Here is a 51,977-nt window from a genome sequence, read left to right on the forward strand (position 1 = left end):
TCCGGGCTTGTTTTGTTCTCTGGTAGAGCAGAACAGGCTCAGGGCTACTGAAAGCCCGCTCCGTACCGCTTAGCGGTCGGAGCCGGGTAGTTTACCTCCCACCATCCCTGGGGGGCTGGCGGCAACGAGCAAGAAATGGTGGCGATCCCTGGCCTCATCTCCCGAACAGGCTTGATAGCCTAGAGGAAGCGAGATGTGGATACCCATGTCAGATACTCCTGCGGTCTTGGTAGAGCAACTTCAGAAGCGCTACGGATCCACAGTGGCCGTGGCGGATGTCTCCTTTCAGGTGGAACCCGGCCAGATCTACGGCATTCTCGGCCCCAATGGAGCGGGCAAGACCACCACTTTGCATTGCCTCTGCACCTTGCTCCGTCCCGATGCGGGCCGGATAGAGGTGTACGGGATCCCAGCCAGCGAAAACCCCAAAGCGGTACGAGAAAAACTGGGGTTTGTTGCCCAAGAGGTGGCTTTGGATAAGGTGCTGACCGGGCGAGAATTGTTGCAGTTGCAGGCCGATCTCCACCACCTGCCTCGCCCCTTGGCTCAAGAGCGAATCGTTGCCGTCCTGGAACTGCTGGGGCTGACCGACCGCGCCGACCAACTCATCGGTACCTACTCCGGCGGGCTGCGCAAACGCTTGGATCTGGCGGCAGGACTGCTCCATCAACCCCAGGTGCTGGTCTTGGACGAGCCCACGGTGGGCCTGGACATTCCCAGTCGGCTGGCCATCTGGGATTTTCTGCGCCAACTCAAGAACACAGGGATCACAGTGGTGCTCAGCAGCCACTACCTGGAGGAGATCGACCTGCTGGCGGATCGGGTAGCCATCATCGACCGGGGCAAGGTGATTGCCGAGGGAACCCCCGAGGAGCTGAAAACCCGCGTCGGCGGCGAGCGCATCACCGTCAAGCTGCAGGAATTTGCCCCGGCAGAACTGGCCCAGCGGGGTGCCCAACTGCTGGGATCCCTGCCCTTTGTCCAGAAGGTGGTGATCAACAGCGCCCAGGGCAACGCCCTGAACCTGGTGGTGCAGCGGAATGGAGAGGATCCCCTCAGCCAGATTCGCGCCCACTTGCAGGCTCATGGGCTAGAGGTGTTCAGCAGCACCCAGTCTCGTCCCAGCTTGGATGATGTGTATTTGGCGGCAACCGGGCAAACCCTCATGGATGCGGAGCTGGCCGCTGCCGAGGCCAATCTGGGCAAAAAGAAAAAGTAACTTCATCCCCTCATGATCGAGCCCCATTGATCCCTGTACAAAGGCATATCGAGATATTTATTGGTTGTATTGGTTGATGGATTAGATACTGCATTCATTCATCACACACTCATTGATCACAACTCTACAGGAGCTTGGGTATGAACTCTGCCTCTTCCCCGGTTCAATCTAACCCGATCCCCCTTCTGACGGCTGATTTTTGGCAGGAGACCTTTGCCCTCACCCGCCGCTTGTTTATCCAACTGCAGCGTCGCCCCACAACCTTGCTGGCCGGCATTATCCAGCCGTTGCTCTGGCTGATTCTATTTGGAGCCTTGTTTCAGAATGCTCCTGCCGGCATTTTCGGGGCCGGACAAAACTACACCCAGTTTTTGGGGGCGGGAGTCATCGTGTTTACGGCTTTTGGTGGAGCCTTGAATGCTGGGGTGCCGGTGATTTTCGACCGAGAATTTGGCTTTTTGAACCGGCTGTTGGTGGCTCCCCTCACCTCTCGTTTTTCCATTGTTCTCGCCTCTAGCCTGTTCATCGTCAGCTTGGCGCTGCTGCAGACGGCGGTGATTGTGGGGGCAGATTACGCCCTTGGGGCCGGGATCCCCGACGGGCCAGGCTTGGCGGTGGTGGCCCTGATCGTGGGCCTGTTGGTCTTGGGCTTCACGGCGCTGAGCTTGGGCTTGGCCTTTGCCATGCCGGGGCACCAGCAATTGCTGGCTTTCATCTTTTTGGTGAACTTGCCCCTGATCTTTTCCAGCACGGCCTTGGCTCCCCTGAGCTTTATGCCCACCTGGCTGCGTTGGGTGGCCAGCCTCAACCCCCTCACTTTTGCCATCGAGCCCATCCGCCATGTTTACCGCAGCAGCCATTGGAGCTGGGCCGATGTGGTGCTGCAGGCTCCCTGGGGCGATCTCACCCTGGCGGGATCCCTGGGCCTTTTGACGGGGTTTGTCGTAGTGTCGGTTCTACTGGTGCAGGGGGTGTTGCGCAAAAGCTTGGCCTGAGCATCTCTGCCCAGGCTGTGCCGCTCAAAGCCACTGGCGGGAAACGGACTTCTCCATAGCTGCCTGTGCCCGCTGCACCAGAGCCAGGGGGCTGTCCTGGGCTGGGGAAACGCTGAGAGAAGGAGTAAGGCTGCGAGCCTGCAGAGCCATGTGGAGCTGCAGTTCGGTTACGTACTCCCGCAGGCCAAAGTTAGACCCAGAAGAAGAAGGAGCCGCTGAAGAGGGGTGAGACACAGACATCACGGCAAAGAGTCCTTCGCGAAATGGCCACTGTTGCTCTGCTAAGGTATCACGCCCACCCCTTTTCCGAAGCTTCCAAAATGTTAGCTTTGATTAAGATTTGCAACCGTTTGGCCATGGTGGTGCTCAAGGATTGGCAGCGCTCCAAGTTGGATCCCAGCGACGATGCCCTCTTTTACAGCTATCCTCGCTTCGTGACTCATGTGGATTCTGGCTTCATCGGCCAGCTCACCGATCTATACCGCGAGCATTTGCGGCCCCAGACCCGCATTCTCGATCTGATGAGCAGTTGGGTCTCCCATTTGCCGCCTGAGATGGAGTTTGCCCATGTGGAGGGGCATGGGATGAACCCTGAGGAACTGGCGGCCAACCCCCGGCTGGATCACTTCTTCATCCAAAACTTGAACCAAAACCCAAGTCTGCCCTTCCCTGATCAATCCTTCGACGCGGTGCTAAACACGGTCTCGGTGCAATATCTGCAGCAGCCAGAGCAGGTGTTTGCCGAGGTGTATCGCATCCTAAAGCCCCAGGGCCTCTTCATCGTCAGCTTCTCCAATCGCATGTTTTTCCAGAAGGCGATCCAGGCTTGGCGGGACAACTCTGAGGCGGGGCGAGTGGAGTTGGTCAGGCGCTATTTTGAGTCGGTGCCAGGGTTTGCGGTGGTGAAGGTGATCCAGCGGCCTGCCCCTATGGGTTGGCTGGGCTTTTGGGCAGGCGGAGGCGGGGATCCCTTCTATGCCCTGATTGGACAGCGGACGGCGGGGTAGAATTCTCCAGCTTGCCTGTGGCGTGCAGGCGGGATCCTTGGAAATATCCAACAAGACTCCAGCATCCACCAGATCTTGCAGCTGTGTTATCCTCGCTACCCTCAGAGGTCTGTCTTGTTCTCCGGTCTTTCTGACAGTTCTTCCCCACAAAACGGCAATCCTTCCCCCCTACCCATCTCGGCAATTGGGGAGGCGGGGCTGCTGCAGATCGTGCAGCGCTACTGTCCGGCCCAGGTGGTGGGGGATGATGCGGCGGTGTTGGCTGCTCCGGAGGGGCAGTTGGTGGTGACAACCGATGTGTTGGTGGAGGGAGTTCACTTCAGCGATCTGACGACCCCGGCCCATGCGGTGGGCTGGCGCGCGGTGGCCGCCAATCTATCGGATCTGGCCGCGATGGGATCCCGTCCGCAGGCGTTGGTGGTGGGCTTGGGCTTGCCGGGCTCCACACCGGTTGCTTGGGTGGAGGAGCTTTATCAAGGGATGCGGGACTGTTGCGCCCGCTGGGAATGCCAACTGGTGGGAGGGGATCTGTGTCGGTCGCCGCATCGGTTCGTGGCGATCACGGCTTTGGGAAGGGTGCAGCCGGGGCGGGCCATTCAGCGCAGACGGGCTCAACCCGGCGATTGGCTGGTGGTGACAGGGCCCCACGGAGATGCGCGGGCAGGCTTGGAGCTGCTTCTCCATCCTGAACAGGGATCCTCAGCTACGGCGGCCGAGCGCGAGCAGTTGATCAGGGCTCACCAATACCCACGCCCGCGCCTGGATCTGGTGCCCCTCTTGGAAGGGATCCCGGATCCCTTGCGCATTGCCGGCATGGATACCAGCGATGGTTTGGCAGATGCCCTGGTGCAGGTGTGTCAGGCCAGTGGGGTGGCGGCGAGGATCGAGGTGGAGCGGATCCCGATTTCAGAAGCTTTGCGGCAGGCTTTTCCGGCCCAAGCCTGGGAATGGGCGCTCTATGGAGGCGAAGATTTTGAGCTGCTCCTCAGTGCCGAGGTGTCGGTGGCCAAGCATCTGTTGGAAGAATTGCCAGGGGCCGTTTGGATTGGAGAAGTGACAGGCTGGGATCCGCAGGGAACCGTCTGGCTGAAGGACGGGCAGGCCCTCAGCCGTCAACAAGCCTTCCAGCATTTCTGAGAGAAGTTGTGCTGCAGGATGGTCACCCAAACTGCCAACAGTTGAAGACAAATCGACTTGTGGGGGAAAACAAGCTTCAGGAAGGATTCGGTAACCTAGAAGCGGAGAGAAGTTGAGATAAGGAAGCAAATTGACCTGGAACAGCTTCAGGCAACTGCTGAGAACTCCGCAGAACTTGGATTGGAGAAGCATTGGAGACTCTACTCATGAAAGCTATCTTAACAGCAGCCATTCTTGGCCTGGCCGGGATCCCTGCGTTGGCCCCCTTGCCCAGTTCGGCTCAGCCGCTTTTTGAATTGGGTGCCTACCGCCTTGAGCAGGGGACGATTATCCCGGTCGGCAGCCTGAGTAGCGAAGGGCCGCAATACTTTTATCCCGACACCGTCTATCCCCTGGAAGTGGCCGTTACTCAGAACATTTTTGACAGCCAGGGGCGCTTGGTGATCCCGGCGGGTAGCCGCATTTTTGGACAGATGGAACCTGCACCGGGCGGATCCCGCTTTGTCGGCACTTCCATTGTTCTCGGCGGTCGTACCTACAGCCTGCGGGCTTCCTCCAACATCCTCCACGACGAAAAGGATCCCCGTCAGTATTCGGCTGAGGCCATCGCTCAGGATGCAGCCATTGGGGCAGCCGCGGGAGCCATTTTGGGGGCCATCACGGGCAGAGTATCAGTGGGCAATGTCTTAGGAGGCGCCGTGACCGGAGTGGTGGTGGGCAATGTTACCGCTCCCCAGGTGGTGGTGCTGCGCCCCGGCCAATCTTTCAATCTGACCTTGGAAGCTCCGCTGACGCTGTGAGGTTCCATTTGGAGGTGTTGATGGTCGGCGACTTGTGATTCACTGGGGATCAAGTTGCCGATCCCTGTTTTCATTTCATGGCTACTGAATCCAAGCCCACTTCCCCCCTCTCCTCCACCGAGCACAGGTTTACGGCTGGAGAGGAAAGCTTCACCTACCAAGCGCTGGCCGGTTGGCAGACCCTTTTTCAGCGGGAAAAACCGGTGGCCGAGATCTTTCACGTCGCCTATCTAAAGCAAGACTCCGCCTCTCAGCACCGCCCTCTCACTTTTGTGTTCAACGGTGGGCCTGGGGCAGCTTCTGCCTACCTGCACATGGGAGCGCTGGGGCCCAAACGGATTTGCTTCGGGCCCAACGGCAGTTTGCCCCCCTCCCCGGTGCGGCTGGTGGACAATGCCGAAAGTTGGTTGCCCTTTTCCGACCTGGTCTTTGTCGATCCGGTGGGGACGGGGTTCAGCCGCGCCCTGCCCAAGGATTCTCAAGACCCCAAAGATTCCCGGGAGAAATCCGATCCGGCATCCAAGCCCCCTCAGCCGGATGCTAAGGCGGAGGAGCCTCCTAAGGAATCGCCCTTCTGGGATGTGGAGCGGGATTTGCAATCCTTGGGAGAATTCATTCAGGGCTTTCTTTCCCGATACAAACGCTGGCTTTCCCCCATTTTCATTGCCGGCGAGAGTTACGGTGGGTTTCGGGTGGCGCGGCTGGCCAAGGAGCTGCAATCCAAGTTTGGCGTGGGCCTGTCGGGGGCCATTCTCATCTCGCCTGCGATTGAGTTTGGGTTGCTGGAGACCAACGATTACAACCTTAGCACCTGGGCAGCCCTTTTCCCTTCCTATGTGGCCACAGCAGCCCATCATGGACGGTGTGGCTGGGGGGAGGATTTGCAGATCCTGCTGCCCAAAGCAGAACACTTTGCCCGACAACGTCTGCTGCCCCTCTTGGCCATGGGGGAGGCAATGCCAGAGGCAGAACGGCAAGCGGTGTATCAGGAAATGGCAGCAGGGATCGGCCTATCTCCAGAATATGTAGCCCACAAAGGCGGGCGGATCGATATCGCCAGTTTTGCCCGCGAGCTGTTGCGGTCGCAGCGACTGGTGCTGGGGCTCTACGATGCTTCTGTAACCACGGTGGATCCCTTTCCGGATCGGCCTACCTTCGAGGGATCCGATCCCACCTTGGATGGGATCGATCGCCTGTTCACGGCAGCCATCAACAGCCACTTGCGAGAGACCTTGCAGGTGGAAACGGAGTTGACCTATCACCTACTGAACCTGGAGGTGTTCAAGTCCTGGCGGTTCACCCCAAAAGGAGAGTTTAAGCAAGGATTCATCGGGGCAATGGACGAGCTGCGCAGCAGCATGGCCCTCAACCCCCACATGCGGGTGAGCATTCATCATGGCTTTTACGACCTGGTCACGCCCTACTTTGCCTCGAATCACCTGGTGGATTTGATGAAGTTGGATCCGCGGTTGAAGGCCAACCTCACCCTACGTCATTATCGCGGCGGACACATGTTCTACACCTGGGATCCCTCGCGATTGGAGTGGTTTACAGAAATGCGTGAGTTTTACTCGAAAACAGCTTCCAGCTCAGAGTCATAACATACTCGCCGGGCGAGGATTCTGGTTCCTGGTTTTGCAGCAGCACTTATAGTCAATTCAAATGGCAATGAGACACTAGCCGGTGCAATAGCTCCGCTAGAAAGTTCCTCTATAGCGTGCATCCTTGCCCTCTTGAAATTTAGGCCAGGACAGTGGCCCACACCCAAAACATTGCATGCACAGGGCCATAGGGCTTTTCTCAGTAGCTCAAACGACCCTACTCCCTACAACCAGTCGCGTAGCTCTGAGCTGGGGATCTCACGGCGCTCCCCGGTAACCGTGAGAAAAATCGTGAGAAAAATAATGAGCGGTTTTGATTCCTGTCTTTCCCTCTTCTTGAGAGAGAGAACTCAGATGGGATCCCTGTGGGCTAAGGGGCTTGTTGTTGACTTTGAACAGGAGGGATCCGGCGCAAATTCAAAAGCACCATTGCGCTAAGGGGGCGCGTGTTGGCCAGTAGCCCCACGATCAGCAGCAGCCAACTGTTCAAGGTAGTATTGTCCAGCAGCCAACCCATCAACAGAGCCGATCCTGCCCCTTCGGCAACTGCCGCCAAGATCCAAGCCCGGCTACCTTTCCAGCGCTGAGACCACAAGGCCCATTGCAGCCCACCAACGCCGACCCCCACCAGCAAACCGCGCAGCGCATCTCCCATTGCCTGCAAGACATTTTGGAGCCAGGGATCCGTCGGGTTAAAAGCAGAGGTTGCCACCCCCACCTGGGGAGCGAGGAAATCCGCCGCCGCCCAGCCCAAAGCCGTGGCCAGCAAAGTTGCAGCCACCCATCCCACCGAAACCTGCCGCCGCAACACCGCCCACTGTAGCAGCCCCATCAGGAAGCCAAGGCCGGCTCCAGCCACCGCTTCTTGTAGTGATCCCAAAGCCGCCAGCAGAGGCGCTGATGCCCCCAGCCCCAGGTAGCCGATCCCAGCCGCCCCCAAATTGGCCAAGAGCCAACTCAACGCCGACCCTTTGCCCAGGCGGGGTGCATTCAGGGGTGCATCCAACAGATGAGAGCCGGACTTGCTGTTGACATGTTCTTGCCCAACTTTCTGCTCTACCTCGCGCAGTCCCTGTTCCGCTGAAGGGTTACCCGGTTCCAGCCGCAGCACCCCTTGATAGTCCATCTGGGCAAGGCCCCAATGCCCCTGTCGTTGGTGGGCCAGACCGCGGTAGAGATAGTAGCGGGCTTCGTTGGGGGCGCTCTGGATCAGCTCGTTGAGCAAATGGACGGCCATCTTGTACTCGCCTGCCTCGATCAGCCTTACCGCCCGTTGTAGCTTTTCTTCCTCGTCTGGGGCGGCTCGACCCATCGGCTGTTGGGAAGTCGGCTGGCCAAATCCGGTCGGGATCCGCTGGGGACGAACACCTGGAGATGCAGGAGATGAACTTGAGGGAATGAACGGGGCAGGAGGGGCGATCTTGTTTCCATAGACAGCCTGTAGCTGCTGGCCGAGCACTTCCATGTTGGCCGGGCGGAGGGCAGGGTCTTTCTCTAGGCACTGGAGGACAACCTTCTCCAGGGCAGCGGGGATGGGGTGGGCTAGCTTGTGGTCTTGGAAGGGGCGGGGCTTTTGAAAGTTGTGGACGTGGTACCAGCCTTGCAAGGTGTCGGTATCCGGCTCGAAGGGCAACGCACCAGTTAACAGCTCGTACAGCACCACCCCCAGCGAGTAGATGTCGGAGCGGCCATCCAGCTTTTCTCCGCGCATTTGCTCCGGCGAGGCGTAGACCATCGTGCCCAAAAAATAGCCCGTCTGCGTCAGGCCACGAGAGGTCTCCCCCATGAGCTTGGAAATGCCGAAGTCCAGGATCTTGACCCGCTCTTTCCCATCGGGCCCTTTCTGCACAAAGATGTTGCTGGGTTTAATGTCGCGGTGGATGACGCCGCGAATGGAGTGCTTGCCCAGATCCATCTGAAAGTTGTGGGCGTGGTGCAGGGCAGAGCAAATCTGCAGAGCCAAGTTCACCACCCGCTCTGGGTGCAGGGGGCCTTCCCGAGCCAGCACATAGTCCAACCCCTGGCCGCTGTAGGGTTTGGCATTCAGGTACTCCATCACCAGATAGGGCTGGTTTTGGTACAGGCCGTAAGAGCGCACCTGCACGATGCTGGGGTGCTCGCCCAATAGAGCGCTGACCCTGGCCTCATCCATGAAGCGTTGCTGCAGTTGCTGGTAGTACTCTGGGCCCATGTCCGGGGGCGGCGGGCGCAACAACTTGACGGCCACCAGCTCGTCATTGAGCTGGGTATCCACCGCCTCGAACACATTGCCGTAGCCACCCTCGCTGATGTGGCGGGTCAGCCGGTAGCGGTTGCCAATCAGTTGTCCAATCAGGCGCTGGTTCATGGAGGAGGGTGGCCAGCTGGGGAGTTTACCTATGATTCTAGTCAGCTTAGGGGCTTAAAACCTGCTGGTGAGGGATCCGCTGCCATTGCGACCCCTTTTCCACCCCAAAAGCCAGGGATCCCGCTAGGATTGGGGCATGAGTGCTCCTTCTGCAACTGCTGCTCTATCCCCTTTCTGGCTGGAGGTTACCGAGTTTGCCTTGCAGGCTACGGCCAGCGTGGGATCCCAGCTCTTGGCAGACTTTGGCCAGGCCCACCCTACGGTTCGCGCCAGCGGGACGGAGTCCTTAAAAGCCGACGGCAGCTTGGTAACCTCTTCTGACCAGTGGGCAGATCGCGCTTTTCAAGGGGCCATTGCCGCTGCCTACCCCGATCACGGTTATCTGAGCGAGGAATCCAACCACATTTTTCCCGAGAAGGAGTGGTGTTGGGTAGTGGATCCTTTGGATGGCACCACCAATTTTGCCCGTGGGATCCCCATTTGGGGCAGCTCCTTGGCTTTGCTGCATTGGGGCGTGCCGGTGTTTGGCTGTGTCCATCTGCCGCCCATCCGCCAGACTTTTTACGGTTATTGGCCTCGGTTTCCTGGGGATGCAGCGGCAGGGGCTTTTCTCACCCGCCACGACCGGGATCCCGCCTGTCCCCAGCCAATCCGTCCTAGCACCGCCTCACCCGGCCCCAACCAATTGTTCAATTTCTGTTCCCGCAGCAGCCATTGGATTAGCCCGCAATTCCCTTGCAAAGCGCGGATGTTGGGGGGCGCTGCCTACAACCTGCTGGCGGTGGCCGGTGGCAGCCTTTTGGGGGCGGTAGAACGCTCGCCCAAGATCTGGGATGTGGCGGCAGTGTGGGTCATTGTCAAGGGGGCCGGCGCCGTTTGGGAACCCCTGAGCTGTGCCGATCCGGATCCCGGCCAGCCTCTCATTCCCGGCAAGGATTATGGCCGACTCACTTACCCCGCCCTGGTGGCAGCTCAAGCCGAGTGGATCCCCTTATTTCGCGCCTTCATCGCTCTGTAGCTTTCGTAAACGGCCTGCACGTTGTACCAGTTGAGGAAAAAAATCCGGCACAGCTCCAAGGCCAACTGCGAGCGGCCATGCCGGATCAACCAGCGCAGCAGCGGTTCCACCCGCTTCTCGTTCAGCCAGCCCCCCAGGGATAAAAGGCCCCACAGGAATTGGTGCAGGGGCGTCAGTTGGATCATCAGGCGCACGGCCCAGGTGGGGTGTTTTTGGTAAAAGAGAATGCCCATGCGGCCCCGCTGCCGTTCCCGCTCAATCAATCCTGGGATCTGCTGCAGCTCAAAGGGCGGATGCCAGTGGTAGCCGGTGGCCTGGGGGCACTTGACCAGGCGCAGGCCCAAACGTTTTAGCCGCACCCCCAGCTCCAGGTCTTCCCAGCCGTAGAGGTGAAACCGCTCGTCAAAGGGGCCGGCGGGGGTTTCGCAGGCCAGCTCCAACCAATGGCGGGCAATGGCCACGTTGCCGGTGGCGAAAAAGGCTGCCGAAAAATCGGTGGGCTTGAAGGGTTCGGAGCGGGGATCCTGAAAATTGCTCGTGTTGATCACCCGCCCGTAGGTGAAGACCTTGGCCTCGTGGGGGGAGCGGGGATCCCCTGTAACGCCGTGCCGCCGCAGCATCTGGGCGTGGCTGGCCAAGAAGTGATCCACCACCACCAGGTCGCTGTCGATAAAGACGATGAGGGATCCCTGGGCGTGGCGAAACCCCAGGTTGCGGGCAGCGGCGGGGCCGCGGTGCTCCTGCTGCAACAGTTTCCACTGGGGCAAGCCAACGGGGTTGTTCTGCAGCCATTCCACTGTGCCATCGGTGGAGCCATCGTCCACCACCACCACCTCGTAGCCCTCGTAGGGGCCGGGCTGCTGCTGCGCCAGGGCCCGCAGACACTGCTCCAAAATGGGACGGCGGTTGTAGGTGGGAATGATGACGCTGATGTACACCGGGGATCCCTAGGGATGGCTGTACAGCCCTTGAGCAAAAACACCTCAGGGAAGAGGGGTTCCCACTGCCTGTTGGGCTAGAGGGCTTTTAGGAGCTCTGCCGACTGGCGCACCGTCTCGAAAAAGTAATGGACATTGGCCTCTGGAGTGCTTGGGTGAATGCCGTGGCCCAGGTTCATGATATGCCCACGGGATCCGGCTTTTCGAATCACCTCTAGGGTGCGCTGCCGGATGAACTCCGGGGATCCCAGCAATACCATCGGATCCAGATTGCCCTGCACCGCCAGGGATCCCAGGCGAGCCCTGGCCTCTGCCATGTCGCTCATCCAATCGAGGCTGAACACGTCGATGCCGGCTTTGCCCACCCGCTCCAGCAAAGCGGCGCTGCCGTTGATGTAGAGGATCAGCGGCACCTGCGGATACCGAGCTTTCACCTGATCCACAATTTGCTTTTGGTAGGGCAAGGCCCAACACTCGTAATCGGCTGGGCTGAGCTGGCCGGCCCAAGTATCGAACAACTGCACCACCTGGGCACCGCCCTCGATCTGGTAGATCACGTAGCGGGCAATGCTGTCGGCCAGCTTACTCAGCAACTGATGCAGCAATGGCGGCTGCGCGAAGGCCAAGCTCTTGATGTGGGCGTAATCTTTGGAGCTGCGCCCTTCCACAGCATAGCAGGCCAGAGTCCAGGGGGAGCCGACAAACCCCAGCAGCGTTGCTTTCCCTTCCACCTCGCGGCGCAGGGTGCTGAGAATGGTCTTGATAAAGGGCAGACTTTCTTCCGGTTCCAGGAGGCGGATGCGTTCAATTTGGGCTTGGGAACGAATCGGCGGGTCGATGATTGGCCCCTGATGCTCCACCAGCTCAAAGGGGATGCCCATGCCCTCAAGGGGGGTGAGGATATCGCTGAACAGGATCACCCCATCAGGGGCAAAGGCCCGAAACGGTTGCAACGAGATCTCGACGGCCAGCTCCGGGATCTCGCAACGCTGCTTAAAGGTGTACTTGCTTTGCAGCTCGCGGTAGGCCGCCATGTAGCGACCCGCCTGGCGCATCATCCAAACTGGAGGGCGATCCAGCACTTCCCCTCGGGCCGCCCGCAGCAAACGGTCACCCAAGTGCTCCGCACCGCTGGCGGTGGAGGAGGTGGCGCTGAGCTGAACAGGCGAGTGGGACATAGGAGGGCAATCCGGCTAAAGATCCTTATGAATCCTGACATTGTGGCGACAGCAACCGCAAGTTGGCGGCTCAGGATCCCTGCAGTTTCTTCATCGGCTGCAACTTGCTGTTACTTCTTACCCTTTTGGCCTCTGGGCTGGGATCCCCAATTAAAGTGGACATGAGATAATGACACCTGACAAGTCTGTTGAAGAACGGCTCGACAAGGATCCCCCCATTGCCGAGTTGAGAGGAAACCCCGCTTGGTTGCTCAAACCTTTAACCTGAAAGCCTACCTGAGCCAGCGTCAGCAACAGGTGGAAGAAGCTCTCTCTGCAGCTTTGGTTCCCGCCTATCCGGAGCGCATTTACGAGGCGATGCGCTACAGCCTATTGGCAGGGGGGAAGCGCCTCAGGCCCATCCTCTGTCTGGCTGCTTGCGAGTTGGCCGGCGGCACTGTGGAGCAGGCTCTGCCTACCGCCTGTGCCCTGGAAATGATCCACACCATGTCGCTGATCCATGACGATCTGCCGGCCATGGACAATGACGACTTTCGCCGCGGCAAACCCACCAACCACAAGGTGTTCGGCGAAGACATTGCCATCTTGGCGGGAGATGCCCTGCTGGCTTTTGCCTTTGAGCACATTGCCAGCCAAACTCAGGGGGTACCGCCGCAGTTGGTGTTACAGGTGATCGCCCGCATTGGCCATGCTGTGGCTGCAACCGGGTTGGTAGGGGGGCAGGTGGTGGATCTGGAGTCGGAGGGCAAAGCCATTTCCCTGGAAACTTTGGAGTACATTCACAGCCACAAAACCGGCGCTCTATTGGAAGTCTCGGTGGTTTCGGGAGGGATCCTGGCGGGGGGAGATGAGGAGCTGCTGGACCGCCTGAGCCGCTACGCCCGCGATATTGGCTTGGCCTTTCAGATTGTGGACGACATTTTGGACATCACCGCCACCAGCGAGCAACTGGGCAAAACGGCAGGCAAGGATCAAGCTGCCGCCAAAGCCACCTATCCCAGCTTGTTGGGCCTAGAGGCCTCCCGGCAAAAAGCCGAGGAGCTGATTCAATCGGCCAAGGAAGCGTTGCGCCCCTATGGATCGCGGGCAGAGCCGCTGCTGGCTCTGGCAGATTTCATCACTCGCCGTCAGCATTAGGACAGGACAAGGGGACAAGATCAGATGGGATCCCTGGAGACCCTGCTCGCATGTCTGTGCTGGAGAGCCGTATGCTGCAACAGTTGATGGCCAATCATGTCCTCTGGGTTGCTTTGCTGGCCAGTGTGTTGGCCCAAGCCATCAAGCTGATCCTTTCCTATGTGCGGTCAGGCAAGGTTAACCTGCGAGTCTTGGTGGAAACCGGGGGAATGCCCAGCTCCCACGCAGCGTTGGTGACGGCTTTGTCCATTGGGGTGGGGATGCAGGAAGGCTGGGACAGCCTGCTGTTTGCCGCGACGGTGGTTTTCGCATTGGTGGTGATGTACGATGCCGCGGGGATCCGCCAAGCCGCCGGAAAACAGGCGCGGGTGCTGAATCGCCTCCTGGAAGAATGGTTTGAAGAAAAGGGCGCCGACCGTTTTCCAGAACCCTACCTGAAAGAATTGCTGGGGCACACTCCCGTTCAGGTCATGGCCGGCGCGGCTTTGGGGGCAGCCTGTATTACATTGTCGTTTGCCCTGGGAGTAAACTGAGAGCCATTGGGGCATGCTAAGGCAGAAGTACCGCGGGGTGGTCATGGCTTCCAGTTCTCAACCTCGTCCGATCCAACGTTGCCCTTCCTGTGGCAAGCCGATCCCAGCCTACCGGTTCAAGTCTCCCTACTGCGACCACTGCGGTTGGCGGGCGGCTCCGGCAGCGCAAACCCCTCAAAAAGGTGGATCCCTGGGCCAGAAAATCGCAGCTCAGGTAAACGGGATCGGATCCCAAGGTCAACGCTTCAAGGTGCCCCCTCTGCTACAGCCGCTGCTGAACTTCAACTTTTACCTCTATCTGCTCTGGGGGATCAGCCCTCTGTTTCCGCTGGTGGTGGATCGACCCCTGCTGGCCGAATCCAACTATCTGCTCCTAATCCCGCTTTTGTTGAGCTGGGGGCTGCTTTATTTGGCGGTGCGAGATCTGCCGCTGCCGGACAATTTGCGGCTGCCGCGCCTGTTGTTGGATGTATCGTTCATCCTGCTGCCCTTCTTCCAGAAAATTAATGTGTCCAAAGCCCCCAACCGACCCTATTGGAATGCTCTGCTGATTTGGGTGATCGGGATCCTGCTGCTTGCCGCTTTGCGGCTTTGGAGCTTTAGCCTGCTCCTGACGGCGGTGACCTTGCTGTTGACCAGCTTTTGCACGCTGCTGTTCTAACCGAGATCCTTGCAAAGAACCTCAATATTTAATATTTAACATTTCATGAGCATTCCTGCTGCCCGTCAACGCTTTGCCCTTGAAATCCAATCGGAGCCCATCGATCTGGGTCGGGCGGCCCTCTGGATTGCCCAAGAAGCCTATCCCGATCTGGAGGTGGAAGAGTATGTGGCCGCTCTGGATGAGATGGCCGCAGAGGTGCAAGAGCGCCTTCCCCCGGAGCGTTATCCCCTGCGGGTCATCAAGATCTTGAATCACTATCTCTTTGAGGATCTGGGCTTTCGTGGCAATCGCGAAGATTATTACGACCCACGCAACAGCTTTTTGAACGAAGTGATCGATCGGCGCACCGGGATCCCGATTACGCTGTCGCTGATCTATCTAGAGCTGGCGCGGCGGATCGATTTTCCCATGGCAGGAGTGGGCATGCCCGGCCACTTTTTAATCCGGCCCCTGTTTGCAGGCGCCGAGATTTTTGTGGATCCCTTTCAGCAGGGGGAGATTTTATTTCCAGAAGATTGTCAAGAGCTTTTGTCGCAAATCTACGGGCCTGGGATCCCTTTCCAAGAACACCACCTACGCCCCACCCCTCCCCGCCTGATCTTGGTACGCTTGCTCAACAACCTCAAGCAAATTTATCTGAGCCGCGCCGAACTGGAACCCGCTTTGGCAGCAGCGGAACGGATCTTGTTGTTGATCCCTGAATCCTTGCCCCACCTAAGGGATCGCGGGCTGTTGTATTATCAGTTGGGCCGTTGGCAGCAAGCCTGCCAGGATCTCAAGCGCTACTTAAAACAGGCGCCTTTCCACCCCGAGATCAATCGCTCTGATGAGCATTTAATCCGGGAAATTGTCGAGAGATTGGAATCTCATCCCGACTCATGCTAGGAGCATGCACAATTGCTCTCAGTTGTGCGTTGTGTAAGTGTGTAAGTTTTGAGCAAGATCTGCCGTCGTTTGCAAGCAAGGCTAGGTTTCTAGCAGGGATCGGAAGCAGCCCTTACCTCTTGGCGCAAAATGGCTTCCACCAGCTTATCCAAAGCCTCTAGATCAGATAGATCATAGTTTTTTTCCCAGAGGATTTGGTTAATGCTGGACTCCTGCTGCAGAGTTAAAACCGAAGATTGTAAAACCTCATCGATGATCTGGCGAATGCTCATCTTAACCTCGCAATCGTGAGAAGAATTGATGGCTTTGGCTCATAAGCCTAGAATGCTGGAAACGCTCTGCGATAGCCATCGTGAGGATCACGTATTTTGACATCAGAATCTGGGGCGACTCATCCAAACCCTTTCGGGGAAATCGCCAATAGTACTTTTACGGACTTGAGCTATGGATGGCGCTGAAGTCTGCGAACTTCTCAGGATCTTCTGAGACAGACCTGCTCCCCATTGAGGGCAGCTTGGGCCTCATCATCTGTTGCGAAGGCGGTGCGAATGATGCGCTCACCGGGATGGCGATCCCCTGCCGAAAGGCCGAGATCCCGCACCACAAATGAGCGCTGGATCCAGCGGTCGAAGCCATCGTAGCGGGGAGAGAAGGCAGTCCGTCCGTGAACGGTGCGGCGATTGTCAATACAGAGCAGATCCCCTGTTTCCAGCTTGATGCCTCGGTAGACAGCGTGGATTCCCTTCCTCAGGGCTTCTAGAGCCAGACTGGCTTCGGGGGTGAGCCCCACCATCAGGTCTTCGTCGTAGTTCCAGAAGGGATCCTCTCGACGGCCATACAGCACCGGCAAAATGGGTCCATTGATCAGGGCTTGCCGGTTGCCGAAGGAGTAGTCGATGCCAGTGCGATACAGGGGTTCAAACAGCAGCTCCCGCTCTCGCTCTCCCAGCAAAGGCAGGACATGGCGGATGCTGGCGTAGGTGGTTTCCGCTACACGGTCATGGTCGGGGCGCAGGCAAAACAGCAGCAAAAACTCCGGTGAGTGGGGATGAAAAACCGTCTCGCGGTGAAACTGTAGCCGAGTGCGGGATCCCTCGGAAGATTGCACCTCTTCGCTGTCGGGAGTAGGCACCAAGTTTTGAAACAAATCCCCGTTTTTTTCTTGGATGTAGGAGACCAAATGCCCCAAGCGGCTGCCGATCATCGCCAAGCAGCGTTCGCTGACAAAAGTGGTTTTCTCCTCAGAGCGCTGCGCCAGAGCCGGTGTGCGGGTATGGTCTAGTCCGGGATCCACGGGCAAGCCCCGCAGCAGCAGGATCCCTTCCGAATTGGAATACAACTGAAACTCCAGCAAGGCCCGCCGCAGATAACGGGGCAGCTCATCTGCCCGCATCTCGCAGTCCAGGAGAAATTCTTCTGTTTCCCGATAGGGATCGGGCCCAGGTGCCAAAAACAGGTTTATCGTCTTTTCATCAAAGCCCCGACAATCGATCAGCAGGCATCCTTTTGCAAGCTGTGAAGTCTTCATCACGATCCCTCACCACCCACTGCCCTAGTCATAGCAGCCGCAGCAACTTTTGGGCAGGGATCCTACACTCAAAACCCAATCTCGGCGAGTGTAGCGCACTACCCTTCGGTGCTAGAACCTCAGTCTGAGGCGGGGCAGAGCAAGGCTCTAGTCAATGATACGCTGGACTATACTGGAAATAATGTATAGCATGTTCAGCATGACTGCTTGGTATGGCTAGGTATGTAAAACCGAGAGAAGCGGCCGACTATTTCGGGGTGTGTCTCCACACTTTGAGGCGATGGGAGCAGAAAGGTTGGATCAAAGCAATACGTACGCCATCTGGTAGGGCAAGAAGGTATGACCTCGACAGTTACATCAGAACGCCAAAGAAAGCCAAACGAGTCGTTTTGTATGCCCGAGTTAGCAGCCGAGGGCAGAAGCCAGACTTGGAGAGACAGATTGCAAGACTGGTTAACCTCTATCCTGGAGCCGAAGTGGTCGGAGAGGTTGGCGGCGGTCTCGACTTCAAAAGACCGAAGTTCCTTGCCTTATTGGAACGAGTTCGTGCGGGAGATGTCGGAACAATTGTGGTCGCTCACAGGGATCGACTCTGCCGGTTTGGATTTGAGTTCGTTGAGTGGTACTGCCGTCAATACGGGTGCGAGGTCTTGGTTCTCGACGACGATCACCTTTCTCCCCAACAGGAACTGGTTGAGGATATCCTCACCATCCTGCACTGCTTCAGTAGTCGGCTCTACGGACTCAGAAAATATCGGGCTGCAATCGAGAAAGATACGGATTTATCCGGAACCGGCGTTGGCTAAGATTTGGAAGCATTGGCAGGCGGCGTGCCGGTACTGCTACAACCAGGCGACTGCCTATCAGCGTCAGCATGGTGCTCCAAGAACGGCCAGAAAGCTGCGGGACATCATCCTGCGCTCAGACCTGCCCGGGTGGGTGAAGGACGCCCCCTGCCACATCAAGCAGAACGCGGTCGTCGAGGCGTGGTTGGCGTTCCGCCGAAGCAAAGACGCGAGGTTTCGCAGTGTGCGGGACAGGTCGCATACGCTGCAGTTCAACGCCGGCAACTTTCGCAATGGAACGTGGTATCCGAAACTCACCCGAGGTTTGGCGTTTCGTGCATCCGAGGAGATGCCCAGAGAATGGGCGCGCGGAACTGAGCTAATGCGGGTGAAAGACAGATGGTATGCCATCTTCCCTGAGCCCGTGAACGAGCAGTGTTCATTAGCAAAGGGGGTTGTTGCGCTTGACCCTGGAGTAAGAAGTTTCTTTACAGGGTTTGATGGGGCAGGTTTTGTAGATATCGCCAAGGGAGACTTTGGCAGAATCGCTCGGCTGTGCTACCACCTAGACGATCTGCAGTCTAGGCTGAGTAAAGCGCCGAGGCCCAAGCGTAGGCGAATGCGGCAAGCGGCGTTTCGTCTGCGGGAGAGAATCAGGGACTTGGTGGACGAGTGCCATCGCAAGGTAGCGGCGTTCCTAACGGATAACTACCGATTGATATTCCTCCCTACTTTCGAGTCAGCCAAGATGGTTGCCAAGGCGGGGAGGAAGTTTGGTAGCAAGACAGCAAGGGCGATGCTCACCTGGGCGCACTACCGGTTCAAGCAGTTCCTGAAGTTTCAAGCCCAAAAGAAAAACGTGGTTGTCGTGGAAGTATCGGAAGCGTACACCAGCAAAACCTGTACTAAGTGCGGGCACATCCACACCAAGTTGGGTGGCGCAAAGGTGTTTAGATGCCCCAAGTGCAACCATAGGCTACCACGAGATTGGCAAGGCGCTCTGGGTGTTATGCTCAGAGCTTTGCGGGATACCGCCTTTCTGTTCAGTAATGGACAGAATGCTATCGCTGCACCGTTGAGCAGTAATGGTCAGCAGTGTTCAGCGTAAATGTATCAGTTTTGCCTGCTGCATCAGAAGTTAACTGGGGATCCCCATGTCTGGGCAAGATGTCCATTAGGATGAGTTCCAGGGGCTGGCCAGCGCGGGGAACCGGCGTAAAGTGGGCAAAGTGGGATCTGCCGAGCGCTGGGTTATGGGGAAAGCTTCAACAAACTCGCAGGCGAGGTTGCAACACCATGGCACCAACTTGGCAAACCGATGGGCATACTTGGTTCCTTCTGCCCCCTCAACCCCGCGCCGTCGTTCACTTTCTGGGTGGAGCTTTTGTGGGAGCTGCCCCGCAAGTGTTCTACAGCCGCCTGCTGGAAGAACTGGCCCGTATGGGCATGGCCGTTGTTGCCACCCCCTACACCACCGATATCGATCACGCCCAACTGGCGCTCAACGCAGCCCAATCTTTGCACAGAAGCCTGCAAAGCAAGGGTTTGCTGGAGTTGCCCCTGTTTGGTTTGGGTCATAGCCTGGGCTGTAAGTTGCAGATCCTCGCTTGTCTAGCCGTTCCTTCTCTGGGATCCCGTCGGCGAGGCAATATTTTTCTGGCCTACAGCAACGCTGGGTTGGATCGGGCTTTGCCATTGCTGCGGCTGTTGGCTCAAGCTTGGCCTCAACAACAGCTTGCCGATCTGTGGCGGATGTGGATGGGATCCTCCTCGCCACCTGTGAATCTGTGGTTAGAGTTCGAGCCTTCCCCAGCAGAAACCAACCGCTTAATTGAGGAGCAGTATCCGGTTAGACACAACCTGCTCGTAGAATTTCGACAGGATGATATTGACGACATTCCTCTGCTCTACCAGCAGCTTTGCCGCAAGTATCAAGGCCACACCGAGTGGCAGCATCTCGAGGGGGATCACCTCACTCCACTGGGTTTTAGCTACCCTTTCCAAGTCGGGCAAGAGTTCAGCCCCATCGATGCTTTTGGACAGTTGATCTACCAGAACCTACTGGCCCCCAACCACCAAATGATCCGAAGCATCCGAGCCTGGCTGGCAACCCAATTGGCCCATTGACATTCTTCCCACGGCTCAAGTCAACGGATTTTTTCACAGCTTGCAGGATTTCTCCCGCTCACTGTTGGCAAGCGGGCGGCAGGTCTTGCTACTCCATCCTTGCGGATGCAGGAGGATGCCATAACCCCAGATACTTTGGCCTTCCATTTCAAACTAGATTGAAACACTCCCTAAGCGTTCTCCGCTGCCGCCCTACCCCCAGCAAGAGAGGGGAGCTAGATGGAAATGTTTCATTCCGGCTTAAAACGACTATAAAAGCTGCGTCACAACCTCGCTAGCGGAGCTACTGCATTGGTGTAGCTCATGACCGCCCATTTACTGATCAAGCCAGCTCAAATCGGAGAGCAGATCTTGAGAGTAGGAAGAGGGGGACTGCGCTTGCAGATGAAACAACATCTGAAGGGTATCGCTCATCAGAAAGTAACAGGTCAAGACGCCGCCGGCAGCCACAGCCACCAGTGTCCCTGCCAACATGCGCGAGAACTCCTGACTCTGAAAAGCCTGCTCCATCAAGCGCAGCGCCCAGAATCCCAGGAGGACAACAATGGCAAGGATGATCAACATATCGTAATTTATTGTAACAAGCCTGCTGCTCAACGGCCATTGACAGAATTGAATAAGAACATAAGGACTCCCCTTGTCCCTCATGCTCCATGACTCTGAGTCAGTGTACAGAAGGGCTTGGCGTGCCTGGATTTGCAGCCCTTTTCGGTTGCCCTTGCTGCAGGCCATGAGCACAAAAGGGATCCCGCCGGCAAAGATTGCAGGTTGGGCGGGCGTTCAAGCGGGCTACAGCCGACGCCCGTTATCGGAAATGCGGGTGGATCAGGAGCTGATGTGGCTGATTCAGGTGGGGCTGTTGCGGCGGGAAGTGGATGGGCAGGGGATCACGGATCGGTATCGTCTGGCACCTCTGGGTCGGCAGTTGCTGCAAGATCTGGAGAGGGATGAAGCTTTTGCCGGGATCTCGGCAAGCTGGGCAGACCACCTGCAGAATAGGCTGACCCGCTGGCGGCTGCTTCCCTGAGGATCCCCTACACTGGATCCAACTTTCAACGCCGCTCTCGAGGGGGGATATGGTACGGCCAAGGTTGATGCGTGTGCCCGGATCCCTGGCACTCCAACGTCCACTCCAAACCTCTTTGCAGCGGCGCAGCCAAGCAATTAACCGGCGCAGCAAGTCTATCTACCGCAAAACCCGCTCCCTCTACCGACGCAACTTGCCCCTTTATCTGCGCAATTTGCTGTTGCAATACCGCACCAGCCTTATCTACAACCTCAAAGCCAGGCCTGTCAGCAGAACCCGTCGAGGATAGCAAGCCCCCCTCTGGATCCCAGCACAGCGGTCTTCACTGTGTGAAAATGGCCAAATGGCGATGAACGGTACTCCGCCGAGAAGACTTGTGTACCTTCATGTTCGCGACCATTCTCAGTTCGGGGGGTGGCTGAGCGCTCCGCGCCGCTGACGCGACTACCCCCAGCCTTTCTCCCAGAGGGAGAGTTGGGAACCAGCGCAAGACTACCGGATCGTGAAGCGGCCAACTCCCACCTTCTCGCCGTTGACATGAATCTCGACGCGGTAGCGCCCGGTGTAGGGTTGGCTGAAGCTCAGAAAGCCTCGCACGGTATCGGCCAAGGGATCCCAGGGAACATCTAGCCTGCGGATCAGTTGCTCGCCCCCAGCTTCTCCGCCCTCGTAGTACCAGAGCATCTCCACCTTGGCGTTGGCAGGAAGGTTGCCCACCGGCAAGATGGCCCAGATCAAGGTGTCAGTGGTCTTGAACTCGGTTGTGGCCTCGCCAGGGCTGCCGTCCCCCCGACCTCGGTACAGGCCGATTGTCCTTAGCCCCGCCTCTTTGGGGGTTCCTTGGCTGTAGGCACGGGCATCCGCCTGCGCTTCCTGACCTAGGCGATCCAGCTCGGCCAGCAAATCTTCCTGCTGCTTCAGGGCATCGGTTGCTTCCTGCAGCCACCGGGCGATCTGCCGCTCTACGGTTGGGGCTTCCGAAACCGGGGAAGAAGGCTGTGCAATCGCCCCGCTGAGGTTGCGAATGGGAAAACCCTGAGCTGTCCCCACCTCGCTGCCCAGTAAGTTCAGCCAGCGGCTTCGCAGTTCAGGCATCATCTGGGGCTTGGCGGCGTAGGCAATGCGCACACTGCCGCTTGGGCCTCGGGTGATCCGGCCAATCTCATGTTCCTCAACTCCACTCACCGTTCCACGACAGCCAGCACTGCGAAACTCGTAGAGCACATCTTCTTCGCTCTCCCGATGGAACTCCCAAGTCGTTTGGGGACAGTTGGCCAGGAGGTTGTCCCGCATGTGGTTGGCAAGAAAGCGCGGCGATCCCTCGACATGAACGTCCATGACGGAGAGCATCTCTCTCCAAGAGGCCAAGCTCTCTCCGGGCCGTGTGAGAAGGGTTAGAGTAACCCCTTCTAGGACTTGATGATCGGCGAAAACCCACTCCCCTGGATCCCCCTCGATGACGACGTTTCCCGATGGACTGAGGAAAGCGGATGCAAACAGCAGGCTGGCAAAAAGATTCAACACAATGCCCTTCCTTATCCTGGGATTTGTACTTGAAAATGAGATAGGACGACTTTCAAGCCGCTCACTGGGCAAGCAAAGAAGGGCTGGACAAAGAGGCTAGAGTCTTCGTCGTTGCCGTTTGCAAGGCTCACCTCAGGAAAATCTCGATAGATCCCTACAGCTTGATTTTGCTGACCTTACCAAAACGTCAATTGACCCCCCAAAACATTGACCAGCCTAGCACAATTGAGCTCAATTCTGAACCCCACTTTGCAGAAATGCCGTGTTTTTCTGATGAGTATATCCATTTACATTGAACAGATATCAGCCTGTTCGTTCAGAAACCTGAAGCTCCCTGTATGGCAATCGAAAGCTGGTCACTTTAGTAGGTTACTGTGGCCAACTGAAGAGGAGATCTTTCCGATGATCAACCAGTTATCCCCCAAGGTCTCCAGCCGCGGCTCCACCAGTTGCCAGCTTTGGTTGACATCAGGGATCCCCTCCCCTGCTACCGGGGTTGGCGCAGCGGCTCCGCCTAGGATCTTGGGAGCGATGAAGGCGGCTACTTTCTGGATCGCCCCATCTTTGAGGGCTGCCCAGGCCAGCGTGCCCCCGCATTCCCAGAGGGCACTCAGACACCCCCGCTGAAAGAGCACCTGTGCCGCCCGCGAGGGGGTTACTTGGGGCAGATGCAGCAGCTCCACCCCCTGCTTGGCCAGGGATCCCCACAAAGGATGGGTTGCCACAGCTTCTGTGATCACCAACGTCGGCGCTTCTTCCACCTGCCACAGATGGGCGACGGGAGGTAGGTTCAGGGAACGGCTGAGGACCACCCGCAACGGCTGGGATCCCTGCAACTCCGCCAGGCGACAGGTGAGGCGCGGGTTATCCTGCCAAACGGTTCGGGATCCAACGATGACGGCATCATGCCAGGCCCGCTGTTGGTGTACCCACTGCCGCGCCGGAGAGTTGCTGATCCAGCGGCTGTGGCCGGTGGCGGCGGCGCTCTTGCCATCCAGGGTCATGGCGTATTTCAGCAGGCCGAAACACTGTTGCCGCACAATGGCGAAGGCAAACCCCTCGTTCAGCTCCTGGCACTCCCGCTCCAGCACTCCCACCGTCACGTCGATCCCCGCCTCCTGCAGGCGGCGGATCCCTTTGCCAGCCACCAAGGGATTGGGATCCTGCATCCCCACCACCACCCGCCGGATCCCGGCAGCTAGGATGGCCTCGGTACAGGGAGGGGTACGGCCATAGTGGTTGCAGGGCTCCAGGTTGACGTAGAGCGTTGCCCCTCTGGCCAGGGATCCCGCCTGTTGCAGAGCCAACACCTCCGCATGGGGCTGCCCTGCCCCCGGATGAACGCCTTCCCCCACCACCCGATCCCCCTGCACGATCACGCAACTCACCCGCGGATTGGGAGAGGGACGCTGAGGTGTAGAACGGGCCAGGGATAGACACCGTTCCATCCACTGCTGATCCGAGATCACAAAATGGGCATCCAATCCAGAGTGGCTCAAAGCAGTGACAAGGCTGCCAGCTTGCGGTTGAAAGCTGCAATTGCCTTGGATTCTAGCTCTACCACCTGCAATGCGTAGTCGCGGGCGCGGGCCTTTTGTTCGTTGCTGACAATCTCTCCCGAACGCAGGCGATCCAACAAATCTGAGGGATCCAACACCTCATCCATCGGGAAGCGGCCCAGATGAATCATGATCGGCAGGCATATTCTTCGCCAAGAATCAGAGCGGAAGTGAGCGTGGGTGATTCCCTCTCTCCCAGCTTGAGGGTGGGACGAGCCTTGCGGCCAACCACCACCTGGCGATGGGTCTCGATCACTGCTCTGGCCCGATCTAAATCTTGATTTTTTGGATCCACGGCCAGCCTGAGGCGATGGGCGATGAAATCCGCAGTGGCGATGTAGAGCAGAGAAGGATCAAAGCATAAACCCGCGTCTGGGCAGTTGACGCCACCGTTGCACAAAACGCCGGGAAGGTGATCCCCGCCTCCACCACCGTGGTCACCCCTGAGCGGATCCCCGCCTCATCCGCCGGCAGACAAAAATCCCCCACCGACGTGAAAACCCAGTTGCCCGATTTTGTCCAATCCCTGGTCGGGATCCAGTAGATGTGCGTTGATAAACAGGGTGGCAGCCACCAGAACTCCTGTCAACAAGGCGTTAGACCGGTATTGCGGCAAGGTAAAACACTTTTTTCTTGCAATTTGTAGGCTCAACTACAAAATCCGACGCGGAGAAGACCGCAATCTGAGCGTGATACCTGCTACATCTGCCGTTTCGACAAACAGGCTCTAATATTGGGATGGTTATTCTAGGAGCTGCCTTCATGACCTCTTCCCCCCACCTGACCGCTGCAGAGGGGGCAGCGGGTTCTGCCAACGGGCTGAAGGAGGCATCCCTGTTTGGGGAACGGGATCCCTTGGCCCATTCCCTTCAAGTCAACGAAGCCTTCAACCGCAGGAACAACCTGTTGAACCGTCGCCTGCAATTGGTGGAAGAACTCTGGGAATCGGTGATTCTACAGGAGTGCGGTCAGTCTCTGGTGGATCTGTTGCAGCGACTGCGTTCCATGTGTTCCCCAGAAGGACAAGCCCTGGAGTACCCGATCCCAGAGGTACTACAAATTATCGAGTACCTCAGCCTCGACGCCACCATCCAAACGGCACGGGCCTTTGCCCTCTTCTTCCAGTTGATCAACATTGTTGAACAGCACTACGAACGGGCAGAAGACTCGGACATGCGCATGGTGGATAGCCAACAACGTACCGTGCGAGAAAACGAAAAATTTGAACGGCTGTTCCCTTACCTGCGGGCTCAAGGGGTGCCGCCGGGCCTACTGCGCAGATTGCTGGAGCAGTTGCACATTCGCATGGTCTTTACCGCCCACCCCACCGAGATCGTCCGCCACACCATTCGCGAGAAGCAACGGGCCTTCTCTCGCTTGCTCAGCCAACTAGATTGGGCAGAACAAACCCAGCCTTTGCAGGCCCAGATGATAAAAGAACAGATGGCGGAAGAAGTCTTGCTTTGGTGGCGTACCGACGAGTTGCATCAGTCCAAGCCGACTGTTTTGAACGAAGTCGATTACACCTTGCACTATTTTGAAGAGGTGTTGTTTCAGGCCATCCCCCTGCTGCACGAGTACCTCAGCCGCAGCTTGAAAAAGGCTTTTCCCAGCGTCGAGCCGCCGCCGGCAGGATTTTGCAACTTCGGCTCGTGGGTAGGCGGGGATCGGGATGGCAACCCTTCCGTCACCGCCGATGTTACCTGGCAAACGGCTCGCTATCAGCGCAACCTCATCCTGGGCAAGTACATCGAATCGGTGAAGGCTCTCACCAAAACCCTGAGCATTTCCCTGCACTGGGGGGATGTGGACAGCCAACTGCTGGATGCCCTTGAGCAGGATCACCGCCTCATGCCTGAGGTTTACGAATCGTTTTCGCTGCAATACCGCCAAGAGCCCTACCGCCTCAAGCTCAGCTACATTCAGCGGCGGCTGGAGTTGACGCGGGAGCGCAATCGCAACTTGGCCGACTCCGCTTGTTTGCCCACCCCTCCCCCTGTGGACAACGCCTATGCCAACGCAGAAGAATTTCTGGCCGACTTGCAGCTTATCCAGAAAAGCTTGAAAAACAGCGGCCTTTCCTGCCGTCAGTTGGATCATCTCATTCAACAGGTACAGGTGTTTGGCTTTCACCTGGCCCATCTGGATATCCGCCAAGACAGCAGCTACCACGAAGCCGCTCTCACGGAGATTTTCGAGTACTTGCGCATTTTGCCGCGTCCCTACAACGAGATGACGGAAGAGGAAAAAACCGCCTTTCTCCTGCAGGAGCTACAAACACGTCGGCCTCTGATACCGCTGGAGATCGCCTTTTCCGATAAGACAGCAGAGCTGATCGCCACCTTTCGCACCCTGCGCCGCATGCAGCAGGAATTCGGCTTGGCCATTTGCCAAACCTATGTGATCAGCATGAGCCGCCAGTTGAGCGACCTGTTGGAGGTGCTGCTGATGGCCAAGGAGGTGGGGCTCTACGATCCCATCAGTGGTCGCGGATCCCTGGCGGTGGTGCCGCTGTTCGAGACCGTCGAAGACCTGAAGCGGGCCCCGGAAGTTTTGCGGCAGTTGCTGGAGATCCCTTTCTATCGCCAGTACTTGGCTCAGCAGGGGAATCTACAGGAGGTGATGCTGGGCTACTCCGATAGCAACAAAGATTCCGGCTTTTTGAGCAGCAACTGGGAGATTTACAAGGCTCAACAACGCCTGCAGACGGTGGCCGAATCCTACGGGGTGAAGCTGCAAATCTTCCATGGCCGGGGCGGTTCGGTGGGCCGTGGAGGGGGCCCGGCTTACGAGGCCATCTTGGCTCAGCCAGGGCGCAGTGTGGGGGGCCGCATCAAAATTACCGAACAGGGAGAGGTGTTGGCCTCCAAGTATTCCCTCCAGGATCTGGCCATTTTTAACCTGGAAACCGTCACCAGCGCCGTGATCCAGGCCAGCCTACTGCGCACCTACCCCAACGATCTGCACGAGTGGTCGCGCCTGATGGAATCCTTGGCGGAGCGCTCCCGGCAGGTGTACCGTAACCTGGTCTACGAGCAGGAGGGCTTTGTGGAGTTTTTCCACGAGGTCACCCCCATTGAAGAGATCAGCCAACTGCAGATCAGCTCCCGTCCCGCCCGCCGCAGCGGTAGCCAAAAAGACATCGGATCCCTGCGGGCCATTCCCTGGGTATTCAGTTGGACGCAAAGCCGCTTTCTCTTGCCGGCCTGGTATGGGGTTGGCACCGCCCTACAAGAATACGTGGCCAGGGGCGAGCACAACCTCAACCACCTGCAGCACCTCTATCGCGAATGGCCTTTCTTCCGCATGGTGATCTCCAAAGTGGAGATGACTCTGGCCAAAGTGGATCTGCAAATAGCGCGTCACTACGTGCGGGAGATGAGCTCTCCAGAGCGTCTAGAGCGGGCGATGGAGCTGTTTGAGTGTATTGCCCAAGAAATGCACCGTACTCGCACAATAGTGTTGCAGATTACGGGCCACAGGGAACTGTTGGAGAACGACCCTTATTTGAAGCGCTCGGTGCAGTTGCGCAACCGCTCTATTGTGCCCTTGGGCTTTATTCAAGTCTCTCTCCTCAAGCGCCTGCGGGAGCGTCAGGGATCCCGCACCGGACGAACACGCTACGACCGAGCTGAACTTCTGCGTGGAGCTTTACTTACCATTAACGGCATTGCCGCCGGGATGCGCAACACAGGCTGAGGGATCCGACTAATTGACCCTGGCGCTGCTTCTATCAAGTTCAGATCGGCATTGAGAGCCTATCAGAACAGATCGTCATCATACTCTTCTGGCTCCACCTCTACTGGCTCTACTTCGACAACGCGGCGGGAAGGACGGCGGGGGGGTTCATCTGCGTAGCTTTCCCCTTGGTCTTGGGGCAGCCGTGGGGGACGGCGGCGGGTAGCTGTACCTGTGCTGCGCTCTTCCTGCACATCCACATCCTCTGGATACTCTTCGGTGGCAGGACGACGGGGGCGGCGGGCCTCTGGCGGCGGTGCTGGTTCATCGTAGTCCGTATCCTGACGCGGGCGGACCCCTGGCTCCTCGTAATACTCATCCCCTTCGGGTCGGCGGCGTGGACGCACACGGGTATCGCCGGTCAGTTGGGGCCTGGGGCGACGGCTAGGATCTTCACCACTGCGCCCAGGAATGGAGCGACTGTAAGAGGATGTATCGCGGATACGGGATCCCTCGGCTCGAGTGGAAACCGTGCGTCCTTGGGCATAGCCATCCGGGGGATAGGTGCGGCTGAAGCCTTGCCGCCGAACGGTCGGACGAGCCCCGCCCACCTGCCGTGCTTTTTCGCTTAAGAGAATCCGCAAACGGAAGGTTTCGATGGCAAACCAGCCGGCCATCACCGCCAGCAACACCTGCGCAAAGAACAGCAACGGGATGAGCCGCTGACCTTCCAAGAGCAAGCAGACGGAATAGATCAGGCCCATCGTGGCAAAAATCACGTCATACTCAGCGGAGGCCTCTCGCTTGATGAACCGAACCGCGAAGATGGCTCCACTGGCAATAGCCACCAGCGCTGCCATCAAGAAGTAGGGGCTTTGGGTGAGAAACATGCCAGGGATCCCTAAACGATGAAGACGGGAGAGCGTTGAGCCTTATCCATTCCACAGCCGATCCTAGCATTGATCCTCCTGGTGGCACGGACAACAAAACCCAGGTTTGGGTGTAGGGACGGGATCCCTCTTCAATAAAAGGGATCGGTGCTAAAATCGGCAGCATCTTCCTGCATGTTCCATGCTGTATCTGGCACGGGTACACAAAAAAAGTCTCTTCGGCCAGGGGGAGCTGCAGCTCTTGGCCCGGCAGGCCGAGGACGGGGTTTGGATGCCGCTGCGCAAGCCAGAAGGGGTCACCTGCAAAGAGGTTGGCCCTTACAACATTGGGGTGTTGCTGCTGGTTGAGCTTTCGGAAGAGCGGCAGGTACGGCGGGTGGAAGAGGCAGCCATGAAGCTGGTGGAGATGCTGCACAACCTATCCCGAACCCACAGTCTGGTGGATCTGTCGGAAATCGAAAGCTGGCGGCAATCCTTGACTCGGCAAAGCCAGGAGCTGAGCCGTCGCGAAGCAGAGGTAGCCGCTCGCCAAGAGCAACTGCAACAGTGGGAAAACCGTCTGCGAGAAAAGCTGTCTCCTTGAGCTCTCAGATCTACTCTTATCTTAAGTAGAGTCATTTTAAGCTAATTGAGAAGCCCCCCAAGTGCTCTGTGCCGCTGCCATCACCCCATCTCCCAAAAAGAAAGGGGAGCTGGATGGAAATGTTTCATACCTGTTTAAAATGACTGTAAGTCCAAGTAAGTCTATGAGTGAATCTGGATGTTCTGCGCCTTCCCAAATCAGTAGTGATACGACCCGGATCAACTTGAGTTAAGCCATTCTTTTCCCCCAGAATAAGCGGGGCAAATCCGGGATCCATCATGCCCCATGTTGCCCATGGCAACAGACTGTCCCACCTCCAGTGTAGAAATCCCCCGACTTTAGTCGGTGAGAGTGTCAACCCTGTGCTGGTGCTGTATGGATCGATCAAACAGTGCTGAGATCTGGCCTTAACTCGCGGGCACCTCGCAGATAAACATGCTGCATGTCCGCTTGAGCAAGTGGAGTATTCAACTGGATCAAAACCCGAATGCAACGGGGTAAGTCGCCGCTCACCTCCATCTGTTGCACATCCAACAGAGGCACCGACTCCCAACCGGGGCGACGACGAGCAAACTGGGCGGGAAAAGCTGCATTTAAATCAGGGGTAACGGAAAAAATAACGCTGACTAGTTCAGCCGGATCGAGGGCGTTGCGGTGCTCTAGCGTATCCAGCAGCTCAGCCACCGCCGCGCCAATGGCCTCGGCACTGTTTGTAGGTACGGTGATGGCTCCCCGAATTGCTCTGACTCGCCACCCCAATGGCCACACCCTCGCGCGCTTGAGCTCGCCTTGCTTCCAGAAAATTATACAGACTCATCCCTGTTGGGATCCCATCCCTCTGGGGAAAACCAGCCCCCATCGCCTAGCTGGGCTGCAGGAGCTTTTCCAGGATCTGCTCGTGGCTGAGGCCGGAGTCCACCCAGGCTTCTCCCTCTTTGAGGCGGGCGGCAGCGGTCACGACAAACAAATTGCTCTCTGCTCCCAAAGCCTCGCTGGCAGTTTGCACGCAGAGCAAATCCTGGCCGGTTAGCTGGCTAAACCAGGTGGCCAACAGCCCTGCCTCCAAAAAGCCCATCGGCCGCTTGAAATGGGGAGGCGTGACGGCAGCGAAGGGGGAATTGCGAATCGACACCACCAGGACTCCCTGATCTTTGTAAGTCCAGTCGATCTCGATCAATCCCCAGCCATGAGTTTTCCAAGCTTGTCTCAGACTTTGCAGGAAAAGGCCCATCTCCAGCTCGGCCAAAGGCTTCTGGTAGTAGTCGGAGAGTTCTTGGGCAAAACGGCGGAAAAACTCCTTGCCCCACATCCGACCACAGTTGCGCAATACCAAACGAGCAGCCTGGCCAGTCTCGTATTCCAGGCCCGTGTAGATGCCCCGCAGCAATGCTTCTGGAAGGGCCAAGAGACGCTCACCGTGGCGACTTTCCAGCAAGCCGGATTCCAAATCGCTTCGCAGATAAGCGCTGGGTGTGTAGTAGTTGGCCAAAACGGGCGTGTAGGGATCAAAGGTGACTGAGCCATTGGAGATAGAGCTAGTGCCGGTCATAAGGGATCCCCTGGTTATCCAATCCAAGTCGTTATTGAGCTCTAAGCATCCAAATAGGAGCAGGGTGCAGTTGACAGTTCGTTGGTTGTTGAGCTGGGAGAACGGTTGTTTACGCTCCAAATCTTATGGCGATCCCTCCAGCAATTGAATACCCCTTGGGCAGATTTACTACAACGCTAACATTAACTCCAACGACACTGAAGTCTCCGGCTAGTTGAGATAGAGCGCTCTAGCACCGAAAAATGCAAAAAGCAAAAAAGTATCTAGCACTAAAACAGTAAGGCCACCTGTACCTGGGTGATTAAGGGGCGGATAAACTCCAACTCTCCAGGAGCCAGATGGTCTCTCAGCTCCTGCTGGAAAATCCGATAGGCAACCTCATAAACCCTCTGCAGCCCGTACAGGCGCACCTCTTCTTCCATCCACTCGAGCAGCCGCTCTTTCAGGAGGTTTTCGTCCTGCAGCAACATGGCCATAGCGCTGTGACGCAGCAGCAACAGCAGGTGTCGCCGGCACAGATCCAACACTTGGGGAGAAAGGTCGGGCATCTCCTTTTGCAGGGCATCTAGGGTTTTGCTCACCACCTGGCTCTCCCGTTCCCGCAAAACTCGGTACACATGTTGTCGTTTTGGCCAGCCGAGAACATAGGCCTTCAGATGCTCCAGCTCCTCTGGCTTGAGGTAGCGGGCTTCCGACTCGATCAGCATCTGCTCCAAGGGGCTTACCATCTCGCTTCTCCCGGAGGTCGGTGGGTGCTAGGAGATTCAAAACAGGCCGAACAGATCCGCCAAGGTGATCTGCTCTTCTTCCGGCTCGGGTTCCGGTGCTGCCGACAGGGATCCCAGAGAATGCGCAGCCAAACTCAGGGGATCCCCCGCCCAGGGGATGGAACCAAAATGCTCCCGCACTTGCAGAAAAGGCATTGGCAGAGAGCGCATCTGTAGGGGGCGGTTATCCCAATTTAGACGGGCAAAAAAGCTCTGCACCGAATCCTCTAAAGTAATCTTCCAGGTCATGCCTTAGCTACTCCCTGACCTGAACGCAATTTTTGGGCAATTTCACCAGCACTGGCCCCTTCGTTCAGCCAGAAGGCAGCCGCATCAATGCGATCTTTGCTGCCGAGCAAAAACTTGCAGTAGCTTTCCCCCATAGAATAGCACTGGATCTCGATGCAGTTGAGCTGCCGTTCCACCATGGTGCTAAAAAAGCCGGCAAATAATCCGGCGTAAAGATGGCAGACAGGTTTACCGACATCCCCCAGGGTGCGGGCCACGGCGGAGTCAAAGAGGTTGATGAAAATAAACCCTTGCCGCCGACTCTCGGTCTCCACCTCCCAGCGCCCCCATCCTTGGGAGGTCAGAGGCCACCACCAGGTTTCCAAGAGAAACATGAGATTACTCTGCTTGGGGTGGCGCCGATATTCCTCCTCAAACCAGCGGGAAAAATGGAGGGCATCGTTGCGTCCCCACTCTTGACCGATGGTGTACATCAGAGAAGCCGAGGCATCTCCCACTTCTTCCTCCAGGCCCTGCTGCAAGCCCAGAATAAAGTCTTCGCTCACCAAGACATTGCGGGCACCCGTCCAGTCCACAAGGGATCCCTGGGAGAGGTCAAAGCGAAAAAAGTCTTCGCGGCTGTAGTGGTTATGCCGTTGGGCGGCAGGCTGAAGAGGTATCTCAATGGGGGCAGTCGTCATGGTTGGGTGAGGAGAGATCAGATTTTTTAACACTCCTTATCATACCCTTCTTAATTGGCATTTTTACCAAAAAACTGGGTCTAAAGCCTCGTCCTCAAGGCCTACGGCCCGCTGACGCAGTTGCAACAGCGTTGCGGAGCAATGGGGGACGGCTTTGGGATAGACTCAGGGCGACGGCAGGGTAGTCAACCGCTCCAAAAACCCAGCAGGAGTGGGTCAACTGGAGAAAACTGCCCTCAGAGGGAGACAGAAAAGCCCTGAGTTGTTGTAAAGATTTATTCAATTCAAAAATTGGGAAGAAGAGCTGTACAGGGATCCGGAGCAGTACTTAAGACTGAGGCCTGACCTTGATGAAAGCAATGGCAGACCGCCACAGCAGCGACTCCCGCCCCTCGGCATCGGCTAAACAGAGGCAATCGGGATCCTGCCAGCGCAACTGGCCGACGAAGACATCTCCGGTATTGAGTTTGACCTCGAGGGTTTCCCGATCCTTGATGACCTTCTGCAGGCGACGCACGCTCGGGATCCCGGTGTTGAAATCGGTCACGACAGCCCTATCAGCCAGCGAGAAACGGTATGTCAGCAAGCCCACTGCCCCCAGTATAGGGGATCCCTGCCGCTTCCCACTGCCCCTCCACCACACTTCCACAACTTGGGCTCAAAACTCGCCCTCATCTTTGCCCATTTTTTCTGCTGGCGAGTACTATGTAGGGGGGATGGCGCTTAGAAAAGCGGTAAACCTTTCGAGTTCGCCGTCTTTTTTAAGCGAATCTACGGGTGTTCTCCCCGAAAAAAGCCAGCACAATAGGGCTAGGGTGATAGAGGGTGCGGCTGTCGCTCTAGGGAAGGTGAATCCTCAGCTGGGATCCCTTCTACATGCCATTTTGCCGCCGAGTTGTCTGTCCTTTTCAACCCTCATCAGTATCAGCAGTATCAGTGCAGGAGAGATCGTTATGGCAGTAGAGAAAGTGAACTCCTCGTCCAGCTTGGCCGAAGTGATCGATCGCATCTTGGATAAAGGTATCGTGGTCGATGCCTGGGTGCGGGTTTCTTTGGTTGGGATCGAGCTGTTGGCCATTGAAGCCCGCGTCGTTGTGGCTTCTGTGGAAACCTACCTGAAATACGCTGAGGCTGTGGGTCTGACGGCTACTGCTGCTGCCCCTGCCGTCTAAATCTGGCCCAATCACTCAATCCCCTTGCCTTCAATACCGTGATGGTTTGACGGGTCATGGGTCTTGGGCGGGGGTCTGGAGCTGGCCGCTGTGAAGGCTCTCGGAAAGCGAGGCAGGGATCCACCGCCGGTCTCTGCCTTGCTTCTGCGGGTTTTGTTCGAGGATTGAGTCTTGCAGCCGCACTGAGCTACAGGTTGGCAGTGCCATCCAGTTGGGAACAGGCAGAGAAGCTGTATCCACCCAAGCATTGAAAACGACGTGAGGGATTGGAGATCATGAGTTTGCAGGAACAATGGGCCATAGCTCGCAGCCGGCGGGTGACTCAAAACCGAAGTTTGTTAAGCCGATCCCGGCAGCAGCGCCTAGAGCAGCACCAAGCCCTGATGGTTGAGCTGGGGCAGCGCCGCCAGCAACGACAAGAAGCAATACGGCACCAGACGGAGCAAACCCGCAGCCAATTGCAGAAACTGAGGCAGGAGCGGGCTGTGAGGCGATCCCTGGACGAATGCTCCCGTTCGGAAGCGGCGGCTCAGCGGGCCAAGTCGGTGGCAGAGAGTCTGGCTCGCCTGGAGCAGGAACGAGCTGCTCAATTGGAAGTCAGCCGGCAGCAATTGCAGGCTTTCCGGGCTAACTTGACTGCGGCTGTGGAGCATTTGCTGAGCACCTATACGCAGGCTCGGCAGGCGATGGCCGACAAAACTCAGCAAGCGCGGCAGTCTTTTTGCGCCGATTTGCGGCAGTGGGTACAGGCTCTCCGGCAAATGGCTCGACAGGAGCTGGCTCAGATGGCTCAGGAACAGCAAGCCCAGGCCCAGGCCCTGCGGGGATCCCTGGCCGCTTTCCGGGCGGAGTTGCATAAGCAGGTGTGGGGCAATGGGATCCCTGTCCTCGCCCCAGAACCTGAGGTCTCCATTTCCGGTGAAGGTTCTGGCAGTTCCGTTGAGATTGCCGGTGAGGCGCCAATATCTGCCTCTGACTCAACGCCCATAGCCGAAGACCAAGCCCCGGTGGAGCCGCCTGCTCCCGTCTCTGTTCCCCAGCCCCAGCCCTCGGAGGGTTTAATAACGCCTGAACCCCCTGAAGTTCCGCCTACTGTTGAGAAACAGGTGGATCCCATCCTTGACTATGTCAACAAGTATGTGAGTGATCTACAAGCGCAGGATCCCAACTTGACCCTGCTGCAGGTAATTGGGGATCGGGAACGGGTGCGGGATTTGTTGGCCCGCGGCGCGGTGGATCTGGGGTTGGATCCCTCGGAAATCTTGGCTACGCTGCGGCGCATGGTGTCGGGGACGGTCGCAGTTTAGTTGTGCCGAGCGCAGGAAGAACATCCGGGCTATAGTCAAGGCAAAGGAGTCTAGGGCAGCAAAGAGGTTGAGTATCTCCATGGCCACGGTTCTGCAGGCGCGTCCCCGCCAGTTCGTGAACACCCCCTACATTGAGCGGATTACCCGCCGCGCTTTGCGCTATTTGCAATCGGGCTTTGCGGTGCATTTGCGGGGGCCTTCGGGTACGGGCAAAACCACTTTGGCGATGCATCTGGCCAGCCTGCTGGGCCGCCCCATCATGCTGATCTATGGGGATGACCGCTTCGATTCTTCCGACCTCATCGGGGGGCGCACCGGTTTTACCCATCGGCGGGTGGTGGACAACTTCATTCACTCGGTGGTGAAGACGGAGGAGGATGTGCAGCAGCGCTGGGTGGATGCCCGCCTCACCTTGGCTTGCCGAGAGGGGTTTACCCTCATCTACGACGAGTTCAATCGCTCCCGCCCTGAGGCTAACAATGCTCTCCTGAGTGCCTTGGAGGAGAGGCTGCTGGTGTTGCCGCCGGACAGCAACCGCTCGGAATATCTGCGGGTGCATCCCCAGTTCCGGGCCATTTTTACCTCTAACCCGGAGGAATATACCGGGGTTCACAGGGCCCAAGATGCGCTGCTGGATCGGATGATCACCATCGATATGGGGGAGCCGGACATCGAGACCGAAAAGGAGATTCTCACCTCGCGAATAGGCTTATCCGGCCCCGACGCCCTCAAGATCGTCCACATTGTGCGGGCTTTTCGCCGCAAGCTGGATCTGACGCGCCACCCCAGCCTGCGCAGTTGTCTGATGATCGGGCGCATTGTCAAGGAACATGAGCTGGCAGTTAGCAAAGAGAATGCCGATTTTCGCGCTTTGTGTGCGGATGTGCTGTTGCCGCGAGCCGGCAAGCGCTATGAAGAGGGATCCCAGCTGCTGAATTATCTGCTAGACCAACTGCCTGGCTGAGTCTTTTGCCTGTTGGTACGCTTTGGAGGTCGATTAACCCTGTGCCGATTAGCTCTCAACCCTTGACCACGGCTACTCATGGCTCCTCGCTGGCCGATGTGCTGGAGCGGGTGCTGGACAAGGGCATTGTGATCGCCGGAGACATCACCGTTTCGGTGGGCAATGTGGAGTTGCTGAATGTGCGCATTCGCCTGCTGATTTCTTCGGTGGATAAGGCCAAGGAGATCGGCATCAATTGGTGGGAGTCGGATCCCTATCTCAACAGCCAGGCGCGGGAGCTGCTGGAAGCCAACCGACAGCTCATGCAGCGCGTTGCCGAATTGGAAAGACAGCTTGCCCAAGCTCTGCCCCAGGGGGGAAAGGGAACGGACCCATAGGCTGCCCCCCGCCATTGTGACCTGGATTGACGGGCTAGACTGGCTGCTGTGGTGGTTTGACGGGGTGATGGGGCATGGCTTTGGAGATGGCGTTTGACCGGAAGGGTTGGCAGCGGCTAGGGACGCTGGGCTGGGCTGTGGGTGTGGTGCTGGCCCTTGGAATCCCGGCTTGGGGTCAGAATCCCCGTGCCATCAGCATCAGCGCCGATGTGCAGGAGGCCAACGCCAACACAGGGGTTTTTACGGCCATTGGCAATGTCACCCTCAGTTTTCCTGCCGAGCGGCTGACGGCCCGCGCCCAAAGAGCTGTGTATTACAGCCAGGAGCAACGCATTGAGCTGGAGGGCCAGGTCATCATCAACCAAGGGGAGAATCAGTTGCAAGCGGAGAAAGTCATTTACCACATCGACAAGGGCACCATCCAGGCAGTGCCATCGGCAGGGCGGCAAGTGGAGTCCATCTACGTTTTGCCGGAGCCCAGCTCAAGTCCTTAGCTGATCCCCACACTTTTTTCCAGCAGCTGAAATGACTACACATGGGGCAGCGCTGGAAACGAGCTCGGGGAATGTCGGCTTAGATCCGTTTAGGATGTAGTAATTCATTTAGGATGTAGTAGTTCGGGCGGCAGACTTTTTCCCTGACTCTGAATCAAAGGATGGCTGATGGATGTTCGGGATCCGAGTTCCTCACCCCTGGCAACGAGAGGCACAGGTCACTCCAGAAGAGATGTTTTTCAGCCGGCGGCAATTTCTAGCGCAACTGGGATCCGTTGGGGTGGGAGCCAGTTTTTCTATTTTTGGGTTTGGTAGCAGGGGATCCGCTCCCTCGGTAGAACGAGAGCTGAGGGGGATCCCACTCAACCCCCACTTTTCGGATGTGGGCAGGCCCGTCACCGAGGAGATTGTAGCTACTCGTTACAACAACTTTTACGAGTTTGGCTCCGGAAAGCGCGTCTGGCGGGCTGCACAGGCTTTGCCCACGGATCCCTGGACTGTCGAGATTACCGGGCTGGTGCGGCATCCTCAGCGGTTGGGCCTGGAAGATCTGTTTAACTTCCCCCTCGAAGAGCGCATCTATCGCTTTCGCTGTGTGGAAGCCTGGGCGATGGTGGTGCCGTGGTTGGGCTTTCCGATGCGGCTGCTGCTGGAACGGGTGGATCCTTTGCCGACGGCTCGATTTGTCCGCTTCACTTCCTTTTACGATCCGGAAATTATGCCTGGCCCAATCTGGCCCCCCAACTTGCCTTGGCCCTACACGGAAGGGTTGCGGATCGAGGAAATGGCTAACGAGTTGGCCTTTTTTGCCCTCGGCGTTTATGGCAAGCCGTTGCCCAAACAGCACGGAGCGCCAATTCGCATGGTAGTTCCCTGGAAGTATGGCTTTAAAGGGGGAAAATCCATCGTCAAAATCGAGTTTTTGGCCCGTCAACCCTCCACGTTTTGGAATACCCTCGCCCCTGAGGAGTATGGATTTGAGGCCAATGTGGATCCTAGGGTGCCCCACCCCCGCTGGTCACAGGAGCAGGAAGTCTTGATCGGTTTCGGATCCCGTTCCCAGTGGCAAATCGTTCCCACCTTGCCCTACAACGGGTACGGAGAGTATGTTGCCCACTTATATGGCTGAACTTGTATGCCTGAAGACGCCCACGAAAGGATTCGAACCTCCGACACCTGGGACCGGAACCCAGTGCTCTAGTCCACTGAGCTACGTGGGCAATGCAACTGTACTAACCATCATATCTGCTGACTTTCAGTTCTGCCAAGGGGGCAAAGCTGCGGCGGTGCTGCGGGGTGGGCCCCAAGTTCTGCAACGCCAGTCGGTGCTCCCGCGTGCCATAGCCAGCGTTGGTGCGCCAGCCGTAGCCGGGGTACTGCCGATCCCAGCTCTGCATCAAGGCATCTCGCCAGACTTTGGCCACAACTGAAGCGGCGGCAATGGAGAGGCTGATGTGATCCCCCTTGACCAGGGCCGTTTGCCGGGATCCCAGCTCGGCCAGCGGCAATCCATCCACCAAAATGTGGTCGATTGGATCCAACTTGGCCAAAGCCCGCTGCATGGCTAGCACCGTGGCCTGGCGAATGTTGAGCCGGTCGATCTCAGCAGCAGAGGCACTGCCAACGCCCACAGCCAAAGCCACCTGCCGAATCCGTTCCGCCCATTGAGCGCGTTGCTGCGGACGCAGTTGTTTGGAATCCCTCACTCCCTCCAGTTCTTTGGGATCCATCTGGGCCGGCAAAATCACCGCCGCTGCCACTACCGGCCCGGCCAGGGCCCCCCGCCCCACCTCATCCACCCCCGCCACCCGCAGGATCCCCTGCTGCCAAAGGGATCCCTCCCAGATCAAACTCGGCCTTGCCCGCTCCACCATACTCCCATGCCTGCCCCTGGGCTTGAGAGCAGCGCCTAACTGCTGCGGGAGCGCCGTCGCCTGGAGGCTGCTGGAGATTGCTGGGCAGGGCTGATCCCCAGTTCCGCGGCTGGCTCGGCCAAGCTGCTCTGCACTGCTGGCACGAACGATTCAGCAGAAGGGATTTCGGGTTCAGAAAGTTCGGGTGGAGAGAGGTTGTCCAGCAGCTCCTTCTCCTGCAGAGCCTCCGGTTCGGGTGCCAACTCCTCTGTCTGAGAAGTTGCCTCAGTCTCCATCCTGGGTGGACTTTCCGCCTCTAGAGTTCCCGGCAGAACCACCCTAACCGCCGTGTCTCGGCCCCAAGGCGGCGGCTGGTCAAGCAGCAACAGCGGCGACAGCCCCAACTCCGAGTAGACCCGTTGTTGTAACGGGGTCATCTCCACGGTGACGGTTTGCCGTACCGGAGCCGGACGGCCTTCTGAGGACTCCGTCCCGCTGGCGCGAACGGTGCGGGCTGGGGAAGTGTGATCTTTGCGTGAGGCGGATTCTGCCTCTTCCCCAGGGCCAGAACGGCGGGGTTCTTGACGCTTTAGGTCTGCTCCGCCCCCTGGCAGTTGCATCGGCTCTGGGGCTTCCTCTTCTACAGGAGTATCCAGGCTCCGGGCAACGAGGCGCTGGCCGGTGCGGGGATCCCCCCAGTCTTCGCGGGGACGCTTGCGTCCCGTTTCAACCCGTGGCTCTTCCTCCAGATCGTCTGAAGTCGTAAAGGGATCCGGGCTGGGGCGTCGTTGTCCGGGGGCAGATCGCGACCGCCGCAGCAGCGCACGGCTATCGCCTCGAGACAGCCCATCGCTTCCCACTCGCAGGCGCGCCCGTTGGGAGTTGCCATCGCGGGGCAGGATCGGGCCGGCCTCTTCCTCATCCCCTCCTTCCGCCTCGGTGGGTAGCGTTACCGTCAGGCCGCTTTCTATTGTTAACAGATGCCCTGGCTCGGCCCCCGGCAAGCGGGCTAGGATCCCCAGCCCCTCACAGGTGGGGCAAGAATAGCCGAAGATCTCGTAAAGGCTTTGCCCCTGCCGTTTGCGGGTGAGCTCCACCAGCCCCAATTCCGACAGTTGGACCACCTGTGGGCGAGCTTTGTCGCTGGAGAGGGCCTTGTTAAAATGCTCCAAAACCAGCAACTGGTCGCGGCGGGAATCCATATCGATGAAGTCCACCACAATCACACCGGCAATGTTGCGCAGCCTCAATTGGCGGGCAATCTCGGTAGCCGCCTCACAGTTTGTCCACAGCACTGTCTCCCGAGAAGTGGCCGATTGGGTGAAGGAGCCCGAGTTAACATCAATTACCGTCAGGGCCTCGGTGGGCTCGATGATGATGTAGCCACCAGAGGGCAGATCCACCCGTGGCCGCAGCGCCTGCCGAATAACCGCGTTGACCCGAAAATACTCCAGAATGGGGGTGGGCTCGCGGTGGGCATCGACAACGACACCAGGGGGCATTTGGCCCTTGTTCCAGCCCTGCAGATAGCTACGGACTCGCTTCGCTCCTGCCGCAGAGTCGGTCACAATACGGTTCACATCGTCGGAGTAAACATCCCGCAGCACCCGCTGAATAAAGTCGTCATCCCGGTTGAGTAGCCCCGGCCCCCGTGCTGCCTGATACTGCTGTTGAATATCTTCCCAGAGTTTCTTCAATTGCTCCAGGTCGTCGATCATCGCTTCTTCGGACACACCTTCCGCTTCGGTGCGCACCAACAGGCCCATCTGCGGGGGTTTAATCAAAATGGCCAGGGATTTCAAACGGTTGCGTTCTTCTCGATCCTCGATGCGGCGGGACAGATGAACGCCTTTTCCGTAGGGTCGCAACACCAAATACCGCCCTGGAAAGGCCAAATCTCCGGTAAGCCTTGGCCCTTTGTTGCCGGTAGGCTCTTTCATCACCTGTACCAGCACCTTTTGCTGCGGCAAGACCAGCTCAGAAATCGAGGCATGACTTCGCTTGAGGCGCAGCGGGCCCAGGTCGCTGACGTGGATAAACCCATTGCGCTCTGCAGGGCCGATGTTGACGAAAGCGGCATCGATGCTGGGCAGAACGTTCTCGATGATTCCGACGTAAACGTCTCCCACTTGGTGAGCGCCGCTGGCGACGATCAGCTCCTGCACTTGATCTTCGGCGAAGACGGCTGCCACTCGATGTTGCTCGGCAATGACAATCTGCCTGGGCATTAACTTCCCTCCCCGCCCCAAGGGCACGCGGTTACGGGTTGAACCCTCATTCTGGCGAGGTGTTGTCCTTTTGCTGGGATCCGCTTAAGTTTCTTTGACCAGGATTGACTCATCATGGGGCTGTCCATTACCCTCAGCTCTACTTTGACGCTTGGCTTTGTTTCCTCTCCAATGGGTGAGGTGAGTTTAAGTGCATGTGAACTACCCAATGCTGGCTCTGGTGGGTACAGCGGGGGGCTTCTGCTGATTGGAAGGAAAACTCATCGGATGGGATGAATGGATTCGGTGAGGTTTGCATGGAGATTCATGGATGGGCTCAATCGATAGGCTCAGGGAGCAAGACGGCTCCGCCTCGGGAGATCGAACGCTGGCCCATTGCAGAACCCCAGTTGTGCGGCCCAGCCTGTTCGCGAAAGCGTCGCGTAGCGATAGTCCACAACAAGACAGGGTTTGCGCGCGGAAAGAAGCACCTTCTCAGGGTAAAATTTTCTGGTTAGATCTGGGCTAGGTCGAAGAGGCACACTTTTCTGTTGCACCTATCGACTCGACCCCATCACGCCTGTTACCTGCCCTGGGTACTGAGTTAAGAGTGTCTCCATTCCAGAATCCGGCCCAGCTTTTGCCTGCTGCTCACCCCGCCCTTGGTCAAGTTGATGCTTGGCGAGCCCCACAGCGGCAGGAGCCAGCAATAGCAGCATTATAGCGCTTGTGGGATCCCTCAGCCCAGACAGACCCTTAGCCCTTGGGTTGCTCCCAGAGGAAGTGCTCAATCTGGATCGGCTAGGGGGTTCTCCCACAACAGGCGCAGCCGCTTTGCCGTCTGTAGTGTCCAGTGGGGCAACCCCAATGACTCGGCCATTTGAACCAGATGGGTGGGCCGCAGGTAGGCACCGTCGTTGCGGCAACTGCCCCGGTAAAGGAGGCAAGCGCTGCCCTCGGGGGTCAGGCCCTGAAACTCTAGGTAGTAAAGCAGGGCGCGGGCATTGAAGGGAGAGGACTTGCCAGACTTGGAGGTTTTTTCAATCCAGATTTCCTGCGCGTCTAGGATCTGGGTGACCCAGGCAGGCCAAGAGGACTCCGTCCCGCTGCCGTGAACGGCTTTGGGCAACTCGCAGCTCACCGTGAGCTGATATTCGGCGGCGTAAACGGCTGCGGTGGCCGAGGGATCCCGAAGGCTAATTTCTTGGACGGCTTGGATGGGGATCTCCGGGGGCAGCTGTTCGCTCAGAAGGGCGCGCAGTTTCTCAGGCGTCAGAGGACCCTCAGGCCGATCCAGCAGCTCCAGATCCAGGATTTCGCCATAGCCTTCCTGGCCGATGGGCAGAGCGTTGGCGTTGGCCAGGCGGGGCATGGGGTGGTAGCCGCCGCTGAAGGCCAGAGGTAACCCCGCTCGCCGACAGGCCCGTTCCCACAGGCGCATGAGATCCAGGTGGCCCAGCCAGCGCAGATCCCCGGTTTTGCCGTAGGTGATGCGGAAACGCTGGGCAGGTGGCTCCGGCTCCAGGGGATCCGGGGTGGGGGTGGGTTGGCTCTGCAGGGGCGGGACGGGCGGAGGGGGAATGACGATGTTGTGGCCGAAGCCGGGGCCGCAGATGCCGCAGGCGGAGCAGCCCTCGAAGGAGCAGTCTTCCACGGTGAGGGCTTCCAGGGCGCGGCGGTAGTCTTTTTGCAGCCATTTTTTGTCGATGCCGGTATCGATGTGATCCCAGGGCAAGGGATCCTCCAGGCCCAATTCCCGGATGGGGAGATGGGCGCAGAGGGCGACCGGATCGGCGGCAGGATCCACCTCTTCGCCGCAGTAGGCCCTCACCCAGGCAGCATAGGCGGTGTCGATGCTTTCCCACCAGGCATCCATGCCGGCACCGGCCCGCCAAGCCCGCTCGATCATGCGGCCTAGGGAACGATCCCCTTTGCCGATGAAGTCTTCCAGGATGCTGAAGCGGATATCGGTGAAGTGGGCCTTGACTCCCCGTAGCCGGCGCAGCTCCTTCTGCAGCAGGGCCTGCTTCCGCTGCACGTCGGCATAGTCTACCCGGTGCCACTGGAAGGGGGTGTGGGGCTTGGGGGTGAAGTTGGAGAGGGTGAGGGTAAACTCCACCCGCTTGCGACCCAGGGCTGCACATTCTCGCTGCAGCATCTCGACGGTGCGGGCGATCCCCAGGACATCGGCGTCGGTCTCGCCGGGCAGGCCAATCATGAAATAGAGCTTGATTTTGTCCCAGCCCTCTTGGACGGCGGTGCGAATGCCGCGAATCAAGTCGGCATCAGTAAGGCCCTTGTTGATGATGTCCCGCAGCCGTTGCGTGCCAGCTTCGGGGGCAAAGGTGAGGCCGGAGCGGCGGGATCCCTTCATGATGGCGGCAATTTGCTCATCAAAGCGATCCACCCGCTGGCTGGGCAGGGAAAGGGCAATGTGTTCTCTGAGGAGACGGTTGTGCAGCTCCGCTCCCACCGCCGGCAGGGAAAGGTAGTCGGAGCAACTGAGAGAAGAGAGGGAAAATTCGTTGTAGCCGGTCTTGCGCAAGCCCTGCACCACAGCCTCCACCACTGCTTCCGGATCCACATCCCGCGCTGGGCGGGTAAGCATTCCCGGCTGGCAAAATCGGCAGCCCCGTGTGCAGCCCCGCCGCACTTCCATCACCAGGCGGTCTTGGACGGTTTCCACCAAAGGCACCAGGCCGACGGAGTATTGGGGTTGAGGCAGGGCCACCCGACGGCGGATGCGCTCCGGCACCCCAGGCACGATGGGCCGCGGTGGGATCCCCTCGTAAAACTGGGGCACGTACACCCCCGGCACCTGGGCCAGCTCCAGCAAGACCTCTCGGCGGGGCTTGGACAGGGATCCGGCCAGCACTTGGCCAATTTCCGGCAGCACCTCTTCCCCATCTCCGAAGACGAAGAAATCGAAAAAGTCGGCAAAGGGCTCTGGGTTGGAGGTGGCGGTTGGCCCGCCGGCAAAGATCAGAGGGCACTCTTCCGGGGTAAAGGGCTGCCGCTCCCACCACTTGAGCGGGATCCCGGCTAGGTCCAGCATCTCCAGGATGTTGGTGCCCCCCAGCTCGTAAGCCAGGCTGAAGCCAATGATATGGAAAGCGCGCAGAGGGCGGCGGGACTCCACGGCAAACAGCGGGATCCCCAACTGCCGCAGGCGGGCCGCCAGATCCAGGCCTGGCAAGTAGGTGCGGTCACACAGTTGATCCGGCTGAGCGTTGAGGATGTTGTAGAGGATGAGGTGGCCCAGGTTGGAAGCTCCCACCTCGTACAACTCTGGATAGCTCAGCACCCAACGCACCCGCGCCGAATCCCAAGGACGGTGGACGGCACCGAACTCTTTGCCCAAGTAGCGGGCTGGCCGCTGAATCTCAGGGGTAAGCAGGCGATCCAGATCGATGGGACTCAGATGCGGTTCAGTTGCAGCCAGAGAGAGCATGGGGATCCGCCGAGACGTTGACACAGTCACTGATCTGACTCTAGCCGAACTTTTCCAGCAACCCAAACGAAGGGAGAAGCACTTTGCCCCTCTGAGCCCCTAGGTTACAGCCATATCCATTTTGAATGAGCCCGAGGAATGCTGATACATTCACGCTGAACTCTCCTGAACATGGTTCAGGAAAGAAGCGATCGCATCCTGCCTATCTCTGAGCAGGAAGGCGGTATCCCGCAAAGCCCTGAGGAATACCCCCCGAGCGCTTTCCCCCTTCACTTCCCGGCAACCGTTGCGGTGGACTCAAGGATCAGGGGGAAACTTGGTCTACTATATCCCTCTCAATGACTTTTGCCAAACCGCCTAAAGCTCAGTAAATTCAGCAAAGTTCAGGGTTTTGGGGGTTAGAGGCATGCTCCTCAACCCCTATTCTCGCAGCCAACGGGTGGTGCCATCTTTTTGATCGATGAGGGTGATGCCGAAGGCTTTCAACTGATCCCGAATGCGATCGGCTTCGGCAAAGTTTTTGGCCTTGCGGGCTGCCGAGCGCTGCGCGATCAGCTCCTCGATTTTTTTAAAGTTAAGTTCCCCATTTGTAGCTGCTTCTTTGGATCCCTCGAATTCAGAGAATGAGGGCCAACAGAATCCCAAAGTAGCCAAAATCTCCAGCAAGGCAGCGCTTTTTTGTTTGAGGGCCTGGGGCTCCAGATGGGTTTGGCCTTGATGGGTGAACAGGTTGTGTTCGCGGGTGAGTTCTTTGGCCAATTCAAAGGCGATAGCCAGCGCTTCAGGGGTGCCAAAATCATCGTCCATAGCAGCTTGAAAGGCTTGCATGGCCTCAGCATCAGGGGATCCCTTTTCTTCTTTGCAGAAGTGCTGGGCACAGTGGATCCCTTTCTGGAGGGTTTCCCAGCCACGGCTAGCCGCCTGCATGGCTGCCTCGGTGAGATCTATGGGGCTACGGTAGTGGGTCTGCAACAGAAACAGCCGCAAGGCCATGGGGTGATAGACGGCGAGGGCCTGTCGTAGGGTGGTGAAGTTGCCCAAAGATTTGGACATTTTCTCGCCGTTGATGTTGAGAAAACCGTTGTGCATCCAGTACTTGGCCATCGGCTTGCCGGTGATTGGCTCCGATTGGGCCAGCTCATTTTCGTGGTGGGGGAAAATCAAATCTGCCCCGCCGGCGTGAATGTCGATGTGATCTCCCAGGGTCTCCCGCACCATGGCGGAACATTCGATGTGCCAGCCCGGTCGCCCCCAACCCCAAGGGGAGGCAAACCCCGGCTCAGAAGGGGGGGCCGCTTTCCAAAGGGCAAAGTCGAAGGGATCCTGTTTGTCGGCTCCTTCTTCTCCTACCCGGCCACTGGCTCCCGCCTCCATCTCCTCCAGTTTTCGACCGGATAGCTGGCCGTAATCCGGGAACTTGCGGACAGAGTAGTAAACAGAGTACTGAACAGAGGCGGTGGTCTCTGGCTGGTGTCCCGCTTGCAAGAGGGAAGACTGGTCGGTCTGGTGTCGAATCGGATCCCGTACCCGGTAGGCAAAGCCTTTGAGCTCCAAAGATTGGATCAACTGGAACATGGCTTGCAGCGATTGCGTTGCCCTCGGGTAGAGATCGGCCCGCTTGATGTTCAGGCGATCCATGTCCTGGAAATATTCGGCGATGAAGCGCTCCGCCACCGCTTGCATGGATTCGCCACGTTCCAACGCCCGCTTGAGGATCTTGTCGTCCACATCGGTAAAATTCTGCACATACTTCACTCGGTAGCCGCGCCACTCCAAGTAGCGACGCACCGTGTCCCAAACCACGTAGGTACGCGCATGGCCGAGGTGGCAGAGGTCGTAAACCGTTACACCACAGACATACATCCGCACCAGGGGCTTCTCCTCCGCAACTGGAGCTGCAGATCCCTGGGAATTGCCGACGGAAACGGATTGAGATCCACCTGCTGCCAGCGGCTGAAACACTTCCTTGCGGCGAGTCAATGTGTTATAGACAACCAAATCCATGGGTATCCCTAGTTTGTAGTTTCAGCTACAGCAAAACAGGCTTTGTCTTCCAAAAAAAGACGATGGCGCACTTTGTCTTGAATCGGATGAGGCTCGACAAAATCTCAACGAGCCAAGGGCTGGAACCATTGTGAGGCAAGCATTGTGGCTGAAATTACCTGCCAAGACTTGTCTAGATTTGTTAACTACGGTACTCTAACCTGAGTGCGAGCCAGCCTGTTCATTAGCGAGCTCCACCCCCGCTTGAGTCACCCCTGGGGTGCTCGGTGCCAAGGGGCTTATGCCCCTCATTTTGACATCTTCTTCTCTTGCACTCTAGTGTCAGCCTGTTGGTGTGAGGATGCCTTTAAAACCCACTTTCCCCAATCCCCAAAACGGGGAGCTGGATTTCCGCGGTGCTGCCGTGAGCACCCTTTCCCCCCCACCCCCAAAGGGCTCGGCAGGGATCCCTTCAGAACAGTCCTGGACTTCTGCGGATTCATCTGCCGAGGAAGCCTATCTTCTGGAGTGGGCTCCAGCCCCTCTCTCTGGGCGGTCGAAGCCAAGATGGGTTGGTTTGGCCCTCTCTCTCAGCTTAACGGGCCTGGTATGGCTTCTGAAGCTGGAGGCGGATCCCTGCGCAGAAGCTGGGGAAGAGCAGCTGCCGGCCACCCCCAGGTGCCCAACCGAGCCTGAGACAGCCCATCCAGAGCCGGGGGATTCTGCTCCTGCGCGTCGGGGATATCCGGCTTGGGCCACTGGTCTTTTGCTGATGCTGGGCTTGGCCGGAGTCGCTACCCTACAGCAGCGACAGTTGAATCGCCCCCTGTCTCCGGCGGTAGAGCCGATCCCACCCTCTGTGCATACGCTATCTGGCGCTCTGCAGCAAAACTACGAGCGGAAAAAGGAGCAGCTGCGCCAAGCCTTCGCAGAAGGGCGAATCCCGACAGGAGAAGAGCCCAGAGGCATTCTGGAGCATGAAATTCAGCCGGGGGAAACCCTCTGGCAACTGACCCAGATGTATCAGCTCGACGCGGCTGCCATCACCGTCTCCAATGGTATTCAGGCCAGTACTGAGCTGAAGCCGGGGCAAGTTCTCCTCATCCCCAGCCAGCCGGGATTGATCTACACCGTCAAGCAGGGAGACACACTGGAGGACATTGCCAACCGCTACCGAGTTCCCCAGCAGCGGATTATCGAAGCGACTCCTCTGGATCGCCCGGAATATCTGCGCATTGGCCAACGCCTGCTCATCCCCGGCGATGTGGGCGAGTTGATCCAGCGTCAGAAGGAGATGATCGCTGCCCAGAAAGCTCGCGAAGAGGAAGAGCGCCGCCAGCAAGAGGAGGAAGCCCAACGCCAAGCCGAAGCCCAAGCTCGATTACAGGCGGAGCAGCAACGCCGGGCCCAGCAAATGGAACAAGAACGGCAGGCCCTCTTGGCCGGTGGATCCCTGACCCACACAGTTGGAGCCGGTGACACCATCGAACGGATCGCCGCCCGCTATGGGGTAACTCAGCGATCCATTATTCAAGCCAACAACTTGCGCAATCCCCACTGGCTGCGCATTGGCCAACGCCTTACGATTCCGGCGCCGGGTACGCAGCCCACCCCTGCTCCTGCCCGACGAGCTCAGAGCCAGCCACAAGCTCGGCCAGCGCCGCCAGCGCCCCCTCCAGCTCCTCCTCAGGCCCGCAGCAGTGGGTTTATCTGGCCGGTCTCCGGGCAAATCACCTCTGGCTTTGGCTACCGTCGCGGTCGCCTTCATGCAGGGGTAGATATTCCTGGCCCCGTGGGATCCCCCATTGTAGCCGTTCAGGAGGGAGTGGTGATCTTCGCGGGGAATGCTGGGGATGGCTACGGCAATCGAGTGGACATTCGCCATCCCAACGGAATTGTTACTCGCTATGCCCACGGCCATCAGATTTACGTTTCCACAGGCCAGTACGTGCAGCAGGGGCAGACAATCATGAGCCGCGGCAGCACTGGCTGGAGCACAGGGCCGCATCTGCACTTTGAAGTCCGCCCCGGCGGGGGCGCGCCTGTGGATCCCCGGCCCTATCTGCCCTGATCCTGTCCCAAAGCGAGACTACACAGAACAGCCAGCCCGGCCATAAATTGCTAGCCTAAAGACAGCAAACTCCAGACCGTAGGAACACGCCGATGCAGTGGGTGAACGCGCTCTCCCAGCTCCCTTCCCTAGAAGCGGCTCTGCGGCAGGTGGTGGAGGAAGCCAAGGCCAAGCTTCAGGCGGCCCAGCTGAAAAGTGCCTTGAGTCGGCAGGTGCAGACGGTGGGATCCGGTGGGTTGCCGGGGCTGCTGACGGGGTATGTCCCCTCTCAGCCGCTGCGGCCCAACTTGGGGGTTTTGTTTGTGTCGGCGGCCTTTGCCAGCGAATACATCCGGGTGTTGCCGTTGCTGTCGGAGCTGCTGGAGGTGGACGTTTTGATCGGCTGCTCCGGGGGTGGCATTGTGGGTGGCGGGCATGAAATTGAGGATGGCCCGGCTCTCTCCTTGTCTTTGGCGGTCATGCCGGAGGTGGTGCTGCATCCTTTTCATCTGCGGGGGAACCAATTGCCAGACTTGGATGCGGCTCCTTCTGCCTGGGTCGATTGTGTTGGGGTTTCGCCGCAGAGCAAGCCTCATTTTCTGCTCTTGGCCGATGGATTTTCCTCTGGCATCTCAGAGTTGCTGCAGGGGTTGGATTTCGCCTATCCGGGATCCGTCAAAGTGGGGGGATTGGCCAGTGGGGGCCGCGGCCCTCGGGGCAATGCTCTGTTTTTGCTGGATGCGCGTACCTCCACACCTCGGCGGGAGCTGTATCGAGAGGGCACAGTGGGGCTAGCGCTCTACGGCAATGTGGTGCTGGATGCAGTGGTGGCCCAGGGGTGTCGCCCCATTGGGGATCCCTTGCGGGTGACGGAAGCAGAGGGGAATGTGATTCTTGGCTTGGAGGGTCGCCCTCCTCTAGCGGTTTTGCAGGACTTGGCAGAGCGGCTCAGTCCCGTGGATCAGCGATTGGCCCGCCACTCTCTCTTCATCGGCCTGCTGATGGATGAGTTCAAGTCGGAGCCGACGCCGGGAGATTTCCTCATTCGCGTAATCTTGGGCGTTGATCCGCGCGTGGGGGCGCTGGCCATCGGGGATCAGGTGCGCCCTGGCCAGACGGTGCAATTTCATCTGCGGGATGCCCAGACTTCGGCAGAAGATCTGCGTTGGGCCCTCAGCCGCTATTGTGCCGAGCGCAACTTGAGGCAAAGCCCCTCTCAACCGAGGCCGGAGCCTTGTGGGGCGTTGATGTTCTCCTGTTTGGGGCGAGGCAAGGGCCTGTACGGCACTCCCGATTTTGACTCGCAACGGTTTCGGGAATTGCTTGGAGAGCTGCCCTTGGGGGGGTTCTTTTGCAATGGTGAGATCGGCCCCGTTGGGGGATCCACCTTTTTACACGGCTACACTTCCTGCTTCGGGATCTTCCGGCCCGCCCACTAGAGGGGGGATCCCTTGCCCTAAGAGCCGGCAAAATTAGATAAACTGAGGATCTGCTGTCAACAGCTTGGTCAAGGGTTTCTCATGCAGCTTCATCTTAGCGAGCCGCCACTCACTCAAGGGGAATGTGCCCTGGTCTATTGCTTTGCCGCTTCCGGCGGGAATGGCCGCTTTCCTCTGCCCCCTGAGATCGCCTCTTGGGATGAAAAGGCGTGGTCAGGGCTGGTGGCGGAAACCGTTCAGGAGCAGGGGTTTCAGGGGAAGCCGAATAGCAGTGTTGCCCTGCGCCTGACAGGAGAGATCCGCAAACTGGTGTTGGTGGGGCTAGGGGATCCCGCGGCCCTAACGCTAGAAGCCCTACGACGGGCCACAGCCAACGGCCTGCGCCAGGCTCACAGCTTAAAAGCCAAGCAGGTGATGCTGTCTTTGCCGGAGACGGGGTTGGATCGGGTGCGTGGGGTTCAGGCGGTGGCCGAAGCCTGCCTACTGGTGGCGCACCGGGACAATCGGTTTAAATCTTCAGCCAAAGGGGAAGAGGAAAACAGCTTTTCTGTGCAGGAAGTAACTCTTTTGGTGCCGGGGCTGGCCCAGGCCCGTTCTGACTACGAGGCCGCGCTGCGGCGGGCCATTGAGATGGCCGCAGGAACCATCTTGGCTCGGGAATTGGTGGCTGCCCCCGCCAACATTGTGACTCCTCTCGCCCTGGCCGATACCGCCCGCCAACTGGCCCAGGAATATGGCCTAGAGGTGGAGATTCTGGGACAGGAAGAATGCGAAGCTCTGGGGATGGGGGCTTTTTTGGGTGTGGCCAAAGCCTCTGATCTGCCGCCCCAGTTTATCCACCTCACCTACAAGCCGGCACAAGGGGATCCCGTCACCAAATTGGCCCTGGTGGGCAAGGGGCTGACCTTCGATTCCGGTGGGTTGAACATCAAAACCGACTCCCGCAGCATCGCCATGATGAAAACCGATATGGGGGGAGCAGCGGCAGTTTTGGGAGCTGCACGGGCCTTAGCCGCCCTCAAGCCTCAGGCGGAACTGCACTTCATCGTCGCCGCCACGGAAAACATGATCAGCGGCCATGCTATTCATCCGGGAGATATCCTCACCGCCTCTAACCAAAAGACCATCGAGGTCAACAACACCGACGCAGAAGGTCGCCTCACCTTGGCGGATGCCCTGGTGTTTGCGGAAAAGCTGGGCGTCGATGCCATCCTCGATCTGGCTACCCTGACCGGTGCCTGTGTGATTGCTCTGGGGGAAGAAATTGCCGGCTTGTTCACCCCGGATGAGACGTTGGCCCAGGAGCTACAGCAAGCTGCCAACCTTTCCGGCGAAAAAATCTGGCGCCTGCCGCTGGAAGAAGGCTACTTCGAGGGTCTCAGCTCCATTGTGGCCGACATGAAAAACACTGGTCCCCGCTCAGGGGGATCCATCACCGCTGCCCTGTTCCTGAAGCAGTTTGTGGAGAAAACCCCTTGGGCCCACCTGGATATAGCAGGCCCCGTTTGGACAGAGAAGGATGCAGGCTACAACAACAAAGGGGCCACCGGTTATGGGGTGCGCACCCTGGTGGAGTGGGTCTTGGCGCGGCAAGCCGCAGCAGCTTGCTCATAACCCCGCCTTTCTGGACGTTGGGCCTTGAAAAAGCATCTACTGAGGGAGGAGCCAAGGGCTGCTTGGCTGGAGCTGTCCGATCCCTAAAATAGGCTTAAAAAAGAGTCTAGGTATTGAGTAGCACTTTGCAAGGCTTCCCCTCAGGAAGCATACTCGGTCCTGAGTGATCCTGTGAAGCGAAAAGCCTACGACTCCCAAAGGCTTTCCCAGACTTCGCCCACAAAAGGGAGCGGGTATGACCAAGACTTAAAAGCAGAACGCGGTTACAGCACCCAAGACGGCAACCCTTGGCCCTTTGACTTCGACAAGATAAAGGAAGCTGCAGAAGAGATAGAACGTCGTAAGAAAAACATCGAGGCCAACTATAACCAAAGAGTAGAGCAAGTTAAGTCTGAGTTAAGGAGAAACTTGATCTCTATCGGAATAAAACAAGAGGAAGCTAAAATTGATCATACCTTTGCCACCAAAAGTGACACTATACTGGGTGCCCTCTCGCTTTTAGTCCTGAGCTTGTTCATTGGTGCCTTAAGTAGCTCAATCGGGCTTGTGCTCTTTCTAATCTCAGTTACAGCCTTTTAATTTAAAATAGGGTACAGGTATTCAAGAGGAAGGAGAGAAAGGAATGCCGACTCATTCTTTGGATTTGCGGCAAAGAGTTGTA

At 58.0% G+C, this 51,977-nt stretch carries 50 protein-coding genes and 1 tRNA gene; 29 read left to right on the forward strand and 22 right to left on the reverse strand.

Features of this window, described 5'->3' with window-relative positions:
- The first annotated feature begins 205 nt into the window (after nt 1–205).
- Both ACVWXF_RS07390 and ACVWXF_RS07395 read left to right on the forward strand, forming a co-directional pair.
- The gene (locus ACVWXF_RS07390; protein WP_414351223.1) at nt 206–1,219 is read left to right on the forward strand and encodes an ABC transporter ATP-binding protein; all 1,014 of its coding nucleotides are present in this window, start codon (nt 206–208) and stop codon (nt 1,217–1,219) included.
- Nucleotides 1,220–1,359: 140 nt separating this feature from the next.
- Entirely contained in the window at nt 1,360–2,214 is an 855-nt protein-coding gene (locus ACVWXF_RS07395; protein WP_457474047.1) for an ABC transporter permease, read from the forward strand.
- Nucleotides 2,215–2,238: 24 nt separating this feature from the next.
- Here the strand turns inward: ACVWXF_RS07395 and ACVWXF_RS07400 are convergent, their stop codons facing one another.
- Entirely contained in the window at nt 2,239–2,454 is a 216-nt protein-coding gene (locus ACVWXF_RS07400; protein WP_011433464.1) for a hypothetical protein, read from the reverse strand.
- A 116-nt stretch (nt 2,455–2,570) separates the two neighbouring features.
- Here ACVWXF_RS07400 and ACVWXF_RS07405 point away from each other — a divergent pair, with 116 nt between their 5' ends.
- From ACVWXF_RS07405 to ACVWXF_RS07420, 4 genes are all read left to right on the forward strand, one after another.
- Nucleotides 2,571–3,221: a class I SAM-dependent methyltransferase gene (locus ACVWXF_RS07405; RefSeq protein ID WP_011433463.1), complete on the forward strand. Its 651-nt coding sequence runs from the start codon at nt 2,571–2,573 to the stop codon at nt 3,219–3,221.
- Nucleotides 3,222–3,335: 114 nt separating this feature from the next.
- On the forward strand, nt 3,336–4,358 hold the full coding sequence (thiL, locus tag ACVWXF_RS07410) for a thiamine-phosphate kinase (RefSeq protein WP_457474048.1): 1,023 nt from the start codon (nt 3,336–3,338) through the stop codon (nt 4,356–4,358).
- Between the two features lie 206 nt (nt 4,359–4,564).
- Nucleotides 4,565–5,158, forward strand: coding sequence for a hypothetical protein (locus ACVWXF_RS07415; RefSeq protein ID WP_414330664.1), 594 nt, complete (start codon nt 4,565–4,567; stop codon nt 5,156–5,158).
- Between the two features lie 77 nt (nt 5,159–5,235).
- On the forward strand, nt 5,236–6,759 hold the full coding sequence (locus ACVWXF_RS07420; protein WP_457474049.1) for a S10 family peptidase: 1,524 nt from the start codon (nt 5,236–5,238) through the stop codon (nt 6,757–6,759).
- Between the two features lie 370 nt (nt 6,760–7,129).
- On the opposite strand, the gene ACVWXF_RS07425 is transcribed toward ACVWXF_RS07420, so the two are convergent.
- Nucleotides 7,130–9,106: a protein kinase domain-containing protein gene (locus ACVWXF_RS07425; RefSeq protein WP_457474050.1), complete on the reverse strand. Its 1,977-nt coding sequence runs from the start codon at nt 9,104–9,106 to the stop codon at nt 7,130–7,132.
- Between the two features lie 136 nt (nt 9,107–9,242).
- Here ACVWXF_RS07425 and ACVWXF_RS07430 point away from each other — a divergent pair, with 136 nt between their 5' ends.
- Nucleotides 9,243–10,124: an inositol monophosphatase family protein gene (locus ACVWXF_RS07430; RefSeq protein WP_457474051.1), complete on the forward strand. Its 882-nt coding sequence runs from the start codon at nt 9,243–9,245 to the stop codon at nt 10,122–10,124.
- Here the strand turns inward: ACVWXF_RS07430 and ACVWXF_RS07435 are convergent.
- Together ACVWXF_RS07435 and hemE are read right to left on the reverse strand one after the other, a co-directional pair.
- Nucleotides 10,079–11,062 carry a glycosyltransferase family 2 protein gene (locus tag ACVWXF_RS07435; RefSeq protein ID WP_011433457.1) on the reverse strand — a complete coding sequence of 328 codons (984 nt, stop codon included), beginning with the start codon at nt 11,060–11,062 and terminating at the stop codon, nt 10,079–10,081. The genes ACVWXF_RS07430 and ACVWXF_RS07435 overlap by 46 nt on opposite strands.
- A gap of 77 nt (nt 11,063–11,139) precedes the next feature.
- Nucleotides 11,140–12,240, reverse strand: a complete 1,101-nt coding sequence (gene hemE / locus ACVWXF_RS07440) for a uroporphyrinogen decarboxylase (RefSeq protein ID WP_457474052.1) — start codon at nt 12,238–12,240, stop codon at nt 11,140–11,142.
- Between the two features lie 243 nt (nt 12,241–12,483).
- Here hemE and crtE point away from each other — a divergent pair, with 243 nt between their 5' ends.
- The 4 genes from crtE to ACVWXF_RS07460 are packed head-to-tail and all read left to right on the forward strand — an operon-like array spanning nt 12,484 to nt 15,459.
- Nucleotides 12,484–13,377, forward strand: coding sequence for a geranylgeranyl diphosphate synthase CrtE (gene crtE / locus ACVWXF_RS07445; RefSeq protein ID WP_414328882.1), 894 nt, complete (start codon nt 12,484–12,486; stop codon nt 13,375–13,377).
- A 50-nt stretch (nt 13,378–13,427) separates the two neighbouring features.
- The gene (locus ACVWXF_RS07450) at nt 13,428–13,910 is read left to right on the forward strand and encodes a divergent PAP2 family protein (RefSeq protein ID WP_414328881.1); all 483 of its coding nucleotides are present in this window, start codon (nt 13,428–13,430) and stop codon (nt 13,908–13,910) included.
- A 13-nt stretch (nt 13,911–13,923) separates the two neighbouring features.
- The gene (locus ACVWXF_RS07455) at nt 13,924–14,571 is read left to right on the forward strand and encodes a hypothetical protein (protein WP_414428247.1); all 648 of its coding nucleotides are present in this window, start codon (nt 13,924–13,926) and stop codon (nt 14,569–14,571) included.
- 45 nt (nt 14,572–14,616) lie between these two features.
- The gene (locus tag ACVWXF_RS07460) at nt 14,617–15,459 is read left to right on the forward strand and encodes a SirB1 family protein (protein ID WP_414350903.1); all 843 of its coding nucleotides are present in this window, start codon (nt 14,617–14,619) and stop codon (nt 15,457–15,459) included.
- 89 nt (nt 15,460–15,548) lie between these two features.
- On the opposite strand, the gene ACVWXF_RS07465 is transcribed toward ACVWXF_RS07460, so the two are convergent.
- Both ACVWXF_RS07465 and ACVWXF_RS07470 read right to left on the reverse strand, forming a co-directional pair.
- Nucleotides 15,549–15,731, reverse strand: a complete 183-nt coding sequence (locus ACVWXF_RS07465) for a hypothetical protein (RefSeq protein WP_414342619.1) — start codon at nt 15,729–15,731, stop codon at nt 15,549–15,551.
- Nucleotides 15,732–15,931: 200 nt separating this feature from the next.
- Nucleotides 15,932–16,987 (reverse strand): TauD/TfdA family dioxygenase, encoded by a 1,056-nt coding sequence (locus tag ACVWXF_RS07470; protein ID WP_414421547.1) that lies wholly within the window; start codon nt 16,985–16,987, stop codon nt 15,932–15,934.
- A 212-nt stretch (nt 16,988–17,199) separates the two neighbouring features.
- Here ACVWXF_RS07470 and ACVWXF_RS07475 point away from each other — a divergent pair, with 212 nt between their 5' ends.
- The 3 genes from ACVWXF_RS07475 (at nt 17,200) to ACVWXF_RS07485 (ending at nt 19,899) form a co-directional block, all read left to right on the forward strand.
- Entirely contained in the window at nt 17,200–17,793 is a 594-nt protein-coding gene (locus ACVWXF_RS07475) for an IS607 family transposase (RefSeq protein ID WP_457474053.1), read from the forward strand.
- Entirely contained in the window at nt 17,681–18,880 is a 1,200-nt protein-coding gene (locus tag ACVWXF_RS07480) for an RNA-guided endonuclease InsQ/TnpB family protein (protein WP_457474054.1), read from the forward strand. The genes ACVWXF_RS07475 and ACVWXF_RS07480 overlap by 113 nt, the downstream gene beginning before the upstream one ends.
- 188 nt (nt 18,881–19,068) lie before the next feature.
- Nucleotides 19,069–19,899, forward strand: coding sequence for a DUF1350 family protein (locus tag ACVWXF_RS07485; protein ID WP_457474055.1), 831 nt, complete (start codon nt 19,069–19,071; stop codon nt 19,897–19,899).
- A gap of 315 nt (nt 19,900–20,214) precedes the next feature.
- Here ACVWXF_RS07485 and ACVWXF_RS07490 read toward each other — a convergent pair whose 3' ends face one another.
- Nucleotides 20,215–20,463, reverse strand: coding sequence for a hypothetical protein (locus ACVWXF_RS07490; protein ID WP_011433446.1), 249 nt, complete (start codon nt 20,461–20,463; stop codon nt 20,215–20,217).
- 82 nt (nt 20,464–20,545) lie between these two features.
- Between ACVWXF_RS07490 and ACVWXF_RS07495 the strand changes: the two genes are divergently transcribed.
- Nucleotides 20,546–20,926, forward strand: coding sequence for an Npun_F0494 family protein (locus ACVWXF_RS07495; RefSeq protein ID WP_011433445.1), 381 nt, complete (start codon nt 20,546–20,548; stop codon nt 20,924–20,926).
- A 49-nt stretch (nt 20,927–20,975) separates the two neighbouring features.
- Complete coding sequence (locus ACVWXF_RS07500) at nt 20,976–21,215, forward strand: hypothetical protein (protein ID WP_148202739.1); 240 nt, start codon at nt 20,976–20,978, stop codon at nt 21,213–21,215.
- Nucleotides 21,216–21,418: 203 nt separating this feature from the next.
- On the opposite strand, the gene ACVWXF_RS07505 is transcribed toward ACVWXF_RS07500, so the two are convergent.
- The 3 genes from ACVWXF_RS07505 to ACVWXF_RS07515 all read right to left on the reverse strand — a co-directional run bounded on the left by ACVWXF_RS07505 (nt 21,419) and on the right by ACVWXF_RS07515 (nt 24,140).
- Nucleotides 21,419–22,450 carry a hypothetical protein gene (locus ACVWXF_RS07505; protein WP_457474056.1) on the reverse strand — a complete coding sequence of 344 codons (1,032 nt, stop codon included), beginning with the start codon at nt 22,448–22,450 and terminating at the stop codon, nt 21,419–21,421.
- Nucleotides 22,451–22,806: 356 nt separating this feature from the next.
- Nucleotides 22,807–23,919 carry a bifunctional diaminohydroxyphosphoribosylaminopyrimidine deaminase/5-amino-6-(5-phosphoribosylamino)uracil reductase RibD gene (gene ribD / locus ACVWXF_RS07510; protein ID WP_457474070.1) on the reverse strand — a complete coding sequence of 371 codons (1,113 nt, stop codon included), beginning with the start codon at nt 23,917–23,919 and terminating at the stop codon, nt 22,807–22,809.
- Between the two features lie 26 nt (nt 23,920–23,945).
- Nucleotides 23,946–24,140: a hypothetical protein gene (locus tag ACVWXF_RS07515; RefSeq protein ID WP_414424293.1), complete on the reverse strand. Its 195-nt coding sequence runs from the start codon at nt 24,138–24,140 to the stop codon at nt 23,946–23,948.
- A gap of 281 nt (nt 24,141–24,421) precedes the next feature.
- Between ACVWXF_RS07515 and ACVWXF_RS07520 the strand changes: the two genes are divergently transcribed.
- Nucleotides 24,422–24,553: a hypothetical protein gene (locus ACVWXF_RS07520; protein WP_457474057.1), complete on the forward strand. Its 132-nt coding sequence runs from the start codon at nt 24,422–24,424 to the stop codon at nt 24,551–24,553.
- Nucleotides 24,554–24,771: 218 nt separating this feature from the next.
- Nucleotides 24,772–27,708, forward strand: a complete 2,937-nt coding sequence (gene ppc, locus ACVWXF_RS07525) for a phosphoenolpyruvate carboxylase (protein ID WP_457474058.1) — start codon at nt 24,772–24,774, stop codon at nt 27,706–27,708.
- A 62-nt stretch (nt 27,709–27,770) separates the two neighbouring features.
- Here ppc and ACVWXF_RS07530 read toward each other — a convergent pair whose 3' ends face one another.
- Nucleotides 27,771–28,577, reverse strand: coding sequence for a Ycf66 family protein (locus tag ACVWXF_RS07530; protein ID WP_414356152.1), 807 nt, complete (start codon nt 28,575–28,577; stop codon nt 27,771–27,773).
- A gap of 181 nt (nt 28,578–28,758) precedes the next feature.
- Between ACVWXF_RS07530 and ACVWXF_RS07535 the strand changes: the two genes are divergently transcribed.
- The gene (locus tag ACVWXF_RS07535) at nt 28,759–29,160 is read left to right on the forward strand and encodes a hypothetical protein (RefSeq protein ID WP_414330894.1); all 402 of its coding nucleotides are present in this window, start codon (nt 28,759–28,761) and stop codon (nt 29,158–29,160) included.
- Nucleotides 29,161–29,544: 384 nt separating this feature from the next.
- Here ACVWXF_RS07535 and aroH read toward each other — a convergent pair whose 3' ends face one another.
- From aroH to ACVWXF_RS07565, 6 genes are all read right to left on the reverse strand, one after another.
- Nucleotides 29,545–29,919, reverse strand: coding sequence for a chorismate mutase (aroH, locus tag ACVWXF_RS07540; RefSeq protein WP_011433434.1), 375 nt, complete (start codon nt 29,917–29,919; stop codon nt 29,545–29,547).
- A 103-nt stretch (nt 29,920–30,022) separates the two neighbouring features.
- A complete protein-coding gene (locus ACVWXF_RS07545) occupies nt 30,023–30,709 on the reverse strand; it encodes a V4R domain-containing protein (RefSeq protein WP_414419025.1) in 687 nt (228 codons plus the stop codon).
- 269 nt (nt 30,710–30,978) lie between these two features.
- Nucleotides 30,979–31,437 carry a globin family protein gene (locus ACVWXF_RS07550; protein WP_041436599.1) on the reverse strand — a complete coding sequence of 153 codons (459 nt, stop codon included), beginning with the start codon at nt 31,435–31,437 and terminating at the stop codon, nt 30,979–30,981.
- 36 nt (nt 31,438–31,473) lie between these two features.
- Nucleotides 31,474–31,725 carry a hypothetical protein gene (locus ACVWXF_RS07555; RefSeq protein WP_457474059.1) on the reverse strand — a complete coding sequence of 84 codons (252 nt, stop codon included), beginning with the start codon at nt 31,723–31,725 and terminating at the stop codon, nt 31,474–31,476.
- Entirely contained in the window at nt 31,722–32,405 is a 684-nt protein-coding gene (locus tag ACVWXF_RS07560) for a V4R domain-containing protein (protein ID WP_414373431.1), read from the reverse strand. The genes ACVWXF_RS07555 and ACVWXF_RS07560 overlap by 4 nt, the downstream gene beginning before the upstream one ends.
- A 328-nt stretch (nt 32,406–32,733) precedes the next feature.
- The gene (locus tag ACVWXF_RS07565; RefSeq protein WP_414415719.1) at nt 32,734–33,054 is read right to left on the reverse strand and encodes an Hfq-related RNA-binding protein; all 321 of its coding nucleotides are present in this window, start codon (nt 33,052–33,054) and stop codon (nt 32,734–32,736) included.
- Between the two features lie 304 nt (nt 33,055–33,358).
- On the opposite strand from ACVWXF_RS07565, the gene gvpA reads away from it, so the two are divergent.
- The 6 genes from gvpA to msrP all read left to right on the forward strand — a co-directional run bounded on the left by gvpA (nt 33,359) and on the right by msrP (nt 37,848).
- Nucleotides 33,359–33,577, forward strand: a complete 219-nt coding sequence (gene gvpA, locus ACVWXF_RS07570; protein ID WP_011429717.1) for a gas vesicle structural protein GvpA — start codon at nt 33,359–33,361, stop codon at nt 33,575–33,577.
- A 275-nt stretch (nt 33,578–33,852) separates the two neighbouring features.
- Nucleotides 33,853–34,884 (forward strand): gas vesicle protein GvpC, encoded by a 1,032-nt coding sequence (gene gvpC, locus ACVWXF_RS07575; RefSeq protein WP_457474060.1) that lies wholly within the window; start codon nt 33,853–33,855, stop codon nt 34,882–34,884.
- Between the two features lie 79 nt (nt 34,885–34,963).
- Nucleotides 34,964–35,848: a gas vesicle protein GvpN gene (gene gvpN, locus ACVWXF_RS07580; RefSeq protein ID WP_011433426.1), complete on the forward strand. Its 885-nt coding sequence runs from the start codon at nt 34,964–34,966 to the stop codon at nt 35,846–35,848.
- A gap of 41 nt (nt 35,849–35,889) precedes the next feature.
- Nucleotides 35,890–36,225, forward strand: a complete 336-nt coding sequence (locus ACVWXF_RS07585; protein ID WP_011433425.1) for a gas vesicle protein — start codon at nt 35,890–35,892, stop codon at nt 36,223–36,225.
- 74 nt (nt 36,226–36,299) lie between these two features.
- On the forward strand, nt 36,300–36,719 hold the full coding sequence (locus ACVWXF_RS07590) for an LptA/OstA family protein (RefSeq protein WP_011433424.1): 420 nt from the start codon (nt 36,300–36,302) through the stop codon (nt 36,717–36,719).
- A 172-nt stretch (nt 36,720–36,891) separates the two neighbouring features.
- Nucleotides 36,892–37,848 carry a protein-methionine-sulfoxide reductase catalytic subunit MsrP gene (gene msrP, locus ACVWXF_RS07595; protein ID WP_457474061.1) on the forward strand — a complete coding sequence of 319 codons (957 nt, stop codon included), beginning with the start codon at nt 36,892–36,894 and terminating at the stop codon, nt 37,846–37,848.
- Nucleotides 37,849–37,865: 17 nt separating this feature from the next.
- Here the strand turns inward: msrP and ACVWXF_RS07600 are convergent.
- From ACVWXF_RS07600 to cysS, 5 genes are all read right to left on the reverse strand, one after another.
- A tRNA-Arg gene (locus tag ACVWXF_RS07600) sits at nt 37,866–37,939 on the reverse strand.
- Between the two features lie 12 nt (nt 37,940–37,951).
- On the reverse strand, nt 37,952–38,593 hold the full coding sequence (locus tag ACVWXF_RS07605; protein WP_457474062.1) for a ribonuclease HII: 642 nt from the start codon (nt 38,591–38,593) through the stop codon (nt 37,952–37,954).
- 35 nt (nt 38,594–38,628) lie between these two features.
- Entirely contained in the window at nt 38,629–40,800 is a 2,172-nt protein-coding gene (locus ACVWXF_RS07610) for an Rne/Rng family ribonuclease (protein ID WP_457474063.1), read from the reverse strand.
- A 766-nt stretch (nt 40,801–41,566) separates the two neighbouring features.
- Nucleotides 41,567–44,230 (reverse strand): TIGR03960 family B12-binding radical SAM protein, encoded by a 2,664-nt coding sequence (locus ACVWXF_RS07615; RefSeq protein WP_457474064.1) that lies wholly within the window; start codon nt 44,228–44,230, stop codon nt 41,567–41,569.
- Between the two features lie 420 nt (nt 44,231–44,650).
- The gene (gene cysS, locus ACVWXF_RS07620; RefSeq protein WP_457474065.1) at nt 44,651–46,234 is read right to left on the reverse strand and encodes a cysteine--tRNA ligase; all 1,584 of its coding nucleotides are present in this window, start codon (nt 46,232–46,234) and stop codon (nt 44,651–44,653) included.
- Nucleotides 46,235–46,574: 340 nt separating this feature from the next.
- On the opposite strand from cysS, the gene ACVWXF_RS07625 reads away from it, so the two are divergent.
- The 4 genes from ACVWXF_RS07625 (at nt 46,575) to ACVWXF_RS07640 (ending at nt 51,895) form a co-directional block, all read left to right on the forward strand.
- Complete coding sequence (locus tag ACVWXF_RS07625) at nt 46,575–48,284, forward strand: LysM peptidoglycan-binding domain-containing protein (RefSeq protein WP_457474066.1); 1,710 nt, start codon at nt 46,575–46,577, stop codon at nt 48,282–48,284.
- Nucleotides 48,285–48,376: 92 nt separating this feature from the next.
- Nucleotides 48,377–49,702 (forward strand): FIST signal transduction protein, encoded by a 1,326-nt coding sequence (locus ACVWXF_RS07630; RefSeq protein ID WP_457474067.1) that lies wholly within the window; start codon nt 48,377–48,379, stop codon nt 49,700–49,702.
- 81 nt (nt 49,703–49,783) lie between these two features.
- A complete protein-coding gene (locus ACVWXF_RS07635; protein WP_457474068.1) occupies nt 49,784–51,316 on the forward strand; it encodes a leucyl aminopeptidase in 1,533 nt (510 codons plus the stop codon).
- A 171-nt stretch (nt 51,317–51,487) separates the two neighbouring features.
- A complete protein-coding gene (locus ACVWXF_RS07640; protein WP_457474069.1) occupies nt 51,488–51,895 on the forward strand; it encodes a hypothetical protein in 408 nt (135 codons plus the stop codon).
- The last annotated feature ends 82 nt before the right edge of the window (nt 51,896–51,977 follow it).

The sequence above is a fragment of the Thermostichus sp. MS-CIW-40 genome (genome assembly GCF_054058315.1).

What these genes read in the sequence shown, in the direction of transcription:
- ACVWXF_RS07390 (WP_414351223.1), top strand. Translation starts at nt 206, where the DNA reads ATGTCAGATACTCCTGCGGTCTTGGTAGAGCAACTTCAGAAGCGCTAC.
- ACVWXF_RS07395 (WP_457474047.1), top strand. Translation starts at nt 1,360, where the DNA reads ATGAACTCTGCCTCTTCCCCGGTTCAATCTAACCCGATCCCCCTTCTG.
- ACVWXF_RS07400 (WP_011433464.1), bottom strand. Translation starts at nt 2,454, where the DNA reads ATGTCTGTGTCTCACCCCTCTTCAGCGGCTCCTTCTTCTTCTGGGTCT.
- ACVWXF_RS07405 (WP_011433463.1), top strand. Translation starts at nt 2,571, where the DNA reads ATGGTGGTGCTCAAGGATTGGCAGCGCTCCAAGTTGGATCCCAGCGAC.
- ACVWXF_RS07415 (WP_414330664.1), top strand. Translation starts at nt 4,565, where the DNA reads ATGAAAGCTATCTTAACAGCAGCCATTCTTGGCCTGGCCGGGATCCCT.
- ACVWXF_RS07420 (WP_457474049.1), top strand. Translation starts at nt 5,236, where the DNA reads ATGGCTACTGAATCCAAGCCCACTTCCCCCCTCTCCTCCACCGAGCAC.
- ACVWXF_RS07425 (WP_457474050.1), bottom strand. Translation starts at nt 9,106, where the DNA reads ATGAACCAGCGCCTGATTGGACAACTGATTGGCAACCGCTACCGGCTG.
- ACVWXF_RS07430 (WP_457474051.1), top strand. Translation starts at nt 9,243, where the DNA reads ATGAGTGCTCCTTCTGCAACTGCTGCTCTATCCCCTTTCTGGCTGGAG.
- hemE (WP_457474052.1), bottom strand. Translation starts at nt 12,240, where the DNA reads ATGTCCCACTCGCCTGTTCAGCTCAGCGCCACCTCCTCCACCGCCAGC.
- ACVWXF_RS07450 (WP_414328881.1), top strand. Translation starts at nt 13,428, where the DNA reads ATGTCTGTGCTGGAGAGCCGTATGCTGCAACAGTTGATGGCCAATCAT.
- ACVWXF_RS07455 (WP_414428247.1), top strand. Translation starts at nt 13,924, where the DNA reads ATGCTAAGGCAGAAGTACCGCGGGGTGGTCATGGCTTCCAGTTCTCAA.
- ACVWXF_RS07460 (WP_414350903.1), top strand. Translation starts at nt 14,617, where the DNA reads ATGAGCATTCCTGCTGCCCGTCAACGCTTTGCCCTTGAAATCCAATCG.
- ACVWXF_RS07465 (WP_414342619.1), bottom strand. Translation starts at nt 15,731, where the DNA reads ATGAGCATTCGCCAGATCATCGATGAGGTTTTACAATCTTCGGTTTTA.
- ACVWXF_RS07470 (WP_414421547.1), bottom strand. Translation starts at nt 16,987, where the DNA reads ATGAAGACTTCACAGCTTGCAAAAGGATGCCTGCTGATCGATTGTCGG.
- ACVWXF_RS07475 (WP_457474053.1), top strand. Translation starts at nt 17,200, where the DNA reads ATGGCTAGGTATGTAAAACCGAGAGAAGCGGCCGACTATTTCGGGGTG.
- ACVWXF_RS07485 (WP_457474055.1), top strand. Translation starts at nt 19,069, where the DNA reads ATGGCACCAACTTGGCAAACCGATGGGCATACTTGGTTCCTTCTGCCC.
- ACVWXF_RS07490 (WP_011433446.1), bottom strand. Translation starts at nt 20,463, where the DNA reads ATGTTGATCATCCTTGCCATTGTTGTCCTCCTGGGATTCTGGGCGCTG.
- ACVWXF_RS07495 (WP_011433445.1), top strand. Translation starts at nt 20,546, where the DNA reads ATGCTCCATGACTCTGAGTCAGTGTACAGAAGGGCTTGGCGTGCCTGG.
- ACVWXF_RS07500 (WP_148202739.1), top strand. Translation starts at nt 20,976, where the DNA reads ATGGTACGGCCAAGGTTGATGCGTGTGCCCGGATCCCTGGCACTCCAA.
- ACVWXF_RS07515 (WP_414424293.1), bottom strand. Translation starts at nt 24,140, where the DNA reads ATGATTCATCTGGGCCGCTTCCCGATGGATGAGGTGTTGGATCCCTCA.
- ppc (WP_457474058.1), top strand. Translation starts at nt 24,772, where the DNA reads ATGACCTCTTCCCCCCACCTGACCGCTGCAGAGGGGGCAGCGGGTTCT.
- ACVWXF_RS07530 (WP_414356152.1), bottom strand. Translation starts at nt 28,577, where the DNA reads ATGTTTCTCACCCAAAGCCCCTACTTCTTGATGGCAGCGCTGGTGGCT.
- ACVWXF_RS07535 (WP_414330894.1), top strand. Translation starts at nt 28,759, where the DNA reads ATGCTGTATCTGGCACGGGTACACAAAAAAAGTCTCTTCGGCCAGGGG.
- ACVWXF_RS07545 (WP_414419025.1), bottom strand. Translation starts at nt 30,709, where the DNA reads ATGACCGGCACTAGCTCTATCTCCAATGGCTCAGTCACCTTTGATCCC.
- ACVWXF_RS07550 (WP_041436599.1), bottom strand. Translation starts at nt 31,437, where the DNA reads ATGGTAAGCCCCTTGGAGCAGATGCTGATCGAGTCGGAAGCCCGCTAC.
- ACVWXF_RS07555 (WP_457474059.1), bottom strand. Translation starts at nt 31,725, where the DNA reads ATGACCTGGAAGATTACTTTAGAGGATTCGGTGCAGAGCTTTTTTGCC.
- ACVWXF_RS07560 (WP_414373431.1), bottom strand. Translation starts at nt 32,405, where the DNA reads ATGACGACTGCCCCCATTGAGATACCTCTTCAGCCTGCCGCCCAACGG.
- gvpA (WP_011429717.1), top strand. Translation starts at nt 33,359, where the DNA reads ATGGCAGTAGAGAAAGTGAACTCCTCGTCCAGCTTGGCCGAAGTGATC.
- gvpC (WP_457474060.1), top strand. Translation starts at nt 33,853, where the DNA reads ATGAGTTTGCAGGAACAATGGGCCATAGCTCGCAGCCGGCGGGTGACT.
- gvpN (WP_011433426.1), top strand. Translation starts at nt 34,964, where the DNA reads ATGGCCACGGTTCTGCAGGCGCGTCCCCGCCAGTTCGTGAACACCCCC.
- ACVWXF_RS07590 (WP_011433424.1), top strand. Translation starts at nt 36,300, where the DNA reads ATGGCTTTGGAGATGGCGTTTGACCGGAAGGGTTGGCAGCGGCTAGGG.
- msrP (WP_457474061.1), top strand. Translation starts at nt 36,892, where the DNA reads ATGTTCGGGATCCGAGTTCCTCACCCCTGGCAACGAGAGGCACAGGTC.
- ACVWXF_RS07605 (WP_457474062.1), bottom strand. Translation starts at nt 38,593, where the DNA reads ATGGTGGAGCGGGCAAGGCCGAGTTTGATCTGGGAGGGATCCCTTTGG.
- ACVWXF_RS07610 (WP_457474063.1), bottom strand. Translation starts at nt 40,800, where the DNA reads ATGCCCAGGCAGATTGTCATTGCCGAGCAACATCGAGTGGCAGCCGTC.
- ACVWXF_RS07615 (WP_457474064.1), bottom strand. Translation starts at nt 44,230, where the DNA reads ATGCTCTCTCTGGCTGCAACTGAACCGCATCTGAGTCCCATCGATCTG.
- cysS (WP_457474065.1), bottom strand. Translation starts at nt 46,234, where the DNA reads ATGGATTTGGTTGTCTATAACACATTGACTCGCCGCAAGGAAGTGTTT.
- ACVWXF_RS07625 (WP_457474066.1), top strand. Translation starts at nt 46,575, where the DNA reads ATGCCTTTAAAACCCACTTTCCCCAATCCCCAAAACGGGGAGCTGGAT.
- ACVWXF_RS07630 (WP_457474067.1), top strand. Translation starts at nt 48,377, where the DNA reads ATGCAGTGGGTGAACGCGCTCTCCCAGCTCCCTTCCCTAGAAGCGGCT.
- ACVWXF_RS07635 (WP_457474068.1), top strand. Translation starts at nt 49,784, where the DNA reads ATGCAGCTTCATCTTAGCGAGCCGCCACTCACTCAAGGGGAATGTGCC.